Origin of the sequence: Halorubrum depositum (genome assembly GCF_007671725.1) — an archaeon.
Classification (GTDB): Archaea; Halobacteriota; Halobacteria; order Halobacteriales; family Haloferacaceae; genus Halorubrum; species Halorubrum depositum.
Genome location: NZ_VCNM01000001.1, coordinates 1,210,944 through 1,265,859, shown reverse-complemented (window position 1 = coordinate 1,265,859; position 54,916 = coordinate 1,210,944). Strand labels below are relative to the sequence as shown.

At 66.1% G+C, this 54,916-nt stretch carries 58 protein-coding genes and 1 tRNA gene (2 of these 59 only partly in view); 34 read left to right on the top strand and 25 right to left on the bottom strand.

All coding sequences use genetic code 11. The features are described from left to right. Together FGM06_RS06545 and FGM06_RS06540 are read left to right on the top strand one after the other, a co-directional pair. Window positions 1–6, top strand: partial view of a HalX domain-containing protein gene (locus FGM06_RS06545; protein WP_144798304.1) — the end only. 558 nt of this gene lie to the left of the window's left edge; only the last 6 of its 564 coding nucleotides appear in the window; its start codon lies off the left edge, out of view; the stop codon is at window positions 4–6. Between the two features lie 75 nt (window positions 7–81). Beyond that, window positions 82–1,629: a molybdopterin-dependent oxidoreductase gene (locus FGM06_RS06540; protein ID WP_144798303.1), complete on the top strand. Its 1,548-nt coding sequence runs from the start codon at window positions 82–84 to the stop codon at window positions 1,627–1,629. A gap of 24 nt (window positions 1,630–1,653) precedes the next feature. Here the strand turns inward: FGM06_RS06540 and FGM06_RS06535 are convergent, their stop codons facing one another. Beyond that, entirely contained in the window at window positions 1,654–3,075 is a 1,422-nt protein-coding gene (locus tag FGM06_RS06535) for a single-stranded-DNA-specific exonuclease RecJ (protein WP_144798302.1), read from the bottom strand. Window positions 3,076–3,252: 177 nt separating this feature from the next. On the opposite strand from FGM06_RS06535, the gene FGM06_RS06530 reads away from it, so the two are divergent. The 3 genes from FGM06_RS06530 to FGM06_RS06520 all read left to right on the top strand — a co-directional run bounded on the left by FGM06_RS06530 (window position 3,253) and on the right by FGM06_RS06520 (window position 7,830). Further along, entirely contained in the window at window positions 3,253–4,545 is a 1,293-nt protein-coding gene (locus FGM06_RS06530) for an O-acetylhomoserine aminocarboxypropyltransferase/cysteine synthase family protein (protein ID WP_144798301.1), read from the top strand. A 1-nt stretch (window position 4,546) separates the two neighbouring features. After that, on the top strand, window positions 4,547–5,830 hold the full coding sequence (metX, locus tag FGM06_RS06525) for a homoserine O-acetyltransferase MetX (protein WP_144798300.1): 1,284 nt from the start codon (window positions 4,547–4,549) through the stop codon (window positions 5,828–5,830). Window positions 5,831–6,177: 347 nt separating this feature from the next. Continuing rightward, window positions 6,178–7,830: a long-chain fatty acid--CoA ligase gene (locus FGM06_RS06520; protein ID WP_144798299.1), complete on the top strand. Its 1,653-nt coding sequence runs from the start codon at window positions 6,178–6,180 to the stop codon at window positions 7,828–7,830. A 27-nt stretch (window positions 7,831–7,857) separates the two neighbouring features. Here FGM06_RS06520 and FGM06_RS06515 read toward each other — a convergent pair whose 3' ends face one another. Beyond that, the gene (locus tag FGM06_RS06515) at window positions 7,858–8,298 is read right to left on the bottom strand and encodes a DUF5807 family protein (protein ID WP_144798298.1); all 441 of its coding nucleotides are present in this window, start codon (window positions 8,296–8,298) and stop codon (window positions 7,858–7,860) included. A 311-nt stretch (window positions 8,299–8,609) separates the two neighbouring features. Between FGM06_RS06515 and FGM06_RS06510 the strand changes: the two genes are divergently transcribed. Continuing rightward, entirely contained in the window at window positions 8,610–11,072 is a 2,463-nt protein-coding gene (locus tag FGM06_RS06510; protein WP_144798297.1) for a DEAD/DEAH box helicase, read from the top strand. 32 nt (window positions 11,073–11,104) lie between these two features. Here FGM06_RS06510 and FGM06_RS06505 read toward each other — a convergent pair whose 3' ends face one another. Then, window positions 11,105–12,241, bottom strand: coding sequence for a molybdopterin-dependent oxidoreductase (locus FGM06_RS06505; RefSeq protein ID WP_144798296.1), 1,137 nt, complete (start codon window positions 12,239–12,241; stop codon window positions 11,105–11,107). 133 nt (window positions 12,242–12,374) lie between these two features. On the opposite strand from FGM06_RS06505, the gene FGM06_RS06500 reads away from it, so the two are divergent. Then, entirely contained in the window at window positions 12,375–13,574 is a 1,200-nt protein-coding gene (locus FGM06_RS06500; protein WP_186310981.1) for an MFS transporter, read from the top strand. Here the strand turns inward: FGM06_RS06500 and FGM06_RS06495 are convergent. After that, a complete protein-coding gene (locus FGM06_RS06495; protein WP_144798295.1) occupies window positions 13,569–14,396 on the bottom strand; it encodes an MBL fold metallo-hydrolase in 828 nt (275 codons plus the stop codon). The two genes, FGM06_RS06500 and FGM06_RS06495, sit on opposite strands and share 6 nt — an antisense overlap. Before the next feature lie 120 nt (window positions 14,397–14,516). On the opposite strand from FGM06_RS06495, the gene FGM06_RS06490 reads away from it, so the two are divergent. Continuing rightward, complete coding sequence (locus tag FGM06_RS06490) at window positions 14,517–15,545, top strand: succinylglutamate desuccinylase/aspartoacylase family protein (RefSeq protein ID WP_144798294.1); 1,029 nt, start codon at window positions 14,517–14,519, stop codon at window positions 15,543–15,545. 76 nt (window positions 15,546–15,621) lie between these two features. Here the strand turns inward: FGM06_RS06490 and FGM06_RS06485 are convergent, their stop codons facing one another. Then, on the bottom strand, window positions 15,622–16,125 hold the full coding sequence (locus tag FGM06_RS06485) for a Tfx family DNA-binding protein (RefSeq protein WP_144798293.1): 504 nt from the start codon (window positions 16,123–16,125) through the stop codon (window positions 15,622–15,624). Window positions 16,126–16,335: 210 nt separating this feature from the next. On the opposite strand from FGM06_RS06485, the gene FGM06_RS06480 reads away from it, so the two are divergent. From FGM06_RS06480 to FGM06_RS06450, 7 genes are all read left to right on the top strand, one after another. Beyond that, window positions 16,336–16,737 carry a hypothetical protein gene (locus FGM06_RS06480; protein ID WP_144798292.1) on the top strand — a complete coding sequence of 134 codons (402 nt, stop codon included), beginning with the start codon at window positions 16,336–16,338 and terminating at the stop codon, window positions 16,735–16,737. Beyond that, a complete protein-coding gene (locus FGM06_RS06475; RefSeq protein WP_144798291.1) occupies window positions 16,730–17,716 on the top strand; it encodes a tyrosine-type recombinase/integrase in 987 nt (328 codons plus the stop codon). The genes FGM06_RS06480 and FGM06_RS06475 overlap by 8 nt, the downstream gene beginning before the upstream one ends. A gap of 626 nt (window positions 17,717–18,342) precedes the next feature. Next, complete coding sequence (locus FGM06_RS06470) at window positions 18,343–19,296, top strand: hypothetical protein (protein ID WP_144798290.1); 954 nt, start codon at window positions 18,343–18,345, stop codon at window positions 19,294–19,296. 551 nt (window positions 19,297–19,847) lie between these two features. Then, on the top strand, window positions 19,848–20,468 hold the full coding sequence (locus tag FGM06_RS06465; protein WP_144798289.1) for a hypothetical protein: 621 nt from the start codon (window positions 19,848–19,850) through the stop codon (window positions 20,466–20,468). A 70-nt stretch (window positions 20,469–20,538) separates the two neighbouring features. Next, complete coding sequence (locus FGM06_RS06460; RefSeq protein WP_144798288.1) at window positions 20,539–20,820, top strand: hypothetical protein; 282 nt, start codon at window positions 20,539–20,541, stop codon at window positions 20,818–20,820. A gap of 53 nt (window positions 20,821–20,873) precedes the next feature. Continuing rightward, window positions 20,874–21,371 (top strand): hypothetical protein, encoded by a 498-nt coding sequence (locus FGM06_RS06455; RefSeq protein WP_144798287.1) that lies wholly within the window; start codon window positions 20,874–20,876, stop codon window positions 21,369–21,371. Between the two features lie 9 nt (window positions 21,372–21,380). After that, entirely contained in the window at window positions 21,381–21,986 is a 606-nt protein-coding gene (locus FGM06_RS06450) for a hypothetical protein (RefSeq protein ID WP_144798286.1), read from the top strand. A 3-nt stretch (window positions 21,987–21,989) separates the two neighbouring features. Here FGM06_RS06450 and FGM06_RS06445 read toward each other — a convergent pair whose 3' ends face one another. From FGM06_RS06445 to FGM06_RS06425, 5 genes are all read right to left on the bottom strand, one after another. Further along, complete coding sequence (locus FGM06_RS06445) at window positions 21,990–22,760, bottom strand: hypothetical protein (RefSeq protein WP_144798285.1); 771 nt, start codon at window positions 22,758–22,760, stop codon at window positions 21,990–21,992. 474 nt (window positions 22,761–23,234) lie between these two features. Beyond that, window positions 23,235–23,594: a hypothetical protein gene (locus FGM06_RS06440; protein WP_144798284.1), complete on the bottom strand. Its 360-nt coding sequence runs from the start codon at window positions 23,592–23,594 to the stop codon at window positions 23,235–23,237. Between the two features lie 220 nt (window positions 23,595–23,814). After that, the gene (locus FGM06_RS06435) at window positions 23,815–24,084 is read right to left on the bottom strand and encodes a hypothetical protein (RefSeq protein WP_144798283.1); all 270 of its coding nucleotides are present in this window, start codon (window positions 24,082–24,084) and stop codon (window positions 23,815–23,817) included. Window positions 24,085–24,187: 103 nt separating this feature from the next. Next, window positions 24,188–24,667: a TRAM domain-containing protein gene (locus FGM06_RS06430; protein WP_144798282.1), complete on the bottom strand. Its 480-nt coding sequence runs from the start codon at window positions 24,665–24,667 to the stop codon at window positions 24,188–24,190. Window positions 24,668–24,799: 132 nt separating this feature from the next. Next, the gene (locus tag FGM06_RS06425) at window positions 24,800–25,147 is read right to left on the bottom strand and encodes a hypothetical protein (RefSeq protein WP_144798281.1); all 348 of its coding nucleotides are present in this window, start codon (window positions 25,145–25,147) and stop codon (window positions 24,800–24,802) included. Between the two features lie 131 nt (window positions 25,148–25,278). On the opposite strand from FGM06_RS06425, the gene FGM06_RS06420 reads away from it, so the two are divergent. From FGM06_RS06420 to FGM06_RS06410, 3 genes are all read left to right on the top strand, one after another. Next, on the top strand, window positions 25,279–25,500 hold the full coding sequence (locus FGM06_RS06420) for a hypothetical protein (RefSeq protein WP_144798280.1): 222 nt from the start codon (window positions 25,279–25,281) through the stop codon (window positions 25,498–25,500). After that, the gene (locus tag FGM06_RS06415) at window positions 25,497–26,339 is read left to right on the top strand and encodes a BKACE family enzyme (protein ID WP_144798279.1); all 843 of its coding nucleotides are present in this window, start codon (window positions 25,497–25,499) and stop codon (window positions 26,337–26,339) included. Before FGM06_RS06420 ends, FGM06_RS06415 begins: the two co-directional genes overlap by 4 nt. 380 nt (window positions 26,340–26,719) lie before the next feature. Beyond that, window positions 26,720–27,202 (top strand): hypothetical protein, encoded by a 483-nt coding sequence (locus tag FGM06_RS06410; protein WP_144798278.1) that lies wholly within the window; start codon window positions 26,720–26,722, stop codon window positions 27,200–27,202. 160 nt (window positions 27,203–27,362) lie between these two features. Here FGM06_RS06410 and FGM06_RS06405 read toward each other — a convergent pair whose 3' ends face one another. Then, window positions 27,363–29,240: an ATP-binding protein gene (locus tag FGM06_RS06405; RefSeq protein ID WP_144798277.1), complete on the bottom strand. Its 1,878-nt coding sequence runs from the start codon at window positions 29,238–29,240 to the stop codon at window positions 27,363–27,365. Between the two features lie 141 nt (window positions 29,241–29,381). Between FGM06_RS06405 and FGM06_RS06400 the strand changes: the two genes are divergently transcribed. Further along, window positions 29,382–29,600 (top strand): hypothetical protein, encoded by a 219-nt coding sequence (locus FGM06_RS06400; RefSeq protein ID WP_144798276.1) that lies wholly within the window; start codon window positions 29,382–29,384, stop codon window positions 29,598–29,600. Between the two features lie 194 nt (window positions 29,601–29,794). Here FGM06_RS06400 and FGM06_RS06395 read toward each other — a convergent pair whose 3' ends face one another. Beyond that, complete coding sequence (locus FGM06_RS06395) at window positions 29,795–30,130, bottom strand: hypothetical protein (RefSeq protein ID WP_241662535.1); 336 nt, start codon at window positions 30,128–30,130, stop codon at window positions 29,795–29,797. Continuing rightward, window positions 30,130–31,674 (bottom strand): acyl-CoA carboxylase subunit beta, encoded by a 1,545-nt coding sequence (locus tag FGM06_RS06390; RefSeq protein WP_144798275.1) that lies wholly within the window; start codon window positions 31,672–31,674, stop codon window positions 30,130–30,132. Before FGM06_RS06390 ends, FGM06_RS06395 begins: the two co-directional genes overlap by 1 nt. Window positions 31,675–31,974: 300 nt before the next feature. On the opposite strand from FGM06_RS06390, the gene FGM06_RS06385 reads away from it, so the two are divergent. The 4 genes from FGM06_RS06385 (at window position 31,975) to FGM06_RS06370 (ending at window position 34,334) form a co-directional block, all read left to right on the top strand. Continuing rightward, the gene (locus FGM06_RS06385; protein ID WP_144798274.1) at window positions 31,975–32,613 is read left to right on the top strand and encodes a 50S ribosomal protein L1; all 639 of its coding nucleotides are present in this window, start codon (window positions 31,975–31,977) and stop codon (window positions 32,611–32,613) included. Continuing rightward, complete coding sequence (locus tag FGM06_RS06380; protein WP_144798273.1) at window positions 32,610–33,656, top strand: 50S ribosomal protein L10; 1,047 nt, start codon at window positions 32,610–32,612, stop codon at window positions 33,654–33,656. The genes FGM06_RS06385 and FGM06_RS06380 overlap by 4 nt, the downstream gene beginning before the upstream one ends. 18 nt (window positions 33,657–33,674) lie before the next feature. Next, entirely contained in the window at window positions 33,675–34,019 is a 345-nt protein-coding gene (gene rpl12p / locus FGM06_RS06375) for a 50S ribosomal protein P1 (protein ID WP_144798272.1), read from the top strand. Window positions 34,020–34,142: 123 nt separating this feature from the next. Next, the gene (locus tag FGM06_RS06370) at window positions 34,143–34,334 is read left to right on the top strand and encodes a hypothetical protein (RefSeq protein ID WP_144798271.1); all 192 of its coding nucleotides are present in this window, start codon (window positions 34,143–34,145) and stop codon (window positions 34,332–34,334) included. A 28-nt stretch (window positions 34,335–34,362) separates the two neighbouring features. Here FGM06_RS06370 and FGM06_RS06365 read toward each other — a convergent pair whose 3' ends face one another. Beyond that, window positions 34,363–35,076 carry an SWIM zinc finger family protein gene (locus tag FGM06_RS06365; RefSeq protein WP_241662534.1) on the bottom strand — a complete coding sequence of 238 codons (714 nt, stop codon included), beginning with the start codon at window positions 35,074–35,076 and terminating at the stop codon, window positions 34,363–34,365. A gap of 196 nt (window positions 35,077–35,272) precedes the next feature. On the opposite strand from FGM06_RS06365, the gene FGM06_RS06360 reads away from it, so the two are divergent. Then, a complete protein-coding gene (locus tag FGM06_RS06360; RefSeq protein WP_144798270.1) occupies window positions 35,273–35,488 on the top strand; it encodes a DUF7472 family protein in 216 nt (71 codons plus the stop codon). 13 nt (window positions 35,489–35,501) lie between these two features. Here FGM06_RS06360 and FGM06_RS06355 read toward each other — a convergent pair whose 3' ends face one another. Genes FGM06_RS06355 through FGM06_RS06345 form a run of 3 tightly spaced genes read right to left on the bottom strand, consistent with a single transcriptional unit; the run spans window position 35,502 to window position 38,007 of the window. Further along, on the bottom strand, window positions 35,502–36,743 hold the full coding sequence (locus FGM06_RS06355; protein ID WP_144798269.1) for a DNA primase: 1,242 nt from the start codon (window positions 36,741–36,743) through the stop codon (window positions 35,502–35,504). 54 nt (window positions 36,744–36,797) lie between these two features. Then, window positions 36,798–37,322 carry a DUF5518 domain-containing protein gene (locus FGM06_RS06350; protein WP_186310980.1) on the bottom strand — a complete coding sequence of 175 codons (525 nt, stop codon included), beginning with the start codon at window positions 37,320–37,322 and terminating at the stop codon, window positions 36,798–36,800. 7 nt (window positions 37,323–37,329) lie between these two features. Further along, complete coding sequence (locus tag FGM06_RS06345; RefSeq protein ID WP_144798268.1) at window positions 37,330–38,007, bottom strand: HVO_2922 family protein; 678 nt, start codon at window positions 38,005–38,007, stop codon at window positions 37,330–37,332. Between the two features lie 109 nt (window positions 38,008–38,116). Here FGM06_RS06345 and FGM06_RS06340 point away from each other — a divergent pair, with 109 nt between their 5' ends. Beyond that, entirely contained in the window at window positions 38,117–39,094 is a 978-nt protein-coding gene (locus tag FGM06_RS06340) for a winged helix-turn-helix domain-containing protein (protein ID WP_144798267.1), read from the top strand. Window positions 39,095–39,193: 99 nt separating this feature from the next. Here the strand turns inward: FGM06_RS06340 and sod are convergent, their stop codons facing one another. Then, window positions 39,194–39,793, bottom strand: coding sequence for a superoxide dismutase (gene sod / locus FGM06_RS06335; protein ID WP_144796938.1), 600 nt, complete (start codon window positions 39,791–39,793; stop codon window positions 39,194–39,196). A 202-nt stretch (window positions 39,794–39,995) separates the two neighbouring features. Here sod and FGM06_RS06330 point away from each other — a divergent pair, with 202 nt between their 5' ends. Both FGM06_RS06330 and FGM06_RS06325 read left to right on the top strand, forming a co-directional pair. After that, a complete protein-coding gene (locus FGM06_RS06330; protein ID WP_144798266.1) occupies window positions 39,996–40,745 on the top strand; it encodes a pirin family protein in 750 nt (249 codons plus the stop codon). A 163-nt stretch (window positions 40,746–40,908) separates the two neighbouring features. Beyond that, the gene (locus FGM06_RS06325; protein ID WP_144798265.1) at window positions 40,909–42,900 is read left to right on the top strand and encodes an SLC13 family permease; all 1,992 of its coding nucleotides are present in this window, start codon (window positions 40,909–40,911) and stop codon (window positions 42,898–42,900) included. An 89-nt stretch (window positions 42,901–42,989) separates the two neighbouring features. On the opposite strand, the gene FGM06_RS06320 is transcribed toward FGM06_RS06325, so the two are convergent. Both FGM06_RS06320 and FGM06_RS06315 read right to left on the bottom strand, forming a co-directional pair. After that, a complete protein-coding gene (locus tag FGM06_RS06320; protein WP_144798264.1) occupies window positions 42,990–43,622 on the bottom strand; it encodes a protein sorting system archaetidylserine decarboxylase in 633 nt (210 codons plus the stop codon). 2 nt (window positions 43,623–43,624) lie between these two features. Beyond that, the gene (locus tag FGM06_RS06315) at window positions 43,625–44,674 is read right to left on the bottom strand and encodes an AAA family ATPase (protein ID WP_144798263.1); all 1,050 of its coding nucleotides are present in this window, start codon (window positions 44,672–44,674) and stop codon (window positions 43,625–43,627) included. Window positions 44,675–44,960: 286 nt separating this feature from the next. Here FGM06_RS06315 and FGM06_RS06310 point away from each other — a divergent pair, with 286 nt between their 5' ends. Genes FGM06_RS06310 through FGM06_RS06295 form a run of 4 tightly spaced genes read left to right on the top strand, consistent with a single transcriptional unit; the run spans window position 44,961 to window position 49,383 of the window. Further along, complete coding sequence (locus FGM06_RS06310) at window positions 44,961–46,304, top strand: ABC transporter substrate-binding protein (RefSeq protein WP_144798262.1); 1,344 nt, start codon at window positions 44,961–44,963, stop codon at window positions 46,302–46,304. A gap of 6 nt (window positions 46,305–46,310) precedes the next feature. Then, window positions 46,311–47,363, top strand: a complete 1,053-nt coding sequence (locus tag FGM06_RS06305; RefSeq protein WP_186310979.1) for a carbohydrate ABC transporter permease — start codon at window positions 46,311–46,313, stop codon at window positions 47,361–47,363. After that, window positions 47,360–48,238, top strand: coding sequence for a carbohydrate ABC transporter permease (locus FGM06_RS06300; protein WP_144798260.1), 879 nt, complete (start codon window positions 47,360–47,362; stop codon window positions 48,236–48,238). Before FGM06_RS06305 ends, FGM06_RS06300 begins: the two co-directional genes overlap by 4 nt. Next, window positions 48,238–49,383, top strand: coding sequence for an ABC transporter ATP-binding protein (locus FGM06_RS06295; RefSeq protein ID WP_144798259.1), 1,146 nt, complete (start codon window positions 48,238–48,240; stop codon window positions 49,381–49,383). Before FGM06_RS06300 ends, FGM06_RS06295 begins: the two co-directional genes overlap by 1 nt. An 8-nt stretch (window positions 49,384–49,391) precedes the next feature. Here the strand turns inward: FGM06_RS06295 and FGM06_RS06290 are convergent, their stop codons facing one another. From FGM06_RS06290 to FGM06_RS06280, 3 genes are all read right to left on the bottom strand, one after another. Next, window positions 49,392–50,051, bottom strand: coding sequence for a DUF4013 domain-containing protein (locus FGM06_RS06290; protein WP_144798258.1), 660 nt, complete (start codon window positions 50,049–50,051; stop codon window positions 49,392–49,394). Between the two features lie 30 nt (window positions 50,052–50,081). Continuing rightward, window positions 50,082–50,489, bottom strand: coding sequence for an SHOCT domain-containing protein (locus tag FGM06_RS06285; protein ID WP_144798257.1), 408 nt, complete (start codon window positions 50,487–50,489; stop codon window positions 50,082–50,084). 69 nt (window positions 50,490–50,558) lie between these two features. Beyond that, entirely contained in the window at window positions 50,559–51,038 is a 480-nt protein-coding gene (locus tag FGM06_RS06280) for a DUF192 domain-containing protein (protein ID WP_144798256.1), read from the bottom strand. A gap of 61 nt (window positions 51,039–51,099) precedes the next feature. Between FGM06_RS06280 and FGM06_RS06275 the strand changes: the two genes are divergently transcribed. The 3 genes from FGM06_RS06275 to FGM06_RS06265 all read left to right on the top strand — a co-directional run bounded on the left by FGM06_RS06275 (window position 51,100) and on the right by FGM06_RS06265 (window position 53,344). Further along, window positions 51,100–51,173, top strand: a tRNA-Val gene (locus FGM06_RS06275). 270 nt (window positions 51,174–51,443) lie between these two features. After that, window positions 51,444–51,992 carry a hypothetical protein gene (locus FGM06_RS06270; protein WP_144798255.1) on the top strand — a complete coding sequence of 183 codons (549 nt, stop codon included), beginning with the start codon at window positions 51,444–51,446 and terminating at the stop codon, window positions 51,990–51,992. Window positions 51,993–52,261: 269 nt separating this feature from the next. Continuing rightward, window positions 52,262–53,344: a CNNM domain-containing protein gene (locus FGM06_RS06265; protein ID WP_144798254.1), complete on the top strand. Its 1,083-nt coding sequence runs from the start codon at window positions 52,262–52,264 to the stop codon at window positions 53,342–53,344. Between the two features lie 80 nt (window positions 53,345–53,424). Here FGM06_RS06265 and FGM06_RS06260 read toward each other — a convergent pair whose 3' ends face one another. Further along, a complete protein-coding gene (locus tag FGM06_RS06260) occupies window positions 53,425–54,234 on the bottom strand; it encodes an SDR family NAD(P)-dependent oxidoreductase (protein WP_144798253.1) in 810 nt (269 codons plus the stop codon). Window positions 54,235–54,240: 6 nt separating this feature from the next. Further along, window positions 54,241–54,916, bottom strand: partial view of a haloacid dehalogenase type II gene (locus tag FGM06_RS06255; RefSeq protein ID WP_144798252.1) — the 3' portion only. The gene runs 8 nt beyond the window's last position; the window shows 676 of its 684 coding nt (coding positions 9–684); the start codon falls outside the window, past its right edge; the stop codon is at window positions 54,241–54,243.

Genomic DNA, 54,916 nt, shown 5'->3' with positions numbered 1-54,916 from the left:
GCCTGACGCGACGTCGACGACGGCCGCTGGCACCCGACCGCCGAGGACGTGGTTCAAGTGACTGTAACCCCGAGGTAGACTATGTTAGACGTTACCGAGCGACGAAACGCGTTGCTCGCGGCGGCGGCCGGGACTGCCGGGGTCGCCGGCTCGTACCTCGTCACGGGGTGGTCGCCCGCGTTCGTCGTCCGGCCCGTCGATCAGGCCATCGTCAACCTGACGCCCGGACCGATCGTGACCTTCGTGATCGAGACCGTCGGCGACGCGGGGCACCTGATCCACGTCGCCATGGCGTTCGCGGCCGTGATCGGACTGTTCGGGTTGATCGCGCTCGCCGGCCTCCGACTCTCCGCGCGCCTCGATCGGGCGTCGGTCGGCGCCGCGACGACCGGTCTGGCGTCGTGGCCCCTCGCCGCCGGCCTGACCGGTGACCCGACCGGTGCGCTGGGCGTGGCGCTCCCCGCGGCGGCCGTCGTCGCGCTCGGCGGGCTCCCCCCAACGTCGACTCGGTCGTCATCGTCTCCCGACCCGGCGTCCGGAGACGGACCCTCGGTCGCGGCCGACCCGACGACGACCGTCGACGCGGTGCGTCGACGGACGCTCGGCGTCGCCGCGGGGACGCTCGGGTTCGTCGTCGCGGCGGTCGTCGGTCGGCGGGTGCCCGCGCCGGAGGACGACGAGGCGCTCGCCGACGCCCCGCGGTCCGAGGGCGCGAGCGATCGCCTGCAGGAGGTCGAGTCGACCTCGCTGGCGGTCGAGAGCGACGACCTCCTCGGTATGGTGAGCCCGATCGGCGACTTCTACAACGTCGACATCGCGCAGTTCGATCCGGAGGTCACCGCGGCCGAGTGGTCGCTGACGTTCACCGGCGAGACCGGCGCCGAGCGGACGGTACCCTTCGACGAGCTGATCGACCGGCCCGTCGAGCACCGCGCGGTGACGCTGCGGTGCGTCGGCGAGAGCCTGAACGGCCGCAAGCTGGACAACGCCGTCTGGACGGGGACGCCGATCCGCCCCCTGCTCGAGTCCGTCGACCCCGAGGGCGACTGCAACTGCGCGATGCTGCGCGGCGACGACGGCTACTACGTCCAGTTCCCGGTCGACGTCCTCGCCGAGGGGTTCCTCGCGTGGGGGATGAACGGGACGGAGCTCCCGCCCGGCCACGGCCACCCGGTCCGGGTGCTGATCCCGGGCCACTGGGGGGAGACGAACGTGAAGTGGCTCTCGGAGATCGAGCTGTTGAACGTCGAGGAGGACGGCTACTGGGAGGAGCGCGGCTGGGAGGGGACCGGCGAGGTGAAGACGGTCGCCAAGCTCTGGGACGAGGGGATCACGGAGCTCGACGACGGCCGGATCGAGCTGGCCGGCCACGCCTACGCCGGGACGCGAGGGATCGAGCGGGTCGAGGTGTCGACCGACGGCGGCGGCTCGTGGACCGACGCCTCCCTCTCTGACCCCCTCCCCGACGCGGACGTCTGGCGGCAGTGGCGCCACGCCTTCGACCCCGACGGCGCCCACGAGGTCGTCGTCCGCGCGGTCGACGGCGAGGGGAACAGACAGACCCGAGAGCCGTCGGACCCGTCGCCGACCGGCGCGTCCGGCTGGGTCCGCCGCACGGTCGGGGAGTGAGCGCCTCGGCGCTCGGCGGTCAGGTCACGAGAGCTGCTCGCCGACCAGCCGGTCCGCCTCGGCGACGAACGCGTCGCGCTCGTCGCTCGGGATCGTCGCGCCCGCGGCGACGTCGTGGCCCCCGCCGTCGCCGCCGACCGCTCGGCTCGCCTCGCGCATCACCGCGGAGAGGTCGAGTCCGCGCCGCACGAGGGCGTGCGAGCCCCGCGAGGACACCTTCAGCTCCTCGGCGCTCTCCTCCGCGAACGCGATCACGGGCTTCGAGCGGTCGACCGCCGGCGACCCGATCGCCATCCCGGCGACGATCCCGACGATCGTCTCGCGGATCCGCGAGCCGGCGTCGAACCACTGGAGGTGCTCCTCCTCGGTGACGCCCTCCGTCTTCACCCACTGGAGCCCCTCGGAGAGGTTCCGGCGGTGGGTCCGGAGGAGCCGCCGCGCCTCGGCAAGTGCGTCGCCGCGGTCGCCGAGACACACCGCGAGGCCGACGTCGGCGCGCTCGTACCGGGCGGTGGCGTTGAGCAGGGTGGAGAACTCGCTGACGTCCCGCAGCTCCGTGCCGGGCTCCTCGTCGACGAGCGTGTAGGAGGTCCCGACGAGCGCCTCGATCCGGTCGGCGGGGACGCCGGAGGCGACGGCGCGGCGCATCAGCGCCGACGCGAGGACCTGCCGCTCCGCGCCGTCGAGGTCGACCCACCGGCGCCACTCGCCGTCGCGCTTCACGTCGACGTCGAGGTCGCCGAGGAACGCGATCGCCCCCGCCTCGTCGTTCGAGATCCCCGGGATCTTCACGTCCGAGGCGTACTCCAGCAGCTTCGGGAGCGGGCGCGTCTGTCTCCCGTACAGGTCGAGATCGGTGCGCGTCTCGATGACCCCGGCGTCGACGCCGTCGGCGACGATAGCCTCGTTGGCGCCGACGAGCCCCCCGTCGGAGTCCTGCATGTCCCCGACCGCGCCGACGACCGCGAGCGCGGCGAGGTCGCGGTTGTCGCCGTCGGGCCCCTCCAGCGCCCGGGCGAGCACGTAGCTGGCGCCCGCGCCGGACAGCTCGCTCGCGCCGTTTATCCCTTCGAGGAGGGGATTGAGGTGGAACTCCGTGTCGCGGTCGGCCGGCTGGTGGTGGTCGGCGATCACGGGGACGAAGTCCCCGCGGTCCTCGTGCTCGGCGATCACGTCGAGCTGGCCGGAGCCGAAGTCGGTGAACAGCACCACGTCGAACTCGCGTGCGGCGATCCCCGCGATCGACTCGGCGTCCAGCTGCTTCTCGAAGACGACCTCGTGGTCGATCTCGGCGCGCGCCAGCGCCGACGAGGCGACCGCGGCGCTCGTCAGCCCGTCGGCGTCGATGTGGGACGCGAGCAGCACCCGGTCGGCGGCGCGGAGGCGGTCGGCGCAGGCGCTCGCGCGTCCGGCGAGGTCCGGCACGGGTGAGTCGGCGACTGCCATTACCTCTCGTTGGCTCGCGATCGGGGATAAACTCACGCTTCGGTGGGGACGGCCGAGCGCGGCCGGACGAAGCGGCGGGGGAGACGGAGCGACGCCGCGCACCTCGGCGGGGGAGACCGAGGCATCACTTGCCGTAACTGACGGTTATAGACCTTTGCAGATATATGCACTACACACATGACACGTGGGTTCAACACCCGGAGTCTCCACGCCGGCGCCGAGGCCGACCCGGCGACCGGGTCGCGCGCGACCCCGATCCACCAGACGACCTCGTTCGTCTTCGACGACGCGGACACGGCGGCGGAGCTGTACGCGCTCCGGGCGGAGGGTCACATCTACTCCCGGCTCTCCAACCCGACCGTGAGCGCCCTGGAGGACCGGATCGCCGACCTCTCCGGCGGGACGGACGCGGTCGCAACCGGCTCGGGGATGGCCGCCTTCGACGCGATAACGACCGTGCTCGCGAGCGCGGGCGACAACGTCGTCGCCAGCTCCGAGATGTACGGCGGGACGGCCGCGTACCTCACCAGCATCGCGGACCGCCGCGGGGTCGAGGCCCGGCTCGTCGACACGCTCGACTACGAGGCGTACGCGGACGTGATCGACGAGGACACCGCGTTCGTCCACGTGGAGACGATCGCGAACCCCTCCCTCGTCACGCCGGACTTCGAGCGGCTCGCGGAGATCGCCCACGACAACGCGGTGCCGCTCGTCGTCGACAACACGTTCGCGACCCCGTACCTCTGTCGGCCGTTCGAGCACGGCGCCGACATCACCTGGGAGTCGACGACGAAGTGGATCACGGGCAACGGGACCACCGTCGGCGGCGTCGTCGTCGACGGCGGGCAGTTCCCGTGGGACCACCCGGACGCCGACTACGACGAACTGGACGGGGAGTCGCCCGCCTTCCCGATCGACTTCGTCGAGCGGTTCGGCGACGCCGCCTTCGGCAACGTCGCCCGCCAGCGCGGCGTGCGCCCGACGGGCGGCCAGCAGTCCCCCTTCGACGCGTGGCAGACGATCCAGGGGCTCAACACGCTCCCGCTCCGGATGGACCGTCACTGCGAGAACGCGCGGACGGTCGCCGAGTTCCTCCGCGACGACGACCGGGTCGGCTGGGTGACGTACCCCGGCTTCGAGGACCACCCGAGCCACGACAACGCCGCCGAGTACCTGGACGGGTTCGGCGGGATGGTCACGTTCGGCGTCGACGGCGGCTACGAGGCCGCGAAGACGCTGTGCGAGTCCGTCGAGCTGACGAGCTTCCTCGCCAACGTCGGCGACGCGAAGACGCTCGTCATCCACCCCGCCTCCACCACGCACGCGCAGATGGACGAGACCCAGCAGCGGCTCGCCGGCGTCTTCCCCGACATGCTCCGGCTCTCCGTCGGGATCGAGGACCCCGACGACGTGATCGCCGACCTCGACCGCGGGCTGTCGGCGGGCGAGCGCGCGGCCGGGGGGAAGTGAGATGAGCGCGACGCCCTCGGAGGAGGGGACCGTCTCGCTCGGCGAGTTCGTCTTCGAGTGCGGTCAGTCGGTCCCCGACCTGGAGGTCGCCTACGAGACGCACGGCGAGTTCGACGGCGACAACGTCGTGTTAGTCTGCCACGCGCTCACCGGGAGCCAGAACGTCGCGCGCTCGCCGTCCCCCGAGCGGGACGCCGGGCAGGCGGGACAGGCCCGCGCGTGGTGGGACGACATCGTCGGCCCGGGGAAGGCGATCGACACGACGGAGTACTTCGTCGTCTGCGCGAACGTCCCCGGCTCCTGTTACGGCACGACCGGCCCGGCGAGCGAGCGCCCCGCCGACCTCGACCTCCCCGACGAGCCCGACCACGACCGGTGGGGGACCGCGTTCCCGCCGGTGCAGGTCGAAGACTGGGCGCGCGCTCAGCGCCGCCTGCTCGACGAGCTCGGCGTGGGACGCCTGCGCGCCGTCGTCGGCGGGAGCGTCGGCGGGATGAACGTCCTGGAGTGGGCGAAGCGCTACCCGGACGACGTCGATCGGATCGTCCCCATCGCGACCGCCGGGCGGCTCGACGCGCAATGCCTCGCGCTCGACGCGGTCGCCCGCCGCGCGATCCGCGCGGACCCCAACTGGAACGGCGGCGACTACTACGGCGAGGACCGCCCCTCGCCCGACGAGGGGCTCGCCCTGGCCCGCCAGATCGGCCACATCATGTACCTCTCGAAGGCGTCGATGGAGCGCAAGTTCGGCCGCCGCTCCGCGGGCCGCGACTCGCTGACCCGCGAGGAGGGCGACCTCGGGCTGCCGCCGGAGCCGACGGCGGCCTTCTTCCCGTACCGAGAGGTGGAGTCGTACCTCGACTACCAGGCCGAGGGGTTCAGCGAGCGCTTCGACGCCAACAGCTACCTCTACCTCACGCGCGCGATGGACGAGTACGACCTCTCCGCCGGCCACGGTACCGACGCCGACGCCCTCGCCGCCTTCGAGGGCGAGGCGCTGCTGATGAGCTTCACCGCCGACTGGCACTTCACCGTCGAGCAGTCCGCGTCGCTCGCGACCGCCTTCCGCGACCGCGACGTCCCCGTCGCCCACCACGTGATCGACTCCGACCACGGCCACGACGCCTTCCTCGTCGAGCCCGAGCACGTCGGCCCGCCGCTCCGCGACTTCCTCGCGGAGGGCGTCGAGGGCCGGGCCGTCTCCGACGACGGCGGCGAGGGCGACGAGTCCGCGCGTCCCGAGTCCGACCACGCGCCGGTGCACGCGAGCCTCTTTCGGGGATAGCGGACTTTTTTTTATATACTATCGTGCGGTCGGCGCGCGCCTCCGAGTGGCCGCCAAGGGCGGCCACGAGGAGCGCGTGCGAGGGAGTCGCTGGCTCCCGAAGCGAAGCAGAGGGTGCCAGCGACGAGGCTGGGGAGGCGTGAGGTGCCGTGCGGAGCGGGGCTTTGGCGGTGTTCTCCGTCGTTCCATCAGCAACTGCTTATAAGCGAACGGACGGGTTTTTGGCGGCGTTCGCCGCTGATCTGCGACCAGCTTTCATACACGATCGGCCGAGCCCCTCACGCCGCCGATCCATCACCATCAATCATGGCAATGTTCATAGTTCTCGACGCCATGGTGTGTAAGGTATGCCCGGTGGACACTCGCAGACGCTCCGACCGTTCCTGTGGCGCGCCGAACGACTGTACCCCGACACGGAGATCGTCTCCCGGACCCACGAGGGCCGCACGCGACACACGTACGCCGAGTACGCCGACCGCACCGCCCGGCTCGCGAACGCGCTCGACGACCGCGGGATCGAGCGCGGCGACCGGATCGCGACGTTCTGCTGGAACCACACGCGTCACTTCGAGACGTACTTCGGCGTCCCGAACACCGGCGCGCAGCTCCACACGATCAACCCCCTGCTGCCGGACGAGCACATCCGGTACATCGTCGACGACGCCGACGACGAGATAATCTTCGTCGACCCGTCGCTGGCTCCGAAGCTCGCGGCGGCGGCCGAGGGCGCCGAGGAGTTCGCCGACGTCGACTTCGTCGTGATGGGCTCGTCCGAGATCGACGAGCTCGACGCCACGCCCTACGAGGAGTTCGTCGCGGACCAGCCGACCGAGTACGACTGGCCCGAACTCCCGAGCGACCAGCCGGCCGGGCTCTGTTACACCTCCGGGACGACGGGGAAGCCGAAGGGCGTCGAGTACACGCAGTCGATGCTGTGGAGCCACACGATGGCCTCGCAGACGCCGCAGGGGATCCCGATGGAGGACTCCGACGTGGTGATGCCGGTCGTTCCCATGTTCCACGTCAACGCGTGGGGGATGCCGTTCACCGCGACCGCGGCGGGCGCGAAACACGTCTACCCCGGCCCGTCGCCGAGTCCGGCCGACCTCGCGGCGCTGATCGAGGAAGAGGGCGTGACCATCTCGGCGGGGGTCCCGACCGTCTGGCTCGGGCTCCGGGAGTACATCGCCGAGGGGAACGACGTCGACCTCTCGACGCTCGACACCGTGATCGTCGGCGGCGCGGCCGCTCCGCGGGCGCTGATCGAGTGGTACGACGACCGGGACGTCGAGGTGCTCCACGCGTGGGGGATGACCGAGATGTCGCCGATCGGCACCGTCTCTCACCTCACCGACGACCTGCGTGACGCCGACTACGAGACGCAGGTCGACAAGCGGTCGAAACAGGGGCTCGTCGCCCCCGGGCTGGAGTTCGAGGTGATCGACGAGGACGGCGAGGAGGTGCCGTGGAACGGCGAGGACTTCGGCGAGCTCCGGGTCCGGGGCCCGTGGGTCACCAAGGAGTACTTCGCCCGGCCCGAGGCCAGCGAGGAGGAGTTCGTCGACGGCTGGCTGAAGACCGGCGACGTGGTCACCGTCGACGAGGACGGCTACCTCAAGCTCGTCGACCGCACGAAAGACGTGATCAAGTCGGGCGGCGAGTGGATCTCCAGCGTCGAGCTGGAGAACGCGATCATGGCGTACGACGGCGTGAGCGAGGCGACCGTCATCGGCGTCCCCCACGAGCGCTGGCAGGAGCGCCCGGTCGCGTTCGTCGTCGCGGCCGACGGCGTCGACCGCGAGGCCTTAGTCGAGGAGATCGAGTCCGGACTCCGCGACGAGTACCCGAAGTGGTGGGTTCCCGACGCGGTGGAGTTCATCGACGAGGTGCCGAAGACCGCCACCGGGAAGTTCTCGAAGAAGGACCTCCGGGAGCGGTACGCCGACCAGTCGCTCGTGGAGGGGTCGGTGCCGGAGGAGGACGCGCCCGAGCAGGGATAAGACCAGGCCCGCTGTGGTCTCCGACTCTTACTCGTCGCGGTCGCCGACGATCCACTTGTGCGAGTAGCTCTCGCCGCAGGCGCAGTGAGCGTACGCGTGGACCACGTCGCCCTCGGCGTAGAGCCCGCCGACCTCCTCGTTCTGCGCCTCCGCGAACGCGAAGACGAAGCTGACGTCGTGGTCCTCGTCGGGTGCGTCGTCCGCGAAGGGGCACTCCCCGCCGTCGAGCGACCGGGCGATCGTCCCCTCGGCGCCCATCGCGGTCTTCGCGAACTCCATCGCGCCCATCCCCGTGCCGGCCTCGAACGCCGACCGGCCGGTCTCGCCGTCGAGGATCAGCCGCACGCCCTCGCCCGTCTCGGTGCCGACGTTGCGGAGCCGGGAGTCGTCGTCGAGGTACGCGTCGCTCAGGTAGAAGACGACGTCGTCGAGCCGCTCGCCGGCGAGGAACTCGTCGAGTTTGCTCATGCCGGCCGGACGCGCGTGAACGGTAAAAGGGGTGCGAGTCGCGGTCGACCCTCTCGCGCCGTCGTCGGCCGCGCGCCTCGACGGCGCCGGACCGATGTGAAACCGTGTAAAATAGGAGTAACTGTTAAGACGTACCACGGAGATCCGTCCCCTGATGAGCGCGCAAACACCATCCGGAGACCGGCTCGCGGAGTGGGCGGAGCTGGTCGACGAGGACGTACCCGAGGAGCACCGAGAGGAGCGCTCCGCCGAACGATAACTTTCACCCCGCTTCGCGAAGGCTTTAGGCCGACGGCGGCGAAGCGTCGCCGATGGCGACCGAGGCCGCCGGCATCGACAGACCCCTGCTCGTCGACGACTTCCTCCAGGAGCGCCGCTACCAGCTCCAGTTGGCGGAGTCCGCGGCCCGCGACCACACCCTCGTCTGTCTCCCGACCGGCCTCGGCAAGACCACGGTCAGCCTGCTCGTCACCGCCGAGCGCCTCTACGAGGTCGGCGGGAAGGCGCTCTTCTTGGCCCCCACCAAACCCCTCGTTCAGCAGCACGCCGACTTCTACCGCGAGGCTCTCTCGGTCCCGGACGACGAGATCGTCGTCTTCACCGGGGACGTGAAACCGGACGACCGCGCCGCGCTCTGGAACGACGCCCGGATCGTGATCGCGACCCCGCAGGTCGTCGAGAACGACCTGGTCGGCAACCGGATCTCGCTGCGGGACGTGACTCACCTCACCTTCGACGAGTGCCACCGCGCGACCGGCGACTACGCGTACGTCTACATCGCGGAGCGGTACCACGCCGACGCGGCCGACCCGCTCGTCACCGGGATGTCGGCCTCGCCCGGCGGCGACACCGAGGAGATCGAGACGGTCTGTGAAAACCTCGGGCTCTCGAACGTCGAGGTGATGACCGAGGCGGACGCCGACGTCGACGAGTACACCCACGACACCGACGTACAGTGGGAGCAGGTGACGCTCCCGGACGAGGTCCTCGAAATCCGCGACGCGCTCAACGAGGTGATCACCGACCGACTGGAGAAGCTCAAGTCGCTCGGCGTGACCAACACGACGAACCCGGACCTCTCGCAGAAGGACCTCAACAAGATGCGCGGACAGCTGAAGCAGATGATGGACAACGACCAGTCGGACGGGTACAAGGGGATGAGCACCCACGCCGAGGTGATGAAGCTCAGACGCGCGACCGAGCTGGTCGAGACGCAGTCGGTCGAGTCCGTCCGGCGCTACTTCGAACGGCAGCGCGAGGCCGCCCGCTCCTCGGGGGCGTCGAAGGCGAGCCAGCGGATGGTCGCCGACCCCAAGGTGCGGGAGGCGATGCGGAAGGCGGAGGCGTTCGACGGGCTCCACCCGAAGTTCTCGAAGGCCCGGATCCTCTTGGCCGAAACCCTCGGGATCAACGAGGGCGAGCGCGCCATCCTGTTCACGGAGTCCCGCGACACCGCGGAGGCGCTCGTGGAGTTCCTCTCCGCGAGCTTCGACGTCCGGAAGTTCGTCGGGCAGGGCGACAAGGAGGGCTCCGACGGGATGACCCAGAAACAGCAGCAGGAGACCCTCGACGATTTCAAGGCCGGCGAGTTCGAGGTGCTGGTCTCCACGAGCGTCGCCGAGGAGGGGCTCGACGTCCCCGAGGTCGACCTGGTCTGCTTCTACGAGCCGGTCCCCACCGCGATCCGCTCGATCCAGCGCAAGGGGCGGACCGGCCGGCAGGCGGAGGGGAAGGTGGTCGTCCTGATGGCCGAGGACACCCGCGACGAGGCGTTCTTCTGGATCTCGCGGCGGCGCGAAAAAAAGATGGCCAGTCAGCTCGCCGAGCTGAAGGAGGCCACCGACGACATCGAGGAGACCGTGGGCGACGACGGGCAGGCCGGCCTCGACGCGTTCGCCGGGGGGTCCGCCGAGCGCGATGCCGAGCCGGAGCCCGACGGGAACGCCGGCGACGCCAACGACGGCGGTGACGGGAGCGACGACCCCGCCGACGGTAGTAACGACGACGCCGGACTGACCGACTTCGCGGCGGAGGCGCGCGCGGGCGGAGACGAGACGGACGACGAGAGCGACGCGGAAGCCGACGGCGACGACGACGGCGTCGTCGCGACCGCCGGCGTCGACGACGGTGTCGAGGTCGTCGTCGACCAGCGCGAGCTCGACTCCTCCATCGCGAAGAACCTCTCGACCCGCGACGGGCTCGTCACCCGGCTGGAGACGCTCGCGGTCGGCGACTACGTGCTCTCCGACCGGGTCGCCGTCGAGCGCAAGTCGGCGGCCGACTTCGTCGACTCGATGCTCGACGCCGACCGCTCGATGTTCGAGCAGGTCGGCGAGCTCTCGCGGGCGTACGCCCGCCCCGTGATGGTCGTCGAGGGGACGAACCTCTACGGCCAGCGCGACATCGACCCCAACGCGATCCGCGGCGCGCTCGCGTCGCTCGCGGTCGACTTCGACGTGAGCGTCCTCCGGACCGAGGACGAGGGAGACACCACGGAACTCCTCGCGACCATCGCCAAGCGGGAGCAGGAGACGCGCGACCGCGAGGTGAGCGTCCACGGGGAGAAGACGACGAAGACCCGCGCGGAACAGCAGGAGTACGTCGTCTCCGCCATCGCCGACATCGGCCCGGTCACGGCCCGGACCCTGCTCGAACACTTCGGCACCGTCGAGGCCGTCATGACCGCGCCCGAGGACGACCTGCTGGAGGTCGAAGGCGTCGGCCCGGTGACCGCCGAGCGCATCCGCGAGGTCGTCGGCAGCGAGTACGAGTAGTCGGTCCTCCACTCGAGCCGCCGGAGAGCCGGCTACTCGAACCCGCTCACCAGCGTCACCACCCACTGCCCGAGGTCGTACTCCGCCCGCACCTCCACGCGCGTCACCCACTTCACCCACTGGAACCCCCTCCGATCGGGAGCGACGAGCCGGGCGGGCGCGCCGTGGCCGTGGGACAATCGCTCGCCGCCGACGTGGGTGGCGAGCAGGGCGTCCTCGGCCTCGTCGAGCGGGAGGCTCCAGCGGTACCCCGTCACTGACGTGAACCGGACGTAGGCCGGCTCGCGGTCCGAGTCGCCGGCGTCCCCGAAGCCGCCGGCCGCCTCCGACCCCCCGGCCGCGTCGAGCAGGTCGCCGACGCGGATCCCGCCCCACTCCTGCACCGTGTACCAGCCGCTCGTGCAGTCGAGCAGGGCCGCCGTCTCGTGGCCGGCCGCGACCTCGTCGGCGGTCAGTTCGACGGGGTCGCTCACGAGCCCCTCGACCCGCAGCCGGTACGCCTTTCGGTCGATCGGGTCGGGGTCGTCGGCGACCCACGAGGTGACCGGGAACGCGCCGTTCCCCTCGCCCTCGCGGGGCTGTGACCCGGTAAACCGCCGGTCCGCGCCGGCCGTGTCGAGGAGGTCGTTGACGCCCTGCTGGAGCCGATAGGTCGCCGCGCCGGCGGCCAGCAGGACCGTGTACCGCACCGCGGTCCGTCGGCGCTCGAAGTCGACCCGCCGCGGGAGCCGGAACCGGGTCGTCGCGTGCGCGGCCACCAGCGGGAGCAGGACCAGTCCGAACCCGACGTGGACCGAGAGGAGCGTCCAGTAGGAGAGCCGCACGTCGAGCCCGAAGACCCAGACGATCCCGGTCGAAAGGGCTCCCAGGGCGGCGACGAGCGTCAGGACCGACAGCGCCGTCGACCGGCGCCACAGGCTCGGGTCCGTGAGCCGGCCCCGGACGCGCGCGAGCTTCCACGCGAGCAGGACGACGATGGCGAACCCGAGCGAGCGGTGGAGCCAAAAGAGGGGCCACCCCTCGGGGACGCCGACGGTGAAGGAGACGAGCCCGGTGACGACCTCCGCGGCGACGAACGCGAACAGCGACCAGTCGACCGCGCGCGGCGGGGGCTCGAGGCGGTCGACGGCCTCGCGGAGCGCCCCACGGATGCCGAGCCCCGTTCCCATCTCGATCGGGCTACGTGCTACCGAGGCAAAAGGGTACAGCCCGTCGACGCTACTCCGGTTCGCACACTCGGGGCGGAGACCGATCGCCGGAACCCAAAGAACCATCGCCGCCGTCGAGGAGGACCTCACACGGATGCGTGAACGCCGCCGGGTGCTCGTCGTGACCGCGGCGTCGCTGTTCTTTTCGGTCCTCGTCTGGTTCAACTACTCCGCCGTCCTGCCGTCCGTCGTCGACGAGTGGGGTCTCTCGGGGACCGAAGCCGGGATCATTTTCGGGGCGTTCCAGGCGGGCTATCTCGTGGCGATCGTCCCCGCGGGCTGGTTGGCGGACCGCTACTCGCCTCGGTGGGTGATCGCGGTCGGAGCGGCCGGGGCCGGAGGTCCGAGCCTCCTGTTCGCCGGCGTCGCGGACGGGTTCGTCGCGGGGACGGGGCTTCGATTCTGCTCCGGCCTGTTCATGGCCGGCGTCTACGTCCCGGGGATGCGGTTCGTCACGGATTGGTTCCCCGAATCGGCGCGCGGCCGGGCGCTCGGGCTGTACATCGGCGCGTTCTCGCTCGGGTCCGGGCTCTCGTTCGTGTTCTCGACCGCGATCGCCGACGCGGTCAGTTGGCGGCTCGCGATCGCTTCCACGAGCGCCGGTGCGCTGTTCGTGCCGCCGTTCATGCTCGGATTGACCCGCGATCACCCCGACCGGGCGGAGGGCGGCGGTGCAGGGTTCGATCGCTCGGTGTTGGGGAACCGCGAGTACCTGTTGACGGTCAGCGTCTACGCCTGGCACAACTGGGAGCTGTTCGGCGCGCGGAACTGGCTCTTGGCGTTCCTCGTGGCGGCACCCGCGTTCGCAGCCACCGGGTCGGCGCTGCTTCCGGGGTTCGTCGTCGGCTCGATGATCGCGCTCGGCAGCGTCGGAAACCTGACCGGCGGCTGGCTCAGCGATCGGATCGGACGCCCGCGGACGATCGCGATCGGACTGACGGCGAGCGCGTCGCTGAGCCTCGTCTTCGGATTGCTCGGGGATCTTCCGATCGTCGCGCTCGTCCCGATCGTCCTCGCGTACGGCGTCGTCATAACGATGGACAGCGCGCCGACATCGACGATGGTGACGGAAGTCGTCGACGACGCGCACGTCGGAACCGCCCTCTCCGTTCAGTCGCTGGTCGGGTTCACGACGACCGTGATCTCGCCCGTCGTCTTCGGACTCGTCCTCGACCGGTCGGGGTACTCCCTCGCGTTCCCGACGCTCGCCGTCGGCGCGCTGCTCGGACTGCTGTCGATCGGTGGGCTCGCGGTCGTTCGGAGGCGGACGATCGGTGTAACCGGGACGCTATAGCTCGTACACTTCACCGTCGACCGCGAGCGGCTCCGCGAACGCCTCGTCCGGCGGGTAGTAGTGCGCGACGTGGACGAGCCGAGTGCGGTCGGCGTCAAGCTCGTCGGCGAGCGCGAGCGCCCCCTCCCGGGTCATGTGCTTCGTGCCGAACGTGCGCGGGACGCCGTCGGGCCCCTCGTGGCGCCCGCCCATCGGGTGGTGCTCGCAGAGCGAGGCGGGGACGATGGCGTCGGCCAAGAGGAGGTCGGCCCCGGCGAGCGCCTCGCGGGAGCGCTCGGGCACGTCGTAGCTCGTGTCGCCGGTCAGCGAGAGCGTCGCGCCCGTCTCCGGGTCCTCGATGACGACGCCGTAACAGAGGAGGGGCGGGTGGTCGACGGGGACGAACCGGATCTCGAGCCCGCAGGTCTCGAAGGGCTCGAACGGCTCGCGGGCGTGGACGCCGATCCGGTCCTCCAGGTAGTCGTACTTCGCGCGGATCGTCTCGGCGACGCTCTCGTCTGTGGCGGGGTCGGTCTCGTTCGGCGCGTGGACCGGGAGCCCGTCGACCAGCCGGTAGACGTTGCCGAGCCCGTCGAGGTGGTCGAAGTGGATGTGCGTCACGACCCCGGCGTCGGGGAGGGGAACGTCGGCGTCGAGGAACTGCTGTCTGAAGTCCGGGCTGAAGTCGACGAGCAGCGACTCGCCGGTGCGCTCGTTGGCGACGTGGACGGAGAACCGCGAGCGCGACACTCCCCGCTCGCGGGCCGCGGCGCAGGTGTCGCAGTCGCAGCCGACGGTCGGCGTCCCCGTCGTGTCGCCGGTGCCGAGGAGCGTGACCCGCATCTCGGCTCCGTCTCGTCGACCCACCGACTTAGCGTCCGCGGTCGAGCGGGCCGCCCGGCGGGACGGCCGACGCCGCCCGGCGCCCCCGATTTATAAGCGCTTCAGGCCCGACCCTCCGGTATGCACGACGCCAGCGAACTCGTCCTCGCGAGGCTCCCCTCGGGCGTCCCGGTCCGCACGACCGTCCACGTCTACGGCGAGGGAGGCCTCGCGGAGGGGCCGGACGGGCCCGAACTCGACGTTCCGGCGGACGGCGGCCCCGTCGTCTACGCGCAGGCCGCCCAGCACGGCCGCGAGGTGAACGGGACCGCGGTCCTCCGTCGGCTCCACGAGCGGCTGACGGGCGGGGATCCGACGACCGCGGACGCGGCCGACCTCGGCGGCACCCTCGTGACGGTCCCCGTCGCCGACCCGCTCACGTTCGACCGGGTCTCGTACACGACGCCGGAGTCGCTCGACGCGACCCACTCGAACATGAACCGCTGCTGGCCCGGCGACGACGGGGGGACGCTCCACGAGCGCATGGCGGGCCGCCTCTGGCGGTTCGCGAGCGCGGCCGACTCGATCGTCGACCTCCACACCGGGTCGCCGGCGATGCTCACTCACACCGTCTATATGCGCGGCGACGAGGAGTGCCGGTCGCTCGCGGAGGCGTTCGGGACCGACCTCCTGCTCGCGGAGGCGGCGGGCGACGAGGCCGACGCGGAGTGGAGCGAACGCGGCTTCGCCGGCAAGCTCCGCGTCGCCGCCACTCGGGAGCGTATTCCCGCGATCACGCCGGAGCTCGCGCACAGCCGCGAGGTCGTCCCCGAGGCGGTTGAGGACGGATTAAAAGGGACCCTCGGCGTCCTCCGTCGCGAGGGACTGCTCCCCGGCGAGCCCGAGTCGTGGGACGGCACCGTCGCGCGGAACCACCTCGGGCGCGTGAACGCCGCCGAATCGGGGCTGTTCACCCCGGAGCGCGACCTCGCCGTCGGCGACGAGGTCGCGGAGGGCGAGCGGCTCGGGGTCGTCCACGACCCGACGACGTTCGAGCCGCTGCAGACCGCGACCGCCGACCGCGACGGGATCGTCTACTCGATCGCCCGCGAGGGGACCGTCACCGCGGGCGCGACGATCGTCGGGGTCGCGGAGCGGCTGGAGAAGTGAGCGGCGGGATCCGGGGGCCGCGGAGCGGCCGGCGGAGCGAGAGTCGGAATTCGGAGACTGCGGCGCCCGCCGGCGCTCACGGGTGTCGCACCCGGATCTGTCCGTTCGCGTCGACGGTGACGAACAGCCGGCTGCGCACCTCGCGGCCGTGGACCGCGTCGCCGGCGCGGTCGCCGATCGTCTTCATCAGATCCGGCGCGGTCTGGTTCACCTTCACGCCCGCGTCGTCGCAGGCGTCGTACACGCGCTTCGGGGCGTCGTACAGGTCCGTGCCGGGCTCGATCTTCACGCGGACCGGCGCCGCGAGCGCCTCCGCGAACGCGACCGTCTCGCGGGCCCGCTCGACGTTGTCGCGGGCGCTGGCCTCGACGCTGGAGACGTTCGCGCGCGACGTGCCGAGCCGGTCGGCGATGTCGGACTGGCGGAGCCCCCGCTCGCGGAGCGCGAGCACCTCCGCCTGCCGGTCGGTGAGGACGCTCTCGTCGGCGTCGAACCCGGACCGTTCCAGCAGCTCGGCGGCGTCGACGTCCTCGGCGTCGTCGACCGCGTCGGCGTCGGCCGGACCGTCGTCTGCGACCATACTCGTCGCGAGGGGACGCTCGCTCAAAAAACGGCGGTTTCGACCCCCCTCGAACTGAGGGGTTCGGTCGGGGGAGACCGATCGGCGGCGTCCGGACTGTCCGTGGGGTGGGGCCACCCCGGGACGCGCTCACTTGCCCCAGTAATACGCTACTCAGTGCGAACTTTGTACGCACAGACTTATTAGAATAGTACCACAATACAGTACCATATGCCAGACGACGGAGACGATGAAGGAGAAGACGAGAACAATGAACTACGGTTCACCATTCGCCTCGACCTCGGAACAAACGAGAACTGGGAATCATTTGTCGAAGAGAACCCAAAAGTCAACACAAAAGCGGAACTCGTGCGTCGTTCGGTGACTGAGTTTATCGCCAGAGAGAACGAGAAAGACGACGGCGAACTGACCAAAGAGCAGAAGGAGATAATCAGCACGATGCGGAGTGAGTTCGGAAAAGTAATGAATATTATAGAGGATGTCAAAGAGATAGGAGAGCGAGTTGAGGAAGAGCAGGTTCCAGCAGGAGAAATGCGAGAGTTGTCTTTTGAGGCTATCGCTGAAGCGAACCGACGACAGACGGTAGAAATAAAAGAGGAACTAAATGAGTGAGAAAAAGCGGCTTCGAGACCCTGACCTCCGAGAATTCGTAAAGGAAGTTAAAAGTAAAAACGAAGGAAACGCTAACACCGAAGCCAACTACCGACAGGCGTTCCATATTCTCGGCGAATTCACAGAATGGTACGACCACGCAGACGGCTGGAGAGACCTCGAAAGCGTGGATATGTACGATTTAGTTGAATACCTACGGGAAGAGCGTAACCTCAACGATACCACGATAAAACAACACTCGGATAACCTCGCCCACTTCTTCAACGAATCAGACAAGGAAGACTTAGCAGAGGTACTGCGAGACCACAAATACAACACCGAGAGTTTATCAGAGAAATACAAAGGAGAAGAAACACAATGGGTAGAGGTTCCTGAGTATGTCGTTATCGTGGAAGCCTGTGAGACCACCAGAGAAGAACTAATCATACGGATGCTCTGGGAGACTGGAGTTCGTACAGCCGAACTCTCTGAACTCACTCTTCAACGGATAGACAGGGATAAAGACCTAATTAAAGTACGAAACAAAAAGTCGGATGGAGTTCGCAAAATTCCATACTCGTCCGAAATTAAACCTGTGTTGAGGGAGTGGCTGGACTACGGAGGACGAGATGCGTATAAGACGGCTCAAAATAGCCCGTATTTGGTGGTTACACAGAACTCTGAACAGGTACAGCCGAACTATATCAATACGATAGTACGCCGTGTATCAGACCGTTCAGGAGTCGGCGAGGTGTACGGAGAGGACGCCGCTGGAAGAGATTTACATTACCCTACCGCTCATCACTTCCGACACGCATATGCGACCCATCGAGCCGCCGCAGGTATGAATCTGGAAATACTGAGAAAACTTATGGGACATCACTCAGTCGAAGTTACATCTCACTATGTCGGGTTGAAAGAAGAAACGAGAAAGATTCAGAACGAACAGGCGAGACCGAAGACCTTCGACCCGAACTCTGAAGTACTCAGGAAGTTGTAGGCTGTTCAGTCCCGCATTTTGTACAGTATGGGTCTTTCTGACGGTTAACTCGGGTACACTCACACACCCAGAGCCATCTAAATTTGTTCAGTGGTTGAACGGAAGCGGAGATATTTTTCGAGTTATTATTCTTCACGGGGTTATTTCTGAGAGCCTTAGAGCGAAGACGATGAATAGGGGGTGATTTTCTGAGAGGCACCGATTTTAGAGGTTTCAGAGTTTCGGCGAGTAACTCACTAAGAAAAATAAACAACAAACAACAACAACAACAACAAACAACTTACATATTATAGTATAGTAGTATAGTATAGTTCCTTTTGACTTCATTATGTGAGTGGAAGGTTCGGGAGACCCTCCGCAATCTCTCTTAACTCCAGTGAGAGCGGCGAGACAAACGCCTGAAACTCCTGAAATCGGAACATCTGAAAATGAGAGTGGTGTTTCTCCGTCCCTGCTCGCTTACTCTCAGAAATGAGGCATCTCAGAATAATAACTCGAAAAATATCTCCGCTTTAGGTGGGCGTGGTGCTATATACTCCGTATATATGGTTTGACGGGTATTTTCTCTTTTTCTTCGCTTACATATCGCAGTAAAACTTATAAGGTTGGTATCCGTTTACTGACATATGGAACACTTAGGATATTCCATTTCGAACGAATCGTATGAAGCGTTAGTAAACTATTCGGAGCAGTATTACGGCGGTAGAGGGTATAAGCAGGCTGTTCTGATTGATGTCATCAGGTTCAAAGTTAACCCAACACCAACGCAACAGGTACTCCAACATAGATTAACTTCTAAGTATGTTCCCGAAGACCGTCTCGACCCTCATTCGTACACTCGTGGAGAGACGAGTGAAATCTCTTTCAGATGCCCAGAAGACCTCGCAGACAGGTTCCGAGCAGAGGCTCGTAGAGTGTACTCACAGCGTAAAATCGGGCAGTACCTCAGTAAAGCCATTTATGACTATGTGATGGTTCTCGAATTACAGGCAGAGGCGTATGTGGATAAATCCACAGGTACGCAGTCAGATTGGGTAGACCGACTACACAGCAACTATAATGCTGACATTGATGCCGCCAAAATCCCTGATGATTTAACAATCCCAGCAACGGATAAGGTAGCAGTCCCGCTGGCGTTAATCCTGCTACGAGACCAATTAGATGATGTATATCATACGGGACTTATCGATGCTGTCGTTGACAACGAAGTAACCAAGTATACAGATGTAGGAGAGCGAACTCTGTCCAATTACGCAGATAAGGTTCGAGAGCGTCTTAATGCGACTGTTAACCCGTTTACAGGACAACTCAGAGGTATCGATATAGAGCGACGAGCAAGGGGGTATTACGAGCCGTCCAACGAGGAGGCTCTGAAACTCATCGAAGCCGACCTCGAAGAGTGGTCTCAAAAATGGATGGATTACTTCGAGTTGAAGCGGAAACCCGACAAAGACCATACCGAGAAAATCCGAGAATCAATCGAGACAGTTTATGACACATACGAGCCGCAGGGTGTGGATGTGTCGCCTGTGGATGAGTTAGGTGATTACCTCGATGATATTGAAGACGACGCAGTCTGAACTATATTCGCTTTTCTTTTTGTCAAATCGACTCGCTGTGCTACGAGATGAGTTTAATGAATGAGATTCCAGATTCTAATCGACACCCTGTGTAAAACCTACTAAATCACCTACTAATTTTCACCTACTAAATCCCAGTGAATAGTGGCGTCTCCGACAGGCTCCGAGATATCTCTCCCCACAGGGGAGAGAATCTCTCTACTGGAGTCCCGAGCCAGATGGATAGAACCCAGTTTCATGTGGAAGTGTGTCAATGACTGTAGGTGCGTCTTAGAATCACCCCGACTATCACACCTGCTAATTTTCTACTCAATTTCATATGTCCAATATTGGTGGGAATTCAGAGGATTTAGACTGAGAGGATAGAGAGACCAAACTCAACTCGACTTGTCTCTATATGCTACCATTTCGAACAAATTAGAACTACTTCTGTGTGTTAAGTCTCTTAGCCTCTGTTATTAGAATAGACTCAAGAATCTCCAGTATATTCTCTAATCATCCAACTCCAATCCGAAAAATTTATATGGTTCTTTACCTACAAATGGGTCGACATGAATGAAATATCATGTATCCAAAATTTGGTTGAGAAGATTATTAAACAGCATCCAATGGCAGTTACAGTGTCTGAGGAGGGCATCAAGAATAATATAATTATTATTACAATTTATGGTGTAGATAGACAGGATATTCCTGAGAGAATCACACAGGTTGGAGAGGTCTCTGTACGAGATATTCCGACGCAAGTGGTCATAGAATTCACCCACGATGGAATCAACTCGTTAGATGGCATTCTGGTGTATGCGGAAGATAGCGTTATTGCCAACCTCAAAAACCAACTCAATGACTCCAAAATTACAGATAAGATGGGGATTGACCATCTCTATGATGTATTTACGGAGATGGCTGAGAAGAAAGCACAAGAAGAACTGAGAGAATATCTTGAAACAGGTTGTGAAGAGGTTGATTGTGCCCTTCTTCGAGGATTAGCGGAGCATAAGACACCAGATAGTACATTTTCTTCTCCAGATGATGACTCCGTTCTTGAAGTGTATCAAACAAGAGGGTACCAGTATATCCTCTATACTGATGGTGGAATCTATGAAGCGTATAAGAGTTCCAGTCTGTCTCCAACAACTGTTAATAAGATAGTAGAGTCGAATTATTGGTATTGAGTACATTGTGAAACCAGTTGAGTGAATTACCCGACTGACCTTTTTATCCGACCACAATCCAGACGGGGGTATGGCACCACAAAGCCATACCGACGACGAGGTGAAACGATTGCTCCACAATGCCATTTGGAACAGTCTCCCAGATGGAAAATACAGAGAAGAGATGTTGGAAGTTGAAGACATCAATATCTCAGAATCAGATGGAGTGTACACAGAAGCAACTGTCAAAAACAACCTACTGGATGAAGTCAGTTCAGGATGGATTGAGTCGGAAGTCAATGGGCATACTGTTCAGTTTAAAGTTGGTGAGACACTGGGGCTTCACGAAAGCCAAGTTAAATTGAAATTCTGAACTGATAAGTCAGATTACAAACCTTCTTTATACTCAACTGGTTAGCAACTGGTATGAATCGAAGACAGTACCTCACAGCAATTGGTGTTAGTACAGTTGGACTGGCAGGCTGTACAGGTGAGACAGATGACAGCGGGAGTTCTGAGGAGAATTCAAACGGAGGAAATGACGAGGACTCAAACGAAGAAGATAGCGTCGGATTGGAAGACTTTGTTCAACTCCAGAGTCATGAATTCAGTCACGCACAAGTTGGAAGTGGGTTGGTATTAGAGGTTACAGTCGAGAATGTGAGCGACATCACCCTCGAACTAATCAGATTCAACGCCAATGTGTATATCGAGAATGAGCGAATCGACGATGGGAGTTTGACAATAGGAGACCTTCCCGCAGAAACCACTGAAACAGATGACATGGGTCTCGTGGATATAACACCAGACCACTACGACCAAATCACTAACTACGACATCACCATTTCAACACGAGACGAAGAACTAACTGAATACGAAGAGACATATGAGTATGATGAGTTCAACTACCCGCCTGACAATTGATGTGGTAGAATGAATCGCAGACAGTACCTCACAACAATTGGAGCCAGTTCTGTCATCACATTAGCAGGGTGTTCGGGAGACACGAGTGAAGGGAACGGTGGCGAGGAGACCGACCCTGAGGGTGGAACTGATAGTGACTCTGAAGATGAATCCACAAATGGAACAAATGGCGGTTCCACGAACGACGATACTTCAGATGGGGAGACCGAACCTGAGCCAACCCACGAGTATGTCCCTGACCCGTGGTCAAACCTTGAAGAGACAGACGACGAGACCTCAGCAACAGTAACAGGTGAGGCAACCCTCGGAGAAGGACAATACGCAGTTCGGCAGGCACAATTCCAGCGAACATACAATCTTGAAATTAGTGTGTCAGTCCAAGGCGGCGGAGAGATCGATATTCTCGGGATGAGTGCTGACGAGTTTGACCGCTATCGAGGTGAAGAACAACCAGTAACTTACGACGGATACTACGAGGAAGGCGTTTCTGAGACCACAATATCTGGTCAACTACCTGAAGGAGACCATCGGTTCATATTCGACAACTCAGGGGTGTTCGGTTCTGAGCCAGACGGTGAGGTCACCTTCGAATTTGAGACGGTTGTGAGCCTGTAACAACTACTGCTTCAAATCAGAGAGGAACTTCTCGAAGTCTTTGTACACTGTCATATCTTTCTCAGAATCAAGGTTTCGTATTGTCTTCTGAATCAAATCCACATTTACCCACTTTTTCTCTATCAACAGCATATTACACTCTGAAGCGATTGCTTGAGTACAAGTTTCTAAGTCGGCAACATCCTGCTCCCGTATATTTTCATTCAGAGTCATGACTCTCAACCGCTGAAGGAAGACCTCGTGCCTCACATCTGAAACTGTCTCCACTCCGTGTGAATTATACTGAGACCCGTGTTCATTTTGGAGATATTCCTTATACCCGCCGTTCTTGAGTTCATCATACCCGTGTTCTTCCAACAACTCTCTATCTCGTTTTATATTTGAATAATACCAATCTGAGGCACTCCAACCTGCGTGTTTGATAATTTCTTGGAAGGTCTCAACTGTGTCCATATCTTGGGTCACCTGAGAAAAATTTCGGCGATGATTCTCGCTAGGGATGAGGTCAATAATATTATTTGAAATCACACACTCCTCACGAAGAATCGTTGATGGAATACAATGGTCGGACGCACCGAGAATCAGTTTGGTAAGCCCTTCTTGTTCATTAGACCGAATCAGGTCGATGAAATTCCCGAATGTAATGTACACCTTCACATCGTCATTGTCAATCGCTTCAAGGAACCTTGGTGTTCGCTCTGGGTATTCTTCAACGAAATCTATCCAGTAGTTGGTGTCCAGTATGACTCGCTTGACCTTTTGAGAATCGGTCATAGACTCTTACTTCGTCGTCCTCGGTTAAAAACCTCCACCGAGAGAATACCTGAGAACACGCACACAGGCGACAATAGAGGGCAATAACTGACGGGGGAGCAGAAGATAGACGCTCAATACAATGATATGTCTCAATCCTCTCTCTGTTCGTCTGGAGCCGCTGAAATCATACTGAACCCTACCCCTGACGCCGTTTCAATCAGTTTTCTTCTGTTCATCGAGTATCCACTCTCTCTGTCGCAAGGTCTCCGCTGGCGAACTCTGCGTAGTAGTGGGCAAGGGTGGTATAGGTGTGTACACAGTACGAAGTCTCATATGACCAGACATCTCCAGAGTCCAGTTCTATCTCTGTCGCTCTGTTCTCCCTACTACACGAACAACGGGAGAACATCGCTATCCCGTTGCGTATGCCTAAGATGACTCTCTGGTCGCCACACCGCCACCGTTGATATTCGCTTATTACAGGCTCTGGCATCAAATCACGCCGAAATCTAACTCGAAGTTTTCCAATTCATTCTGCTCTTCTCCCAGCAATACAAAACGGTATTTATCGGGATTCTCTGGTGCGTCTATCGACTGTCTGGGTAAACGGGCATCCATCATCTTAACAGAGTCAATCTCACCGCTCTGCTCGTTGTATGTGAGATACTGGACTACCTCCCTGCGTTTCTCTTCATTGTGAACGAACCGAATTTGAATTGTGTCGGAGAGAACTCCCAACGACAGCGACTCCACATACTCAGATTCAGGGCGTTGGTACCATTCGCTCAGAAACTTCACAAACCCTCCTGTAAACGCAACTCCAACACCTCCGAGAAATGCCCGCCGAAGCATTATCCGAAGACACCTCCTGCGGCACCAACGCCGAACGGGAGAAGCATCCAACCCATCACGATACCCGTAGCCACCGACGACCCAGCAACTACGCTATAATACCCTGTGAGCGAAGCCATCAGCAGATAGTATGCCATCCATCCTTTGCTTCCCAGAAACCAGTACACGCACCCAAATACAGCAGTCCAACCGATGACGACAGCCCACGCCAGCACTCCCATTATTGCTCTCCGAATAGGGCGGCGAACAGGTCTCGCTGTTCGATGACTTCGTATTCGCCCGCTAAATGGTGCTTCATAATCGACTCCATTTCGGGCGACAACACTTCGACTAACTCGTCCGCTTCCATCTCTGTACTCTGGGCTTCGACCTCCAAATCGCAGGCTTTCAGTTTCACCTTATTCGGGCGTTCCTGTCCTCCAACGGTGTTTGTTGTGGTGGTTTGAGTTGTGCTGTCGCTACCCGCTGAAGACTCCTCGCTATCAGACATTACAGGTTACAGTACGACCGCAGGGATGTTAAAAATGTAGCTCAACTAACCAGTGTGTTCACTCGCCAGAAATGTTGTACGCACAAAATGCGCACTCACTGCCCTATTTGCCCCAGAAGTTCTCGCGGCTCCCGAGCCGTTCGCGGTCCGGGCGGTCGCGGCGCCGGTCGCTCTCGTCGTCCTCGCTCTCGCCGTCCGCGTCGGCGTCGGCCGCGTCGTCGCCGTCCTCGTCTTCAGCGTCCGGATCCTCTGGAAGGCGCTCGACGACCTCCTCGGCGGTCGCGTGGCTCGATTTCACCCGGTGAATCCGCACCTCCGCGCGCGCCGGCGGGAGTAGCCCGTCGACGAGGATGATGAAGCCGTCGTCGGTGCGGCCGACGCCCGCGCCGCTCTCGTGGATGTCGTCGACCTCGACTATCACCTGTTCGCCGGGCTGGACCGGCTGCTGTTTCAGCTCGTAGATGGGCATGTCGTAGTGGTTACACCACTCCGCGCCGCCCTTGTTGCCGTAGTGTTGACACCCCATCCCCTCGATTCGCTCGTCGAAACTGGGGCATTCGTCGGCGAGTGGACAGTCCGCCATACCGTAGGAGAGACCGGCCGCCGTTGTAAACGTTTTCGACTGGCGGGGGTGGAAAATCCGGAGTCTCGGCGCCTCATCCGGCTAAACGGCGACCGATCCGGAACCTCGCCTCCGCCCGCGGCCGAGACCCGCTCACAGGAACTCGCGGACTTCCGAGTACCACATGTCGTGGTGGTCGACGCGGTCGACCGCGTCGGCGACGTCGACCGCGATGGCGTGCCAGCACCGCTCGCTCGGGTCCTCGGCGTCGAGGTTGTACGTCGCGTCCGCGCAGGTGCACTCCCCGTCCTCGACGACGTACTCGTCGTCGTGGCCGACGACGACGGTGAAATCGCGGTATCGCTTCACGCGCCCCTCGCCGACCGCCTCGATAGCGCGCTGCCCGCGGTCGCCGTGGTCGCCGACGATCGCGGCGGCGATCGGGCCGGTGAGCTCCCCGGCCTCCGCGATCGCCGCCCGCCAGTCGTCGACCGGCTCCATGGCACCCCGTTCTCGGGCGTTCGGTTAAACAGCGTCGGTCAGACGGGCCCCGGTCCCGGGGACGGCGCCGCCGACCGGCTCCGATCCCCGTCGACGCGTGGTTTCAAGCCGCTCGCTCGCCTCCGTCCCCCATGGCCGAGACGTGTCCGCACCTGGCGTACCGCGAGGAGGGCGACGGGAAGTCGTTCGAGACCGCCCGCGCGTTCTGCACCGTGACGGGGTCGTTCGTGCAGCCGATGCGCGCCGACGTCTGTAACGCCCGGTACGGGCTCGACCCCGCGACGGACTGCGAGTTCTACGTCGAGCCGGAGTCGATCGAAGACGAGAGCGACGCCACCGACGCCGACCGATGACCTACGACGACTACCTCGACGGGAAACCCGCGATCATCACCGCGGCGCTCACCGGGGGCGTCCACGGGAAGGAGGCGCACCCGGACCTCCCCGAGACCCCCGAGGAGATCGCGTCGGCCGCGGCCGCCTGCGAGGCGGCGGGCGCGAGCGTGCTCCACCTGCACGCGCGCCGCGACAACGGCGAGCGCGCCTTCTCGGCCGAGCGGTTTCAGGAGGTCGCCGACGCGGTCCGCGAGGCCACCGACGACGCCGTCCTCCAGCACTCGACCGGCGGGACCGCGGCCCCCGACGCCCTCCGACACGAGCCGCTCCGGACCGACCCCGCGCCGGAGATGGCGTCGCTCGACATGGGCCCGCTCAACCGCTACGACCGGCTCACCTCGGAGAACACCCGCGAGCTGGTGGCGTCGCTGCACGCGGAGATGCGAGAGCGGGGTATCAAGCCCGAGCTGGAGGTGTTCAACGACGGCCACCTCAACGAGTCGCTGGCGGTCCTCGACGAGTTCGAGGACCCGCCGTACCTCAACTTCCTGTTCGGCGGCGGGACCACGTCGCCGCCGCACCCCCGGAACCTGCTGAACCGAGTCGAGGCGCTGCCGGAGAGCGTCGAATTCAACGTGATCGGGTTCGGCCCCCACCAGCTCCCGATGACGACCCAGTCGCTGCTGCTCGGGGGCCACGTCCGGGTCGGGTTAGAGGACAACCGGTACTACGAGCGCGGGGAGCTGGCGACGAACGAGCAGTTGGTGGCGCGCGCGGCGCGGATCTCTGAGGAACTGGGACGGCCGGTGGCGACGCCCGCGGAGACGCGGGAGCTGTTGGGGTTGCGCGGTCGATAACGGGAGTGCGCGTCGCGATCCGCGATAGCGATACGGTACTTAAATAGAGAACCGACAGCGGCGACTACTTATACATAAACGACGCGGTGGCGCGTGCCGATGAGCGCCCGGCAGGGCGCGAGTCGCACGCGCGAGGGACGCCGCGAGCGACGTGGGCGACCAAAGGGAGCCCCGAGCGAGCGGCGAGGCTGGGGAGGTGTGGTGCCGTCCGGTGTGGCTGGGGCTTTGGCGGTGCTCGCCGCCGATCCGCCAGCGTCCATGTATAAACAAATGTTTCCGTTGAAATCCTATTTTCAGATGTATTTTCGACTGAAACAGTCGGTCGATGAGAGTTACCTACTTGGCCGAACAACTAATAATACGGTAGAAAACCAACAGGTATGGAACACATCGACGGTGGTCGGGTCCGGAGGCACCTCTTCGGAGATCGTCTCCCTCGTTGGACCGTTATCGGTTCTGTTGTCGGTCTCTTGGGTCTCGCGTCTGTCGCGTTCCTCCTCGGTGTGGGTGTTCGCCTCTATGATTTCCGGGGCTGGCTTGTGATTGTTCCGGGAACTGCCGTCATTGCGGGGATCCTCGGTGCGGGCTTAGTCCCAACCGTCGGTACACTGTGGCTGATTAGCCTCTGGGGGTACGCCTTCCCCCCACTCGTCGGCTATCTCTCTGGTGAGTGGATGGGGGCAGGCCGGTACACCTCGCCGAGAATGCTGGGGTTCGCATACGGGTCTGCCCGCGCCGAATTACTTGGAGGACTCGAAACAAGTGTTAATTTTGGGTTGGCGCTTGCGGTCCTCGTCGGAACGACCGGCTACGTTGCGGGATCCGTCATCAGATGGATGGCGACGCGTATACGATCGGCTTGACTACTGAACAGCTTGTACTGACCGCGACTGGTCAAGAAATGTCACTTCCTGAAAATTCAAACGAGCCAACGATTTACAGATAAGCGGCCGAGACGTCGAATCTGCTCGCCGCAGCGCCATCAATCACTTATAAACGACCGCGTCCGGAGAACGCTCGGTCTTACTCCAGCACGACCAACACGTCGTCCATGTCGACGCTGTCGCCCTCGCCGACGTGGACGCTCGCGACGGTGCCGCCGCGCTCGGCGACCACGTCGTTCTCCATCTTCATCGCCTCGAGGACGCAGACGACGTCGCCCGCGGCCACCTCGTCGCCCTCGGCGACGTCCACCGAGAGGATCGTCCCCTGCATCTCCGCCGCGATCGCCTCGCCGCCCTCGGCGACGTCGACGCCGTCGTCGCCCCCGTCGTCGCTCGTCGCCTGCGGCGGTCGCTGCTTGCGGCCGCCCGCGCCGCTCCCGCCGCTCGCGGGGGTCGGGATCGCGGGCGCGCCGCGCTCCTCCAGCTCCACGTCGAAGCGTTTCCCGTTCACCTCGACGGTGAACTCGCGCTCGGTGACCTCCTCGTCGCCGTCGTCGCCCGCCGACGACTCGGTGCCCCACTTCTCCTGCGCCTCGGCGACCAGCTCGCGGTCGAGCTCCTCGTCGAGGTACTTCGTGGTGTGGGTGCCCGCGACGAACCGCTCGTCGTCGAGCATGAGCCGGTGGAACGGGACGATCGTGACGACGCCCTCCAGGTCGTACTCCGCGAGCGCGCGCTTCGACCGGGCGAGACACTCCTCGCGGTCGCCGGCCCACACGATGAGCTTCGCGATCATCGAGTCGTAGTCGGTGACGAGCTCGTCGCCCTGCCGGAGCGCGTCGTCGACGCGCACGCCGATCCCGCCCGGCGGGTCGTACGTGTCGAGCCGGCCCTCGTTGGCGGGCTGGAACTCCTTCGCGGCGTTCTCGGCGTTGATCCGGAACTCGATGGCGTGCCCCTCCAGCCCCACGTCGTCCTGCGAGACTGAGAGCCCCTCGCCGCTGGCGACCCGGAGCTGCTGTTTCACGATGTCGATCCCGGTCAGCTCCTCGGTGACGGTGTGTTCGACCTGAATGCGCGTGTTGACCTCGAGGAAGTAGAACGGGGTGTCCGGACCGAGCGGCTCCGCCGGGTCGCGGTCGACGTCCTCCTCGACGAGGAACTCGACGGTGCCGGCGTTGGTGTAGTCGGCGGCGGCGACGCCCCGGCGAGCGGCCTCGCCGATCCGCTCGCGCAGCTCGTCGGAGAGCGCCGGGGAGGGGCCCTCCTCGATCACCTTCTGGTGGCGGCGCTGGAGCGAGCAGTCGCGCTCGCCGAGGTGGACCACGTCCGACGTGTCCGCGGGGCCCTCTCCCTCCTCGCCCGCGTCCGCGACGATCTGCACCTCGACGTGGCGGGGGGTCTCGAGGTAGCGCTCGAGGTAGACGGAGTCGTTCGAGAAGTACGCCTCCCCCTCGCGCTTGGCCGACTCGAGCGCTTCCGCGGCCTCCTCGGCGCTCTCGACGACCTTCATCCCGCGCCCGCCGCCGCCGCCCTCGGCCTTGATCGCGACCGGGTAGCCGTGCTCGTCGCCGAAGTCGGTGACCGCCTCGACCTCGGTGACGGGCTCCGTCGTCCCCGGGACGATGGGGACGTCGGCGTCGTCCATCACCCGGCGGGCGTGGGTCTTCTCGCCGAGCCGCTCCATCGCGTCGCTGGCGGGGCCGATCCAGGTGATCCCGTCGGCGGCCTCGACGCGCGCCGCGAAGTCGGCGTTCTCCGCGAGGAAGCCGTAGCCCGGGTGGATCGCGTCGGCGCCGGCCGCGCGCGCGGCCTCGACGACCGCCTCGCCGTCGAGGTACGAGTCGGCGGCGCGGGCCGGGCCGACGTTGTACGCCTCGTCCGCGTACTGGACGTGGCCGCCGTGTTTGTCCGCGTCGCTGTACACGGCGACGGTGTCGACGCCCAGCTCCGCGCAGGCGCGCATCACCCGGACCGCGATCTCCCCGCGGTTCGCGACGAGAACTTTGTCGAACATTCTTACACCGTCATTCCACGATAAGCCACCTCATTCTATCGGTCCGCGACGACGACCGGTGACGACGATCGTCGTACTCCGTCGGCGCTCGCCGCGATCTCCCCGGGACGGTTAAGGGGCTGCCCGCACCCAGATCTCGACATGCTCTCGCCCGGAAACCCCTACGTGTTGCCGTCGACGCTGGTCGCGGCGGGCGCGTACCTCGCCGCGACGCTCCTGACGGACGCCTCGATCCTCGTCCGGATCGGGCTCCTCGTTCTCCTCGCCGGCGTGGTCCCCGTCGTGCTCAACCGGGTCCTCGGCGGGTCGCCCGCGGAGGCCGCGCCGGAGGAGGGCGTCGAGGAGCCGCCCGAGGCGTGACCACAGATATATAAGCTATCCAACGGATCGTCGAACGCACCCTGCGAAGGGTAGGCATGGAGAGGCCTCCGCGGCGCCTCCCCGGGGGAATGCACGCGCTCGGACGCTCTCGCGTCCGGGGCGGGTGTTCGGAAACGGAACAACGACCGAGCCGCGGCGCCGTCGAGGGTCTGCCGCGCTTCGGAAGCCGGTCCTCAGAAGCGATCGGCGCGGCCGGCCGCCGTCCACGGGTCGGTCGGCGCGTTCTCCGGGACGCGAATCGACCGACCGGTGAGCCGGTCGACCCGTCCGGCGAACGACCACCGCTCGCCCTCCCACCCGGTCTCCGCGTCCGCCTCGGCCGCGGCGGCCGCGGCCAGCTCCCCGTCGCGGAGGTGGGCGGCGACCGCGGCGGCGATGGCGGCGGCCTCCGCGTCGTCGGCGTCGTCGGGGACCGTCAGGTCGTCGAGGACGGCGGCGACCGTCGGGCCGGCCGGATCGTGTTCCGGTTCGGTCGAGTCCGCGTCCGGTCCGGGCGAGTCGGCCGCCATCAGATCGGGATGTTGCCGTGTTTCTTCTCCGGCTGGTCCGAACGCTTTCCCCGCAGCATCTGGAGGTCGTCGATCAGCCGCGCGCGCGTCTCCGCCGGCTCGATGACGTCGTCGATGAACCCGCGGTCGGCGGCGCTGTACGGGTTCGCGAACTCCTCGCGGTACTCGTCGATGAGCTCCTGCCTGCGCGCGTCGGGGTCGTCGGCCGCCGCCAGCTCCTCGCGGTAGAGGACGTTGACGGCGCCCTTCGGCCCCATCACCGCGATCTCGGCGGTCGGCCACGCGTAGTTGACGTCGCCGCCGATGTGCTTCGACGACATCACGCAGTAGGCGCCGCCGTACGCCTTCCGGGTGATGACGGTGAGGAGGGGAACGGTCGCCTCGGAGAAGGCGTACAGCAGCTTCGCGCCGTGGCGGATGATCCCGTTGTGCTCCTGGTCGGTGCCGGGCATGAAGCCGGGCACGTCCTCGAAGGTGAGGATGGGCACGTTGAACGCGTCGCAGAACCGGACGAACCGGGCGCCCTTCTGGCTCGACTCGATGTCGAGGGTGCCGGCGTTCACGCGCGGGTTGTTGGCGACGATCCCGATCGAGTGGCCGTCGAGCCGGGCGAAGCCGACGACGACGTTCTTCGCGAAGTTCTCCTGCACCTCGAAGAAGGAGCCCTCGTCGACGACGCTCCCGATCACCTCCTTCATGTCGTACGGCTTCCGCGGGGCGTTCGGCACGATCTCGGCCAGCTCCTCGTCGGCGCGCTCGGGGTCGTCCCACGGCTCGACGCGGGGCGGGTCCTCGACGTTGTTGGCGGGGAGATACGAGAGCAGCCGCGCGATGTCGTCCAACGCGTCCTCCTCGCTCTCCTCGGCGAAGTGGGCGACGCCCGAGGTCGACGTGTGGGTGACGGCGCCGCCGAGCTCCTCGAAGCTCACCTCCTCGCCCGTCACCGTCTCGATGACGTCCGGGCCGGTGATGAACATGTGCGAGGTGTCTTTCACCATGAAGGTGAAGTCCGTGATGGCCGGGGAGTACACCGCGCCGCCGGCGCACGGGCCCATGATCGCCGAGATCTGCGGGATGACGCCGGACGCCTCCGTGTTGCGCCGGAATATCTCGGCGAAGCCGCCGAGCGAGGCGACGCCCTCCTGAATGCGAGCGCCGGCGGAGTCGTTGAGGCCGACGACGGGCGCGCCCACGTCCATCGCCTTGTCCATCACCTTGCACACCTTCTCGGCGAACACCTCGCCGAGCGAGCCGCCGAAGACGGTGAAGTCGTGCGCGAAGACGAACGTCTTCCGGCCGTTCACCTCGCCGTAGCCGGTGACGACCCCGTCGCCCGGGATCTGCTGTTCCTCCATCCCGAACTTGTGGGTCCGGTGGGTGCGGAACCGGTCGAACTCGTGGAACGTCCCGTCGTCGAGGAAGTAGTCGATGCGCTCGCGCGCGGTCATCTTCCCCTTCTCGTGTTGGGACTCGATCCGGTCTTCGCCGCCGCCCTTCGCCGCCCGCTCGCGGCGCTCGCGGAGGTCCTCGATGCGGTCGTCCATCGTCACGCCGGACCACCCTGAGTCATTACCTCGTGGGTCGGTAAGCGGCGTCAAAAGGGTTCCCCTACGCGACGTTTCGGAGTTCGACGCGCGTCGAATCGGGGGGCCACGACGGGTCGATTCCGTTTCCGGAACGCCCCCGTGACGCCGCTCTCGACCGGCCGCACGAGCCCTGTCGCCGGTTCGCACGGGGACGGGCGGTTCGACGCTTTTAAACCTCCGATGGACCACTCTCCGGTGAGACAGGCTTCGCCTGTTTCACTGACCCGTAGGAGCGACCTGCGTACTACGGAGGTGAAAATGGCAGACACAATACAAGAGGCCGTAACTCTCGCACTCGACGATGCGCCCGAGCGGAACTTCCGCGAGACCGTGGACATCGCGATCAACCTGCGAGACCTTGACCTCAACGATCCGTCGAACCGCATCGACGAGTCCGTCGTGCTGCCGGCTGGAACGGGGCAGGAGACACAGATCGTCGTCTTCGCGGAGGGCGAAACCGCCGTCCGCGCTCAGGAAGTCGCTGACCAAGTACTTGACAGCGACGACCTCGAGGACCTCGGAGACGACGACGACCGCGCAAAGGACCTGGCCGGCGAAACCGACTTCTTCGTCGCGGAGGCCAACCTGATGCAGGACATCGGTCGGTACCTCGGTACCGTCCTCGGTCCGCGCGGGAAGATGCCTACCCCACTACAGCCGGACGACGACGTCGTCGAGACCGTCAACCGGATGAAGAACACGGTGCAGCTCCGGTCCCGCGACCGGCGCACGTTCCACACTCGCGTCGGCGCCGAGGACATGGGCGCCGAGGCGATCACGGACAACATCGACGTCATCGTCCGGCGGCTCGAAGCGAGCCTCGAGAAGGGCCCGCTCAACATCGACGGGATCTACGTGAAGACCACGATGGGTCCCGCCAAGGAGGTGCCCGTATGAGCTCGGTCCGCAAGACCGAGACGATCCCGCAGTGGAAACAGGAGGAGGTCGACGAGCTCGTCGAGTTCATCGACTCATTCAACTCCGTCGGGATCGTCGGCGTCGGCGGCATTCCGAGCCGGCAGCTCCAGGCCATGCGCCGCGAGCTGCACGGCTCGGCCGACGTCCGCGTGAGCCGGAACACGCTCACCGTTCGCGCCCTCGAAGAGGTCGACGACGGCGTCGAGGAGCTGACCCAGTACGTCTCGGGTCAGGTCGCGCTCATCGGCACGAACGACAACCCGTTCGGCCTCTTCCAGCAGCTGGAAGCCTCGAAGACCCCCGCCCCGATCAACGCGGGCGAGGTCGCCCCCAACGACGTCGTCATCCCCGAGGGTGACACCGGCGTCGACCCCGGACCGTTCGTGGGCGAGCTCCAGACGATCGGCGCGGCCGCACGCATCCAGGACGGCTCGATCATGGTCACCGAGGACTCTACGGTCCTCGAGGAGGGCGAGGTCGTCGACGACGACCTCGCGAACGTCTTAGTCGAGCTCGGCATCGAGCCGAAGGAAGTCGGGCTCGACCTCAAGGGCGTCTACTCGGAGGGCGTCCTGTTCGAGCCGGACGAGCTCGAAATCGACGTCGACGAGTACGCGGCGGACATCCGGTCCGCCGCCGCCGCCGCGCGCAACCTCTCGATCAACGCCGAGTACCCGACGGCCGCCACGGTCGGCAGCCTTCTCGCGAAGGCCTCCGGCGAGGCGAAGTCCGTCGGGCTGTTCGCGGAGATCGAGAGCCCGGACGTCGTGCCCGATCTCATCGGGAAGGCCGACGCCCAGCTGCGCTCGCTCGCGGCCCAGATCGACGACGAGGAGGCACTCCCCGAGGAGCTGCAGGGGGTCGAGGCGGCCCCGGCTCCGGAGACGGACGACGCCGACGAGGAGGAACAGGCGGAGGAAGACGACGACACGGACGACGCTGAGACGACCGACGGCGACGCCGACGCCGACGAGGACGACGGCGACGACGGCGGCGACGGTCTCGGCGCGATGTTCGGCTAACACTACGAGGACACACCAATGGAATACGTTTACGCTGCGCTCATCCTGAACGAGACTGGCGAAGAGATCAACGAGGAGAACATCACCGGCGTGCTGGAAGCCGCCGGCGTCGACGTCGAGGAATCCCGCGTCAAGGCGCTCGTCGCCGCGCTGGAGGACGTCGACATCGAGGAAGCCATCGAGACGGCCGCCGCGGCCCCCGCCGCCGGCGCCGCGTCCGGCGGCTCCGCGGACGCCGCGGAGGCCGAGGAAGCGGCCGACGAGGCCGACGAGAGCGACGACGAGGCCGAGGAAGCGGCCGACGAGGCCGACGAGGACGACGACGAGGACGGCGGCGAGGGCCTCGGCGAACTCTTCGGCTAACCTCGGACGCACCGCGACCGACCGTCGCGCCGACCGCACCCATTTTTATACCGATGCCGCTATCCGGAGTGATAACGCCGGGCGCGCCTTTTTATACTGATCGGCGGAAGTGGTCCCCGTTCAATGAAGATCGTCGACGGCGACAAGGTCGAGTGCGACCGCTGCGAGTCGGTGCTTCCCATCGGAGATGTCTCGCTGCTCGAGAAGGAGACGAACCGCGACTACGAGAGGGTGCTGTGCGAGGGGTGTCTCGGCGCCGTCGGCGTCCCGAAGGGATACACGTTGCGGCGCGACATCAGTCACCTCGCGGGCTGACTCGACGGCGTGGCGGGGCCGCGAGCGGTCACTCCCGGCGCGGGCGAACGAGCCGCGAGGCTGGGAAGGCGTACCGCTCGCAGTCCGACAGGCCGCGCCCCGGGCGGACCGCGTCGACGTACACGGCCTCGATCACGGGCTCGTGGGCGCCGTACGCGGCGTTCGTGGCGTACTCGTCGACCGTCCGGTCCTCCTCGGTCCGGTAGGCGTCGGCGCGCTCGGTCGTGACCGCGACGACGACGAGCCGCTCGCCGGTCTCCCGGTCGCGGACGACGTCGCCCGGTTCGAACGCGTGGCGCGAACAGAGGTGCGCCCCCGGGTCGTCGAGCGGGACGAACGTCTCCGTCCCGCAGACCGCGCAGGCGCCCACGCGCTCGTCCGGTGCCGGGACCGACCCCGCGGTCACCTCCATGGCGACGCGCCGGAGGTGTTTACACCGGGAGCCGCGGATCGCGTGGTCGGGGCAGGTGCAGGTGCCGGCGTCGAGCGCGACGACGTATGTGCCGCCGTCCGTCTCGACGACGTACCGCCGGTCGCGGAGGGGCCGCACCGTCATCTCCTCCGCGGCGGCGCGCGCCGACCGGTCGTCGACGTCGACGGCGGCGCTCGGAGCGCGCTCGGAATCGTCGTCGTCGACCGCGGCGGAGACGCCTCGCTCCGGGGATCGCTCCCCCGGCGGCGCGGCTCGCGGTGCGTCCGGATTGGTGGCCGCTGACGCGGGCGGGGTTCGGGGATGCGTCATGAGTGACCGCGAGGGTGGCCCTCGCTTCGGGTCGAGATAGGCGCCGAAAACGGTTAAATTCGCCGCCGGAGGATGTCGAGCGTCCGAAATCTGGGGTTCGGCTGTCGGCGCCATCGAGGGGACAGTCGCCGGGAGCCGCCGGAACACGGCCGCCCTCATCGAAGTGCTTTTTTAGCGGCGACGGAAACCCGCGGGCATGGAAATCGACGCGGAGCTTCGTCGGCAGATCGCGGTCTCGTTGCTGGCGGCCGCCGTCTTCATCCTCGGGCTGGTCGGGATCGGGGTCACGTTCGGCGGGTCGTCCGGGCTGCCGGAGTCCGGCGCGATCGCGCTGATCGGACTGCTGACCGGGTTCGTCCTGTTGATGGCGCTCGTCGGCGCGTACCTCATCCGCGCGAACGACGGGGAGTAAGTCGGCGACTACCCTACTCCGCTCCGTCCGAGTCTACGGTCTCGCTCGCGGCCCGCGCTTTTCCGTTCTCCTCCTCAGTTTCCCCCTCGCTTCCCTCCCCGTTTTCCTCATCGCTCTCCTCCCCGTTCCTGTCGCCCTCGCGGTCCCGCCAGTCCGTGATCTCGTCGGCGGCAGCGACCCGCTTCTCGTAGTACGCGAGGGGGTCGGCGGCCACCTGCATGTGGTCCTCCTCGTTGTGGCAGATCCCGTAGTTCGCCAGCGTCTCGCAGGTCGGCGGGGGGTACTGCGTCCCGCGATCGTCCTTCAGGTACTCCGTCTGATACCGGATCCCCTCCGCGTCGAGGCTCGTGTCGGCGCAGAACGCCACCACCTCGTCCGGCGTCATCCCGATCCCGACGAGGAACGCCATCAGCGCGAACGACTCCGGCGGCGAGAGGTCGGCGTCGCGCTCGGCCTTCTCGATCAGGTTCGTCATACAGGGCGGGAACAGCTCGGGGGCGACGACGTCGACCGGCCCCGCGTAGCTCCGCTCGGAGAGCAGGCGCTTGAGGTCGGCGACGCCCTCCTCCAGTTCGGCGGCGATCCCCTCGCCGGCCGCCAGCTCGAACGGGAGCCCCTCGCGCACCCGCTCCTCGACCGCGGCCTCCAGCGCGTCGAGCAGCTCCTCGCGGGAGACGCGCACCGCCCCGCCGGCGAGCGCGCGATTGACGAGCCGCCACGACTCGCCCCACGACGGAGACGTGAGCCGGAGGTACGGGCCGACGTCGATCCGGTAGTGGGCGGGGTCGCGGCCGGGGGAGTCGGCGCCGGCCCCCGCTTTCCCCCCGACCGACTCCGGGCGGACCGCGTCGGCGAGGTCGAACTCGGCGAGCACGTCGTCGAGTTCGACGGTCGGCGTCGACACCGACCGCAGCTCGTCGTCGGTCGCGAGGTCCTCGCGGATCCGGTCGACCGCGGTCGCGGCCTCCGCGGCGGCGTACTTCTCGATCGCGGGCTCGGAGTCTAAAAGCGAAACGAGGATCCGCGCGACCGGATACGAGAGCAGCTCCGCCTGCACGTCGTAGTCGGACTCGCCGGGGAACTCGCCGCTCTCCGACTCGACCGTCCCGTCCATCAGGGCGCGCTCGACCCGCTCGCGGCCGCGCTCGACGGCGGGGGCGTCGGCCGCGACGAGCTCCGGCAGCGACACCGCGGCGTCGGCGACGGCCTCGCGGGCGGCCGTGAAGAACGGGTACTTGGCGTCGAGCGCGTCCATGTCCGACCCGAGGTAGCGACGGGCGTCGAATAAGCGGTGCGGTCCGCGGCCGCGCTACAGCTCCCCGCGGAGGTAGTGCCCGAGGTAGCCCCCGACCACGCCCGAGCCGAGGGTGTAGGCGGCGCCGAGCCCGACCGCGACGAGCACGACGAGCCCGAACTCCGCCGGCGCGCCGGCGAACCCGAGGAGGAACAGGAAGACGAACACGACCGCGACGAACGGGAGCGTCATGACGAGGCCGGCGACCGCCCCCGTCTTGAGCGCGTCGGCCGACGTGCCGCCGCAGAGGTAGCCGGCGAGCGCGCCGCCCAGGACGGTCGCGAAGGGGACGAACGACAGCACCGACCCGGCGATCCCGCCCAGCACGCCGTAGAGGAGGATATCGCCCAGATCCGCGGGCGCGTCGTCGCCGGGCGAGAGGTACCCGCCCGAGTCGTCGTCCGGATCGTATCGATCGGCGGCGACGCTGCGGTCCTCGGCGTCTCGGCTCCGCGCGTCGCCGGTGGAGGGCTCTACTCCCGCGTCGCCGGTGGAGGGCTCTACTCCCGCGTCGCCGGTGGAGGAGTCGTCGGAGACCATCGCCGACCTACTCCTCGTCGTCCTCGGCCGGCTCGTCGCCGTCGAGCTCCTCGACGGGCGCGCCCGGCGCGTTCGACTTCACGCTGTTGAGTCCCTGTTTCGCCTTCTGCTTCGAGGCGTACCCCTGACCGCCGTCGGCGATGACGTTGCCGTTCTCGTGGCGGAGCCGCCAGCGGTGCTCGTCGGCCTTGTCCCGGAACAGCTCGAAGACCGCGTCGCTTCCGCCCTCCTCGGGCGGCTCCTCGCCGCGGCTCGCGTCGATCACGTGGGCGCCCGGCGCGTTCCGCTGCACGCTCTCGATCCCCGACCTCGCGTCGCGCTTGTCCGCGTACCCCTCGCCGCCGTCGGCGATGATGTTCCCGTTGTCGTGGACGAGCCGCCAGCGCCACTGGCCGGCGTTGTCGGCGTACAGCTCGAACGTCCCCCTGCTCGCGGCGGCGTCGACGTCGACCTCGCCCTCCTCCTCGTCGAACTCGACCTCCACCTCGAAGTGGACGGTGCCGTCCTCGCGTTCGAGCTCGATCTCGACCTCCGACTCGGCGGCGGGGTCGACGGTCACCGTCCCGGCGTCGTCGACCGGGATCGGCTCGCCGCGGCCGAGCGCCTTCGCGATGCGGCGGAAGTAGGTGGCCAGCGCCTGTCGACTCCGCGACCCCTTCGACTCGTGGATCGTCTCTTCGGGCATACGCGTTTCACCTCGGGGGCGGCACACAAAACGCTATGCCCGGACCCCCCGTCGCCGCGCCGTCGCCGACCCCGATACGCTTTAGCCGCCCCCGGCGCACGTCCGAGGCGTGAGTCAGTTCGATCGGAGCACCGGACCGGACGCGAGCGGCGACCGGGAGGTCGACGGCGACGAGTCGGCCACGGGCGGGGAGCCCGAGGCCGACCGCGGCGGGCCGGCGACCCCCCGCACCGAGTCGCGCGTCCTCCCCGCGGAGGTGTTCGCGACGCTCGGCAACGACACCCGCGTCGCCGTCCTCCGGGCCCTCCTGGAGCTCGGCGCCGACGAGGCGCCGGTGAGCTTCACCGACCTGTTCGACCGCGTCGACGTCGACGACAGCGCGAACTTCAGCTACCACCTCCGGCAGCTCACCGGCCACTTCATCCGGCGGAGCGACGAGGGGTACGAGTTCCGCTCGCCCGGTCGGAAGGTCGTCAGCGCCATCTTCACCGGGAGCCTCACCGAGCGCGCGCAGCTCGGCTTCTTCCCCGCGGACGGCGCCTGCTACGACTGCGGCGGCGACCTCCACGGCTGGTACGTCGACGACGAGCTCACCGTGGGCTGCGCCGACTGCGGGACCGTCCAGGTGAGCTACCCGTTCCCCTCGGGCGGGCTCGACGACCGGACCACAGACGAGCTGTTACAGGCGTTCCACCACTACGTCCGCCACCACTACTGCCTGGCCGCCGACGGCGTCTGCCCCGAGTGCACCGGCTCGATCGACACCACGCTCGTGCGTGACCCCGACGACGAGGACCTCGACGTCGCCGTCGAACACGTCTGCCGGCGGTGCAGCTACCGGCTGCGGTCGACGATCGGCGTCACGCTCCTCGACCACGCCGAGACGCTCGTCTTCCACTCCGACCGCGGCGTCGACCTGAACACCGCGCCGTTCTGGCAGTTCGACTGGTGCGTGAGCGACCGGCTGACGACGGTCGTCTCCGAGGACCCGCTCCGGGTGCGGCTGACGCTCCCCTGCGCGGGCGACGAGCTCCGCGTCCTGCTCGACGAGACCTGCGCCGTGATCGAGACGACGCTCGTCGAGTAAGGCGGAACCGCAGTAGAATACCGGAAGAGGGCCGCGACGCCTTCGGGCGCGACTCCGACGCGGGATTCGACGCGCGTCTCGGAGCGCGTTCTAGACGCGTTACTCGAAGAGCTCGACGGCCTGCTCGTAGCGGGCGGCGGGCTCGTTCCAGTCGACGACCTCGAAGAAGTTGTCGACGAACTCGCCGCGAGCCGGACCGTAGTCGTGGTAGTAGGAGTGTTCCCAGACGTCGAGCGCGAGGATGGGGTGACCGCCCCAGATGGCGCCCTGGTCGTGCTTGTCGACCACGACGTTGCGGAGCTGGTTCGAGAACGTGTCGTACACCAAGAGCGCCCAGCCGGAGGCGCCGGAGGCGGCGGCCTCGAACTCGCCCTTCCAGGCCTCGTAGGAGCCGAAGTCCTCTTCGATGCGGTCTGCCAGAGCGCCCGAGGGCTCGTCGCCGCCCTCGGGGGACATGTTCTGCCAGAACAGGTCGTGGAGGATGTGGCCCGACGAGTTGTGGGTCACGTTCCGGATCGCACCGGCCGACGAGGAGAAGTCGTGCTCCTCGCGGTTGGCCTCGAGGGTCTCCTCGGCCGAGTTCCAGCCGTTCACGTACCCCTGATGATGGGTGTCGTGATGCCATTCGAGCACCTGCTCGGAGATGTGCGGTTCCAGCGCGTCGTAATCGTACGGTAACGGATCGAGTTCGTAGCTCATGTCTACGACCAGTCGTATGCTCGCCGGGCACATGAACGTTCTCTGTAACGCGTTCCAGTAAGAGGATCGACTACTGTGATTCCGTTTATTTGGGCTATTTAACTCCGTTCAAACGCTTTCGAAGATATTATTATAAGAATTATGTTATTTCTCGGCTACCGCCGACGAGACGCTTATCAGTGCCGGACCAATCAGATCGCCTATGAAGACTAACGCGACGACCGACGGCGGCGACGGAGTCGTCTCGGGCGAGCCGGTTCGCCACGGGACGGGCGTGAACTCGAACCGCGCGTTCCCGACCGAGAGTCACCCGACGAACCTCGACCCGTTCGTGCTGTTCGAGCGGTTCTACATCGAGCCGGACACGGGATTCCCGATGCACCCGCACAAGGGGTTCGAGATCGTCTCGTACATGATCGAGGGCGGCATGGACCACGCCGACTCGCTCGGCGTCGAACACACCGCCCGCGAGGACGAGGCGATGCGGATCACGACCGGGGAAGGCATCCGTCACTCCGAGTTCCCCGCCGACGGCGAGGCCTGCAACGGGCTCCAGCTGTGGGTGAACCTCCCGCAGGACGAGAAGGAGGTCGACCCCGACTACGTCGACGCGAGCGCGGCTGAGCTCCCGACGCGGGAGACGGACGGCGCGACCGTCACGACCGTCGTCGGAGAGGGGTCGCCGATCGACCTCCACACCCCGATGGAGTACCTCGACGTCCGCGTCGACGACGCGTGGACGTGGACGGTGCCGGACGGGTGGGCGGGCTTCCTCTACGGCGTCGCGGGGAGCGGGTCCGTCGAGGGCGACGCGTTCGGGGAGGGAGACGTCTTCACGACCCGCGCCGGCGGCGAATTCGCGGTCGCGACCGACGGCGACCTCCGGCTCGTCGCGGTCGCGGGCCGGCCGCACGGCGAGCCGATCCGGCAGCAGGGGCCGTTCGTTTTATAAATCCGCTCCGAGCTTCCCTCACGCGGCCGACGGCCGCCACCTACCTTCGCCGATAGCCGACGGACGCTATCAACATTCGCCGATAGCCGACGGCCGCCATCACGGAGCGCCCGGTTCCGTACTACTATGTGGGCTCCGCGAGGACCCGCACACGGTTGATTCGGTGATTACGGTAGTACACGGTCTCGTACCGCCGCCGTCGACGCTCCTCGGACAGCTCCCCGTAGCGCTGCCGGTCCCGCTCGACGTGTTCGTCGTGCTCGCCGTGGTCGCCGTCGCGCTCGCCCTGTTCGTCCTCCAGCCGGTCTCGATCGACACGACCGCCATCGCGCTGATGGTCGCGCTCATCCTCCTCGGCCCGTGGACGGGCGTCTCCCCGGAGGAGGGCGTGTCGGGCTTTTCGAACCCCGCGACGCTCACCGTGCTGTCGATGTTCGTCCTCAGCGAGGGCGTCCGACAGACCGGCGTCATCCAGATCCTCACCCGGAAGATGGAGTCGTTCGCGGGCGACAGCGAGTTCCGACAGCTCCTCGCGACGGTCGGGCTCTCCGGACCCTTCGCGGGCTTCGTCAACAACACGCCCATCGTCGCGGTGCTCATCCCGGCCGTCATCAACCTCGCCAAGAAGACGGGGACCTCGCCGTCGAAGCTGCTGATTCCGCTCTCCTTCGCCTCGATGATGGGCGGGACGCTCACCGTCATCGGGACGTCGACGAACCTGCTCGCGAGCGACATCTGGACACAGATCGGACCGACGGGCGAGCCGTTCTCGCTGTTCGAGTTCACGCAGCTGGGCGTCGTCGTCCTGGCCGTCGGCAGCGTCTACCTGCTGACCGTCGGGCGATACCTCACCCCCGCTCGGATCACCGCCGAGGGATCCCCCACGGACCAGTTTGGGATGTCCGACTACCTGACCGACGTCGTCGTGGACGAGGAGTCCGACCTCGTCGGGTCGCAGGTGCGGGCGCTGCGACGCCGCGACCTCGACCTGGACGTGTTCCAGATCGTGCGCAACGGCCGCACCATCGTCCGCGGCCTCCCGAGCGAGCGGATCCGCGCCGGCGACGTCCTCTCGGTGCGAGCGGACCAGGAGACGCTCGAACAGGTCATCGAGGACGAACACCTCGCCCTCCTGCCGGAACTCCGCGACGCCGCGGTCGACGAGGGCACATCCCTGCCCGAGGAGGTCGTGTCGGCGCGCCACGCGTGGAACCGGTCGCCGGCGTCCGACGCCGCCCCCGCGGCCGATGAGACCGAAGGGAAAGACGACGAAGCGGGCGACGAGGCGGACGACGACGAGACGGAGACCTCGCTCACGGAGGTCGTGTTGCTTCCCGGGCCATGGTCGAATCGGCGAGACGGCGTCGTCGGCTTCGAGCGCGAGTTCGACGCGACGGTCCTCGCGATCCGCCGGGGAAACGAGGTGATCCGCCAGCGCCTCCGCGACGTCGACCCGCAGGCCGGAGACGTGTTGCTCGTGCAGACGAGCGCGGACGTCCTGGACCGGATTCGAACCGACGCCAACGTCGTCGTCTCCAGCGACGAGCGCTGGGAGGAGTTCGACCGGCGGCAGATCCCCATCGCGCTGGGCATCGTCGCCGGCGTCGTCGGACTGGCCGCCCTCGAGTACCTCCCCATCATGGTCAGCGCGCTCGCCGGCGTCGTCGCGATGCTCTTCTCGGGAATCCTCCGTCCCGAGGACGCGTACGACGCCGTCGACTGGGACGTCATCTTCCTGCTGGCGGGGGTCATCCCCCTCGGCATCGCCTTCGAGGCGTCCGGGACGGCGGACCTGATCGCGACGGGGATCGTCGCCGGGAGCGCCGTCCTGCCGCCTATCGCGATGCTCGCGACGTTCTACCTCGGCACCGCGATCGTCACGGAGATGGTGAGCAACAACGCGAGCATCGTGCTGATGCTCCCGATCGCCGTCGAGGTCGCGGGGCAGCTCGGCGCCAACGCCTTCGCGTTCGCCCTCGCCGTGACGTTCGCCGCCAGCACGCCGCTGCTCAGCCCGGTCGGCTACCAGACGAACCTCATGGTGTACGGCCCCGGCGGGTACAAGTTCACGGACTTCGCGCGCGTCGGCGCTCCGCTCCAGCTCATCCTCACCGTCGTCACGACGGCCGGCATCGCGTTCTTCTGGGGACTGTAGCGCGCCGGAGCCGGAGGGGCTCACTCCGTCAAGCCGAGCGTCGTCCCACTCCCGCTCGGCGATCACTCTCTCCCGCTCGGCGATGACCCTCAGTCCCGCTCCGCGATGATCGTCTCGCCCGCGCGGACCGCGTCGCCCTCGCGCACGAGGAGGTCGTCCTCGTCGACGTCGGCGGGGAAGATTACGTCGGCGCGGGAGCCGAACGAGACGTGGCCGACGCGCTCGCCGCGGTCGACGGCGTCGCCCGGCTCCACGGACGGGTGGATCCGGCGGGCGAACCAGCCGGCGATGACCAGCAGCTCGTACTCGCCGAAGTCGATCGCGACCTGCTCGTTGCGGTCGGACTCCTTGCTGAACGCGGGCCGGTTCGCGCCGGGGCGGTGCCGCACCTCGCGGACCTCGCCGGCGATCGGCGCGCGGTTCACGTGGACGTCGGTGACGTTCATGAACACGCCCACCCGCAGGCGAGTCCCCTCCTCGCGCACGACCGAGACGGTGCCGTCTGCGGGGGCGACGACGACGCCCTCCGCGTCCGGCGGGGTTCGGTCGGGGTCGCGGTGGAACCAGAGGACCCCGAGCGCGAGCGCGACGAGGGCGGCGCCGACCGGGGGGAGGAGGGGGAGCGCCGCGGCCCCGACGAGGGCGGGGACCAGCGCCAGCCGCCACGCCTCGTCGACGACCGGGAACGGGAGGACGCGCGCGAGCGGCGGGCTCCGCGCCATCGTCACGCCTCCACCGGGTCGCGGAGGTCGGGTCGGAGCTCGGTGCGGCCGGCCGCCCACGCCGCGAGTAGGTGCGTGAGGTGGGTCCGGTCGTCGAGGCCGTCGGTGAGGTCGAGGTCGGCCTCGCCGGCGAGCACGTGGAGCCGCGCGAGGTCGTCGCCGCCGTACTCGGAGCCGGCGCGGGCGACCCGCAGGACCTCCCGGAGGAGCTCCCCGCCGTCGTACCCCCCGTCGTCGAGGAGATCGTCGAGGGTCGACCGCGCGTCCTTCAGGTCGCCGGCGCGGGCGTCGCCGAGCGCCCCGCGGATCGCGTCGTCGTCGCCGACCTCGCCGAGCGTCTCGTAGGCGGTCGACATCGTGACCTCGCCTCCCTCGACCGCGGTCGCCTGCGCGGAGAGGATCGCCTCGCGGAGGTCGCCGCCGGCCGCGCTGGCGACGAACTCCAGCCCGTCGGCGTCGTACTCGACCCCCTCACGGTCGCAGATCGTCTCGAGGACGTCGATCGTCTCGTCGGTGGTCGGCGCGCGCATCCGCACCGGGAAGCAGCGCGACCGGATCGGCGCGATGAGCTTCGACGGCTGGCGGGTGGCGATCACGAACTGCGTGGTCCGGTGGTGCTTCTCCATCACGCGCCGGAGCGCCTGCTGGAAGTCCTCGCGGATCGACTCGGCGTTGTCGAGCAAGATCGTCTTGTATTCGCCGGACATCGGCGCGTACGACGCCGACTCCTTCAGAACTCGATTTATCATGTCGCGTTTCGCCATCCGGCTCCGCCCCTGCAGGAACCCCTCGAAGCGGGGGTCGGTCCGGATCTCCTTTTTCGTCCGGCCGAAGAAGTCGGCGACGTTGATCTCGATCAGGTCGCCCTCGGGATTCTCGTGGGCGGCCCGGGTCAGCGCCCGCGTCGCCGCCGTCTTCCCGACCCCCGGCGGCCCCTGTACGACGAGGTTCATCGGCTCGTCGACCGCGCGCTCCAGCCGCTCGCGGGCCTCCTCCTGTCGGATCTCGTCGAGCGCGGGAGCGTGCGCGTCGATCCACAGCGGTCCGTCCATGCCGTGTGGGTCCGGGCCGGGCGCTCAAGAATCGGTCGGTCGGTGCGCCGAGCCGACCCGTCGTCGAGGCGGGGAGCGAACGCCCAGTCGGCACCAATTCGTTACGATCACCCCCGGCTAAACCGTTCAAAAACGGGCCGGCGACGACGTTCCGAAGAAGACGCTCATTTCCTCTTTCCCACGGAGAGTCCGTTTACGGCTGTTTACTATGCGATCCGTTTTTTAATAATATTTTGAGTAAATAAACATCAATCGTTAAGTAAGGTGCATCCGAACTCGCGGACACATGTCACGTGACAACAGCGCAAGTTCGGAGGACCGACTCACCCGCCGCCACTACGTGGCCGGCGCCGGGGCCCTCGCGACCGTGGGGATCGCCGGCTGTTCCGGCGACGGCTCTGACGGCAGTGACGGCTCTGACGGCAGTGACGGCTCTGACGGGTCCGACGGCGGCGACTCCGCCGAACTGGAGATCGTCCACTGGTGGACCGCCGGCGGCGAACAGGACGCGTATCAGGCCCTCCTCGACGGCTTCCGAGAGGAACATCCGGACGTCGAGATCGTCGACAACCCGGCGCCCGGCGGCGCCGGCTCCGCGATCGACACGGTGATCCAGAACCGCGTGATCGACGGAAACCCGCCGAGCACGTTCCAGATCTGGCCCGGACAGGCGCTCACGCCGTACACGAACGAGGGACTGCTCGAGGACATCGGCGACTCCGTCTGGGACGACGAGATGCGCGACGCCTACCTCGACGGCGTCCGCGACCTCGCCCAGCCCGAAGGGAACCTCGTCTCCGTTCCGATCAACATCCACCGACTGAACAACCTGTTTTATAACGTCTCCGTCCTCGAGGACGCCGGCGTAGACGCGACCGACATCGACGACCCGCAGGGGCTCCTCGCTGCGATGGAGACCGTCGCGGCCGAGACCGACGCCACCCCGATGGCCCACCAGACGCAGGCCCCGTGGTCGTCGCTCCAGCTGTGGGAGAGCGTCTTCATCGGCCAGCAGGGCGTCGACGACTACCAGACTCTCATCGGCGGCGACGTCGAGTCGCTCGAGGACGAGGTGCGCACCTCGCTCGAGACGCTCGCGTCGTACGCTGAGTACTATCCCGAGGACGCCGGATCCATCTCGTGGGACCAGGGGAACAACGGAGTGATCGAGGGCGACGCCGCGTTCCTCCACCAGGGCGACTGGGCGGCCGGCCAGTACGGCTCCGCCGAGGACTTCGAGTTCGAGGACGACTGGGACATGGTGCCGTTCCCGGGCACCTCGGGCGTCTACCAGTCGGTCATCGACTCGTTCGTCTTCCCGACGAACAACCCGTCTCCGGAGGCGACCGAGCAGTTCCTCAACTACGCCGGTACCGTCGACGCACAGGAGCGGTTCAATCCCATCAAGGGTTCGATCCCGCCCCGGACTGACGTGCCGATGGACGAGTTCGGCGACTTCCTCACCCGACAGTTCGAGGACTTCCAGAACTCGAACACGCAGCCGCCGGCCATCGCGCACGGGACGGCCGTCGCGCCGGCCATCCAGTCCTCGCTCTCCGAAGTCTTCGCCAACTTCAACGGTAGCCTCGACGTCGGCGCGGCGTACGAGGGCATCCGCGACGCGTTCTGACCACCGATGTCCTCACGAATTTTTGCGGCACTGACGCGCGCCACCGGCGGATCTGACTCCGCCGACAGCGACGTGACCACCACGAGCGAGGCCGGCTCCGCTCCCGCCCGAACCGACGGCGGCGCGGCCGTTGACGGGACGGAAGACGCGGGCGCGTCTTCCCCGTCGCTCCGCTCCCGGTTCCGCCGCAATCGGTTCCTCGAATCGCTCCCGTTTTGGGGGCCGCCGGGACTGCTCGTGCTGTTTTTCGTCTACGGTGCGATCGGCTGGAACTTCGTCATCTCGCTGACCGGCTGGGAGGGGCTCGGCTCGCCGGACTACTCGTCGCTGTCGACGGAGATGTACACGCGGCTGCTCACGGACGCGTCGTTCCACGCCGCGTTCCGCAACACGCTGGTGTTGCTGCTCGCGTTCACCGTCCTCTCTCTGATCGTGGGGCTACTCGTCGCGATACTCGTTGACCAGAAGATCCGACTCGAGAACACGTTCCGGACGATCTACCTGCTGCCGATGAGCCTCTCGTTCGTCGTCACGGCCATCTTCTGGTCGTGGATGTACAACCCGCGGATCGGCCTCGTTAACGAGGTCCTCCGTGGGGTCGGACTCGACTCGCTCACGCAGGCGTGGCTCTCCGATCCACAGTTCAAACTGGCGGCGATCATCTTCGCGCTGATGTGGCAGTTCTCCGGCTACTGCATGGTCGTGTACCTCGCCGGTCTGCGAGCGATCCCGGACGCCCAGTACGAGGCGGCGCGTATCGATGGCGCGTCGACGCTCCGGCTCTACTGGCGCGTGATCATCCCGCAGCTGCGGGCCTCGACGATGTCGGCGACGGTCGTCCTCGTCGTGTTCGCGCTGAAGGCGTTCGACTTCCTGTTCGTGCTGTTCGGCGTCAACCCCGGGCAGTCGGCCGACATCCTCTCGGTGATGATGTACCGCGTCGCCTTCGACCGCATCCAGTGGGCGTACGGCTCCGCCGTCGCGATGGTGCTTTTCGCCATGGCGCTCGGCGTGATCGGGCCGTACCTGTTCGTCCAGTACCGGCGGGGTGAGCTATGAGCGCCGACGCGAGCGACGGGCCGTTCGGCCTCGACGCGTCCCGGATCGCGCTGTACGCGGTCCTACTGGCGATGGTCGCCTTTTACCTCGCGCCGCTGGAGTCCGGCTTCATGACGGCGTTCAAGACGCCCGACGGCTTCCGGTCGACGACACCGTTCGCGCTCCCGCCGCTCGGGGAGTTCACCCTCTCGGCGTGGGGAACGGCGTTTAACCGGCTGTCGGCCGGGCTTCTCAACAGCGCCACGATGGCGGTGCCGGCGACGGTGCTGTCGGCGCTGTTCGGGTCGCTCGCAGCGTACGGGCTGACGAACCTCAGCTGGCGCGGACAGGTCGGCGTCCTGATGCTGTTCGTCGCCGGCGTGTTCATCCCGTACCAGGCGGTGCTGGTGCCGCTGACCCAGTTCTGGTCGTTCGTCGACCTCGGCGGGCGGATCCCACTCGGCATCGTCAGCGACAACGAGGGGCTGATCAACCTCGGGATCACGCACGTCGCGTACGGGATCCCGATCTGTACGGTGCTGTTCCGCTCGTACTACGCGACGATCGACGACGAGATGCTGGAGGCGGCGCGGCTGGACGGCGCCTCGGCGGCGACGGTGTACCGCCGTATCATCCTCCCGCTATCGATCCCGATCTTCGCGGTGACGCTCATCTACCAGTTCACGCAGATCTGGAACGACCTCCTGTTCGCCATCGTGCTGGTCAGCGACCCGTCCAACCAAGTGGTGACGGTCGCGTTGAATCAGCTGCAGGGGTCGTTCGTCCAGCAGTTCAACCTCCAGATGGCGGGGGCGTTCGTCGCGGCGTTGCCGACGCTCGTCGTGTACGTCCTCTTCGGAGAGCAGTTCGCGAAAGGCGTCGCAGGTGATACATAATGGCACGACTCGAACTCGATTCGGTGACGAAACGGTTCGGCGAGGGGGACGGCTCCGTCCTCGCCGTAGACGACGTGAACGTGGACATCTCGGACGGAGAGTTCCTCGTCCTCGTCGGCCCTTCGGGCTGTGGCAAGTCCACGACCCTGCGGATGGTCGCCGGGCTCGAATCGATCACGGACGGGGAGATCAGACTCGACGGCGAGCGGATGAACGAGCAGGGTCCCGCCGAGCGGGATATCGCGATGGTGTTCCAGAGCTACGCGCTGTACCCGCATATGACCGTCCGACAGAACATGCGCTTCGGGTTAGAGGAGTCGACCGGTCTCGACGACGACGAGATGGATCGCCGCGTCGAGGAGACGGCGGAGCTGCTCGACATCACCGAGCTGCTCGACCGCAAGCCCGGCGCGCTCTCTGGCGGGCAACAGCAGCGCGTCGCGCTCGGCCGCGCCATCGTGCGCGAGCCGAAGGCGTTCCTGATGGACGAGCCGCTCAGCAACCTCGACGCGAAGCTCCGCTCGCAGATGCGCACGGAGCTCCAACAGCTTCAGGCCGACCTCGACACGACCACCGTCTACGTCACGCACGACCAGACGGAGGCGATGACGATGGGCGACCGGATCGCCATCCTCGACGGGGGTGAACTCCAGCAGGTGGCGACGCCGCTGGAGGCGTATCACCGTCCCGCGAACCAGTTTGTCGCCGGCTTCATCGGCGAGCCGTCGATGAACTTCGTCGGCTGCGCGGTCGAGGGCGACGTGCTCGTCGACGGCGCGTTCCGGTACCCCCTCGCCGACGAGGCGGCCGCCACGGTCGCGGACAGCGAGACCGTGACACTCGGGATTCGCCCCGAGGACGTCGCGGTCGACGTTGGCGCCGACGCGACCGATGCGGGCGACCACGCCTTCGCCGCCGTGGTCGACGTGGTGGAGCCGATGGGCGACGAGAACGTCGTCCACCTCTCGGTCGACGACGGGCCGGAGCTGGTCGCGACGGTCGACGGGCTCCGCCAGATCGACACCGGGGCCGAAGCCGTCATCGCGATCCCCGAGAACGCGATCCACGTGTTCGACGGGAAGTCCGGCGAGGCGGTTCACAGCCGGTCGCTCGAAGACGCCGATCTGAATCGATCGCGGGTCTGAACCGCCTCTTAGACGCCCCGTCGCTCCCACGCCCGGCCGGTCGCCGTCCCGACCGCGGCCGCGGCGACGACCTCGACGTAGAACGCGACGAAGAATCCCGCAGCGACGGCGTTGAGCGTCGCGTACGCCGCGAACGTGACGCCGAGGCCGCCGGCCGCGAGCAGGACCGCGACGAGGTAGCCGGCGTCGCGGGTCGCGACCCCGACGAGCGTCGCGTCGGCGGCCGCGCGCAGCGAGCGCTCCCGGGCGACGGCGACGAGCGCGGCCGGGAGCGGGTAGCAGATAGCCGCCGCCAGCAGCGTCGAGACGGTGGTCCCGACGATGAAGAAGATCCCGTCGGTCGTGCCGGTCGGGTCGATCCCCTCTAACGGCCCTCCGAGGGTCACGGTCAGGAGGACGACCGGGACCGCGAGGTAGCCGATGACGGTCGCACAGAGTCGGAGCCCGTCGCCGAGCAGGGGGCGGATCGGTCGCCAGCCGGGTCGGCCCGGGTCGCGGTGTGGCTCCGTCGTCGCGGTCGCCGCGAGCACCCGCGCGAGGTAGCCGACGACCGCGACGAGCGGCAGCAGGGGGAGCCAGACGGCGAGCAGGTGGAGCCCGCCGCCGACAACGACGGCGTCGAGACGCGGTGATCCGCGGACCGGATACGTCAGGACGCTCGGGATCACGACGGGAGCGGTCGGCTGGTCACGCGTCGGTCACTCCCGGATCCGTTCGACCTCGCGCCGGACCCCCTCGCGGACCCGGTCGGCGACGTCGTCGCCGGCCCGGTCGACGGTCTCGGCGTCCTCGGTCTCCAGCAGGCGGTCGAGCTTCCGCTCGAACTCCCGCTCGTCGATCTCGCCGCGCGCGTAGCGCTCCCGGAGGGCGTCGAGCGCGGGGTCGGCGTCCCGCTCATCGTCGCCGTCACGGTCGGGTAGGGGCCGCGTCAGGGTGTGGAGCACGGGGAGCGCGACGAACAGCCCGAAGAACCAGACCAGCGGGAGGGTCCACCAGAGCCCGGTGACGAACGGGGCGGCGACGCCGCCGCCCACCACGAGGAGCGCGAACACCCGCCGCCAGCGGTGGCGGAGGTTCCACGCGATCCGTGCGGGGAGCCCGGTCATGATCTGGTCGACGACTGCGAGGGGGAAATCGGTTTCGTCGCGCTCGGCCGACGCGTTCGGCGACGTCTCTCACTCGCGGTCGACGACGATCCGATCGCCCGGCTCGACGCCGTGGCGCTCGCTCCACCCGCGCGGCACTTCGAGGACGTACCGCCCCGTGCCGCGGTGTCGGGTGTAGGGGCGCGACTCCGGCTCCGCCTCGTGGATCGTCGTGATCGTCCCGTCCGGGGCGACGAAGACGATGTCGAGCGCAAACGCCATCTCCCGCATCACGTAGGCGCGCTCGGCGGCGTCCTCGTGGACGAACAGCATCCCCTCGCCCTCCTTGAGTTCCCCGGTCGCCGAGAGCCCCACGTACTGTTTCACGAGACCGTCGGCGACGCGGGCCTCGACGGTCGCGAGCGACTCGCCGGTCTCGCCGTCGACGGCTTCCACGGTCGTCGTCTCGTAGCCGGTGATCAGGAGGGCCGGGTTCGCCGCGGCGACGGCGATCGCGACGGCGACGATCAGCGCGAGGCCGGCGGCGACCCCGGCGAGGCGGCGGTTCACGGTCGATCGTCGCGTCGGAGAAAGAAACCGTTTTCCGCTCCGGGCGGGTTGCAACCCGTGAGGGCTCGTGGTCTAGCTGGTTATGACGCGGCCTTTACAAGGCTGAGATCGGCGGTTCGAACCCGCCCGAGCCCACTGTCGCTGTCGCGAGCACCCCGCGAGCGACAGCGTCGTGCGTGTCTGAGGGCGCGGTTCGAAGCAGGGAACGGAGCGAGCGGAGTGAGTGAGGTTCGAACACGCCCGAGCCCACTGTCGCTGTCGCGGGCATCACGCGAGCGGCGTCGTTATGATTGTTTGAGGACAAGAAATTTCTTGCTTTTATAGGTTGCACAGCGGCGGGATCTTTTCATCCGTCTTTTTGAGGAGTCAACCTGATTTAAGTAATTCATCTACGAGACAGATGATATGACGGTTGAAACAGGCACTTTACTGACTTTTTTACAGCTGATTGTACTGTCTTTTACTGCACTGATATACATCGGTCAATCTACAATCAGAAGCAATGATTCAAGCGGAGGCATGTTCTCTGGCGTGTCAACGACCGATCCTGCTCGGATCTTAGCAGTTGGAGCCATTTGCATGGCGTTGTCTGGAATAGCAATCACAATACATTTGATAATCAAATTAGCTGCTCAGTACCTGATTTATTTGCAACTTTGGATAAATTGGGTTCCACTTCTATCACCCTGGGGTACGCCTCCGGTTTTTCTCGCCGCTCTCACGAGCCTCTTGAGCATCCTCTTATTTCGTAGTGATTCAGATCATAGAGCTTGGTGGATATTGATCTTAGTAGTCGTGTTTGCCTGGATGTACGCTGCTGTCAGCACAGCGCTGATTTACCAAGAATGGATTCCCCTGTTTGCGACGGGAGCTTTTGCGCTCGGTATCTCTCTATTCTTCGTCGCTCTGGTTCGTATGAGCTATTTAGTTTTGAAAGAAGTAGAAGCGAGCTAACCTGAAAGACAGCAGTCTTCTGCCACTTAAAAGCGTATTCTGTCGGTTCACTGGTTTTTTATTTACTCTGCCCCAACTTGACCTCTATGTGCTCATCTTACACCTTCTCTGTCTCGAGGTTGTGATGGGTGAGTTACCTGCAGTCGTGCGGTTCGAACCCGCCCGAGCCCACTACCGGCGCCGAAATTCTACTTAAGAGACGTGGCTCTCGCTCCGACCGCGCGGGGATCGTAGCCACCTATATCACGCCGACGCGGCCACCCTTTCGTATGTACGGGTTCGAGGTCGCCCTCCGTCTGACCGCCGGGATGCTGCTTATTCTCGCGAACGGGTTCTTCGTCGCGATCGAGTTCGCCCTGACCCGAGTGCGCCAGTTCCCGGAGTCGGAGTTCGACGCGCCGGGACTCCGGCGGGCGTGGGAGATGACGCAGGATCTCGAGATCTACCTCACCAGCTGTCAGGTGGGGATCTCGGCGACGAGCATCGCGGTCGGGATCGTCGCGGAGCCGGCGCTCGCGTCGCTCGTCGAGCCGCTGTTCGCGAACACGGCGCTCGCGTCGGTCGGCGCCGGCGCGGTAGTCGGGTTCGTGATCATCAACTTGCTCCACCTCACGCACGGCGAGCAGACCCCCACGTACCTCGGCGTCGAGCGCACGAAGTTCGTCGCCCGGTACGGCGCGACGCCGCTCTACTGGTTCGCGAAACTGCTGTACCCGGTCATCGTTCTCGGCGACGCGGTCGCCAAGTGGACGCTCCGGCGCTTCGGCGTCGAGATGACCGGGGCGTGGCTCGAGACGGAGACCGACCGCGTCGAGTCGCGCGCGGACCTGCGCAACCGGCTCGGCTCGCTCCTCTCCCGCAGCGATCTCACCGTCGAGCGCCGCGAGGAGGTTCTCAACGCCCTCACCATCGGCGAGACCACGGTCGACACGGTCATGACGCCCCGCGAGGAGGTCGTCTTCCTCTCGACGACCGCGAGCGTGGCGGAGAACCTCGACCGGATCGGCGGCAGCCCGCACACCCGGTTCCCGCTGATCGGCGACGACCCGGCCGACCCGGACGAGTTCCGCGGGATCGTCTACGTCCCGTCCGTCGTCGACGGGATCGACGCGCTCCGCGGCGGGACGGTCGACTTCGAAGACGTGGCCGCCCCGCCGATGACGCTCGGGCCCGAGGTGCACATCAGCGACGCGGTCGACCGGTTTCAGGACGCTAACCAGGAGCTCGCGCTCGTCGTCGACGACGGGACGATCGTCGGACTGATCACGGCGACAGACGCGCTGGAGGCGGTCGTCGGCGAGATCGAGGACCCGCTCGACGTCGCGCTCGACGGCCGGCCGACGTCGGCGTGAGACTTCGCTCGGCCGGCGACGACGCGCCGACGCGCCGACGCGACGATGCGCCGCCGCGACGCCGCGTTCGACCGATCCCCTCACCGCGCGGTCCAGCCGCCGTCGGCCGCCAGCGTCTCGCCGGTGACGAAGCTCGCGGCGTCGCTGGCGAGAAAGACGACCGGTCCGGCGACCTCCATCGGGTCGGCGAAGCGATCCAGCGGGGTCCGGTCGAGGATCGACTCCCGGAGCCGCTCGCTCTCCCGGAGCGTTTCGGTGAGATCGGTCGCGACGTAGCCCGGCGCGACCGCGTTCACTCGGACCTCGGGCGCCCAGTCGATCGCCGCGCTCTTCGTGAGCCCGACGAGCCCGTGCTTCGAGGCGACGTACGAGTGTTGCCGCGGCAGGCCGACCTCCCCCGCCACGCTGGCGACGTTGACGACGCTTCCGCCCGACTCCTGCAGGTGCGGGCCGGCCGCCCGGAGCGTCCGGAACGCGCCCCGCAGGTTCACGTCGAGCACGTCGTCGACCGCGTCGGCGTCGATCTCCGCGGGGTCGCCGAGCGCGTCGTCGGGGTTGAACCCCGCGTTGTTGACGAGCACGTCCAGCGAGCCGAAGCGCTCGACGGTCTCCGCGACAAGCGCCTCGACGTCGGCGTCGTCCGTCACGTCGGCGGTGACCCCCCGCGCCGTTCCGCCGCGCTCGCGGATCGTCTCGGCGACCGCCTCGACCTCTCCCTCCGTCCGCGCCGCGGGGACGACCGTCGCGCCGGCCGTCGCCAGTCCGAGCGCGATCGCCTCCCCGATCCCGCGCCCGCCGCCCGTGACGACGGCGACCTTCGCCGAGAGGTCCGGGAGCGCGTCTGTCGGTGGGTGGGACCGTTCTCCCGGGTCCGCGTCACGCTCGGACATCGAGATTCAGACCCCCAGCGCGTCCGCCAGTTCGTGGATCGACTCGACCGTGCGGTCCGGGGCGCCGCCGAACGGCTCCCACGGGGTCCCCTTCCGGTCGAGGCGGACCGCCTGCATCCCGGCGTGAGCGGCGCCCATCACGTCGAACCAGCCGGCGGTGACGTGGACGACCTCGTCGATCGGCGTCCCGGTTCGGGCGGCGCCGTGGCGGTACAGCGCCGCGGCCGGCTTGAACGTCTCCACCTCGTCGGCGCTTATCGCGTCCGCGACGAGGTCCTCGATCCCGGCGTGTTCGACCATCGACTCGAGCATCGCCGGGTTCCCGTTCGAGAGCACGTACGGCTCGTAGCCGCCCTCGCGGAGGCGCTCGATCCCCGAGCGGACGTCGTCGAACACCTCTAACTCGTGGTACACCGCGAGGATCTCGTCGCGCTCGGCCGCCGGGAGGTCGACGCCGTGCGCCTCCAGGGCGTACGTCAGCGCGTCTCGATTCATCTCGTAGAACGGCTGGTAGGCGTCGATCGCGTTCGCGACGAACGTGTACGCCAGCGACCGCGACCGCCAGAGCCGCGACACCGGCTCGGGGTCGGCCACGCGGTCGGCGAGCGCGGCCTCCGCTGCCTCCACGTCGACGAGGGTGCTGTACGAGTCGAACGTCACCGTCCGGACGCGGTCGGGGTCG

Coding starts and splice junctions, on each gene's coding strand:
- FGM06_RS06415 (WP_144798279.1), top strand. CDS start 25,497: ATGACCTACGACGACTACCTCGACGGGAAACCCGCGATCATCACCGCG.
- sod (WP_144796938.1), bottom strand. CDS start 39,793: ATGAGCTACGAACTCGATCCGTTACCGTACGATTACGACGCGCTGGAA.
- FGM06_RS06510 (WP_144798297.1), top strand. CDS start 8,610: ATGGCGACCGAGGCCGCCGGCATCGACAGACCCCTGCTCGTCGACGAC.
- FGM06_RS06355 (WP_144798269.1), bottom strand. CDS start 36,743: ATGGACGCGCTCGACGCCAAGTACCCGTTCTTCACGGCCGCCCGCGAG.
- FGM06_RS06350 (WP_186310980.1), bottom strand. CDS start 37,322: ATGGTCTCCGACGACTCCTCCACCGGCGACGCGGGAGTAGAGCCCTCC.
- FGM06_RS06450 (WP_144798286.1), top strand. CDS start 21,381: ATGAATCGCAGACAGTACCTCACAACAATTGGAGCCAGTTCTGTCATC.
- FGM06_RS06260 (WP_144798253.1), bottom strand. CDS start 54,234: ATGTCCGAGCGTGACGCGGACCCGGGAGAACGGTCCCACCCACCGACA.
- FGM06_RS06390 (WP_144798275.1), bottom strand. CDS start 31,674: ATGGACGACCGCATCGAGGACCTCCGCGAGCGCCGCGAGCGGGCGGCG.
- FGM06_RS06385 (WP_144798274.1), top strand. CDS start 31,975: ATGGCAGACACAATACAAGAGGCCGTAACTCTCGCACTCGACGATGCG.
- FGM06_RS06485 (WP_144798293.1), bottom strand. CDS start 16,125: ATGGTCGCAGACGACGGTCCGGCCGACGCCGACGCGGTCGACGACGCC.
- FGM06_RS06535 (WP_144798302.1), bottom strand. CDS start 3,075: ATGGCAGTCGCCGACTCACCCGTGCCGGACCTCGCCGGACGCGCGAGC.
- FGM06_RS06315 (WP_144798263.1), bottom strand. CDS start 44,674: ATGGACGGACCGCTGTGGATCGACGCGCACGCTCCCGCGCTCGACGAG.
- FGM06_RS06380 (WP_144798273.1), top strand. CDS start 32,610: ATGAGCTCGGTCCGCAAGACCGAGACGATCCCGCAGTGGAAACAGGAG.
- FGM06_RS06505 (WP_144798296.1), bottom strand. CDS start 12,241: ATGGGAACGGGGCTCGGCATCCGTGGGGCGCTCCGCGAGGCCGTCGAC.
- FGM06_RS06480 (WP_144798292.1), top strand. CDS start 16,336: ATGCCAGACGACGGAGACGATGAAGGAGAAGACGAGAACAATGAACTA.
- FGM06_RS06425 (WP_144798281.1), bottom strand. CDS start 25,147: ATGGAGCCGGTCGACGACTGGCGGGCGGCGATCGCGGAGGCCGGGGAG.
- FGM06_RS06490 (WP_144798294.1), top strand. CDS start 14,517: ATGCACGACGCCAGCGAACTCGTCCTCGCGAGGCTCCCCTCGGGCGTC.
- FGM06_RS06395 (WP_241662535.1), bottom strand. CDS start 30,130: ATGGCGGCCGACTCGCCCGGACCGGACGCGGACTCGACCGAACCGGAA.
- FGM06_RS06530 (WP_144798301.1), top strand. CDS start 3,253: ATGACACGTGGGTTCAACACCCGGAGTCTCCACGCCGGCGCCGAGGCC.
- FGM06_RS06500 (WP_186310981.1), top strand. CDS start 12,375: ATGCGTGAACGCCGCCGGGTGCTCGTCGTGACCGCGGCGTCGCTGTTC.
- FGM06_RS06295 (WP_144798259.1), top strand. CDS start 48,238: ATGGCACGACTCGAACTCGATTCGGTGACGAAACGGTTCGGCGAGGGG.
- FGM06_RS06465 (WP_144798289.1), top strand. CDS start 19,848: ATGAATGAAATATCATGTATCCAAAATTTGGTTGAGAAGATTATTAAA.
- FGM06_RS06300 (WP_144798260.1), top strand. CDS start 47,360: ATGAGCGCCGACGCGAGCGACGGGCCGTTCGGCCTCGACGCGTCCCGG.
- FGM06_RS06460 (WP_144798288.1), top strand. CDS start 20,539: ATGGCACCACAAAGCCATACCGACGACGAGGTGAAACGATTGCTCCAC.
- FGM06_RS06470 (WP_144798290.1), top strand. CDS start 18,343: ATGGAACACTTAGGATATTCCATTTCGAACGAATCGTATGAAGCGTTA.
- FGM06_RS06285 (WP_144798257.1), bottom strand. CDS start 50,489: ATGACCGGGCTCCCCGCACGGATCGCGTGGAACCTCCGCCACCGCTGG.
- FGM06_RS06330 (WP_144798266.1), top strand. CDS start 39,996: ATGAAGACTAACGCGACGACCGACGGCGGCGACGGAGTCGTCTCGGGC.
- FGM06_RS06475 (WP_144798291.1), top strand. CDS start 16,730: ATGAGTGAGAAAAAGCGGCTTCGAGACCCTGACCTCCGAGAATTCGTA.
- FGM06_RS06445 (WP_144798285.1), bottom strand. CDS start 22,760: ATGACCGATTCTCAAAAGGTCAAGCGAGTCATACTGGACACCAACTAC.
- FGM06_RS06430 (WP_144798282.1), bottom strand. CDS start 24,667: ATGGCGGACTGTCCACTCGCCGACGAATGCCCCAGTTTCGACGAGCGA.
- FGM06_RS06405 (WP_144798277.1), bottom strand. CDS start 29,240: ATGTTCGACAAAGTTCTCGTCGCGAACCGCGGGGAGATCGCGGTCCGG.
- FGM06_RS06410 (WP_144798278.1), top strand. CDS start 26,720: ATGGAACACATCGACGGTGGTCGGGTCCGGAGGCACCTCTTCGGAGAT.
- FGM06_RS06305 (WP_186310979.1), top strand. CDS start 46,311: ATGTCCTCACGAATTTTTGCGGCACTGACGCGCGCCACCGGCGGATCT.
- FGM06_RS06455 (WP_144798287.1), top strand. CDS start 20,874: ATGAATCGAAGACAGTACCTCACAGCAATTGGTGTTAGTACAGTTGGA.
- FGM06_RS06320 (WP_144798264.1), bottom strand. CDS start 43,622: ATGGCGCGGAGCCCGCCGCTCGCGCGCGTCCTCCCGTTCCCGGTCGTC.
- FGM06_RS06270 (WP_144798255.1), top strand. CDS start 51,444: ATGACGGTTGAAACAGGCACTTTACTGACTTTTTTACAGCTGATTGTA.
- FGM06_RS06365 (WP_241662534.1), bottom strand. CDS start 35,076: ATGACGCATCCCCGAACCCCGCCCGCGTCAGCGGCCACCAATCCGGAC.
- FGM06_RS06400 (WP_144798276.1), top strand. CDS start 29,382: ATGCTCTCGCCCGGAAACCCCTACGTGTTGCCGTCGACGCTGGTCGCG.
- FGM06_RS06360 (WP_144798270.1), top strand. CDS start 35,273: ATGGAAATCGACGCGGAGCTTCGTCGGCAGATCGCGGTCTCGTTGCTG.
- FGM06_RS06520 (WP_144798299.1), top strand. CDS start 6,178: ATGCCCGGTGGACACTCGCAGACGCTCCGACCGTTCCTGTGGCGCGCC.
- FGM06_RS06370 (WP_144798271.1), top strand. CDS start 34,143: ATGAAGATCGTCGACGGCGACAAGGTCGAGTGCGACCGCTGCGAGTCG.
- FGM06_RS06345 (WP_144798268.1), bottom strand. CDS start 38,007: ATGCCCGAAGAGACGATCCACGAGTCGAAGGGGTCGCGGAGTCGACAG.
- FGM06_RS06540 (WP_144798303.1), top strand. CDS start 82: ATGTTAGACGTTACCGAGCGACGAAACGCGTTGCTCGCGGCGGCGGCC.
- FGM06_RS06440 (WP_144798284.1), bottom strand. CDS start 23,594: ATGCTTCGGCGGGCATTTCTCGGAGGTGTTGGAGTTGCGTTTACAGGA.
- rpl12p (WP_144798272.1), top strand. CDS start 33,675: ATGGAATACGTTTACGCTGCGCTCATCCTGAACGAGACTGGCGAAGAG.
- FGM06_RS06515 (WP_144798298.1), bottom strand. CDS start 8,298: ATGAGCAAACTCGACGAGTTCCTCGCCGGCGAGCGGCTCGACGACGTC.
- FGM06_RS06265 (WP_144798254.1), top strand. CDS start 52,262: ATGTACGGGTTCGAGGTCGCCCTCCGTCTGACCGCCGGGATGCTGCTT.
- metX (WP_144798300.1), top strand. CDS start 4,547: ATGAGCGCGACGCCCTCGGAGGAGGGGACCGTCTCGCTCGGCGAGTTC.
- FGM06_RS06420 (WP_144798280.1), top strand. CDS start 25,279: ATGGCCGAGACGTGTCCGCACCTGGCGTACCGCGAGGAGGGCGACGGG.
- FGM06_RS06310 (WP_144798262.1), top strand. CDS start 44,961: ATGTCACGTGACAACAGCGCAAGTTCGGAGGACCGACTCACCCGCCGC.
- FGM06_RS06495 (WP_144798295.1), bottom strand. CDS start 14,396: ATGCGGGTCACGCTCCTCGGCACCGGCGACACGACGGGGACGCCGACC.
- FGM06_RS06435 (WP_144798283.1), bottom strand. CDS start 24,084: ATGTCTGATAGCGAGGAGTCTTCAGCGGGTAGCGACAGCACAACTCAA.